Source organism: Parabacteroides sp. AM58-2XD (genome assembly GCF_003463685.1).
Lineage (GTDB): Bacteria > Bacteroidota > Bacteroidia > Bacteroidales > Tannerellaceae > Parabacteroides > Parabacteroides segnis.
The window spans coordinates 1-57,671 of the sequence record NZ_QSDP01000024.1; the positions used below are offsets into that span (position 1 = coordinate 1).

The 57,671-nt window shown below is 46.4% G+C and carries 36 protein-coding genes, 3 tRNA genes and 6 pseudogenes; 19 read left to right on the forward strand and 26 right to left on the reverse strand.

All coding sequences use genetic code 11. The annotated features are described in order from the left end of the window. Nucleotides 1-225: 225 nt before the first annotated feature. The gene (locus DXA15_RS07840; RefSeq protein ID WP_128133669.1) at nucleotides 226-675 is read right to left on the reverse strand and encodes a glucosaminidase domain-containing protein; all 450 of its coding nucleotides are present in this window, start codon (nucleotides 673-675) and stop codon (nucleotides 226-228) included. 107 nt (nucleotides 676-782) lie between these two features. After that, nucleotides 783-1,232 carry an HU family DNA-binding protein gene (locus DXA15_RS07845; protein WP_122328636.1) on the reverse strand — a complete coding sequence of 150 codons (450 nt, stop codon included), beginning with the start codon at nucleotides 1,230-1,232 and terminating at the stop codon, nucleotides 783-785. 237 nt (nucleotides 1,233-1,469) lie between these two features. Here DXA15_RS07845 and DXA15_RS07850 point away from each other — a divergent pair, with 237 nt between their 5' ends. The 8 genes from DXA15_RS07850 to DXA15_RS07885 all read left to right on the forward strand — a co-directional run bounded on the left by DXA15_RS07850 (nucleotide 1,470) and on the right by DXA15_RS07885 (nucleotide 11,182). Next, nucleotides 1,470-1,691, forward strand: a complete 222-nt coding sequence (locus tag DXA15_RS07850) for a DUF4248 domain-containing protein (RefSeq protein ID WP_122328635.1) — start codon at nucleotides 1,470-1,472, stop codon at nucleotides 1,689-1,691. A 255-nt stretch (nucleotides 1,692-1,946) separates the two neighbouring features. Further along, nucleotides 1,947-2,510, forward strand: a complete 564-nt coding sequence (locus DXA15_RS26100) for a hypothetical protein (protein WP_233566968.1) — start codon at nucleotides 1,947-1,949, stop codon at nucleotides 2,508-2,510. Further along, nucleotides 2,491-3,837 carry a replicative DNA helicase gene (locus DXA15_RS07860; RefSeq protein WP_122328634.1) on the forward strand — a complete coding sequence of 449 codons (1,347 nt, stop codon included), beginning with the start codon at nucleotides 2,491-2,493 and terminating at the stop codon, nucleotides 3,835-3,837. Before DXA15_RS26100 ends, DXA15_RS07860 begins: the two co-directional genes overlap by 20 nt. Next, nucleotides 3,837-5,312, forward strand: a complete 1,476-nt coding sequence (locus DXA15_RS07865) for a CHC2 zinc finger domain-containing protein (RefSeq protein WP_128133670.1) — start codon at nucleotides 3,837-3,839, stop codon at nucleotides 5,310-5,312. The genes DXA15_RS07860 and DXA15_RS07865 overlap by 1 nt, the downstream gene beginning before the upstream one ends. 28 nt (nucleotides 5,313-5,340) lie before the next feature. Further along, nucleotides 5,341-6,804: a capsule assembly Wzi family protein gene (locus tag DXA15_RS07870; protein WP_128133671.1), complete on the forward strand. Its 1,464-nt coding sequence runs from the start codon at nucleotides 5,341-5,343 to the stop codon at nucleotides 6,802-6,804. Then, the gene (locus DXA15_RS07875; RefSeq protein WP_122328631.1) at nucleotides 6,792-7,181 is read left to right on the forward strand and encodes a lipocalin-like domain-containing protein; all 390 of its coding nucleotides are present in this window, start codon (nucleotides 6,792-6,794) and stop codon (nucleotides 7,179-7,181) included. The genes DXA15_RS07870 and DXA15_RS07875 overlap by 13 nt, the downstream gene beginning before the upstream one ends. A gap of 431 nt (nucleotides 7,182-7,612) precedes the next feature. Further along, nucleotides 7,613-10,024 (forward strand): SLBB domain-containing protein, encoded by a 2,412-nt coding sequence (locus DXA15_RS07880; protein WP_128133672.1) that lies wholly within the window; start codon nucleotides 7,613-7,615, stop codon nucleotides 10,022-10,024. A gap of 42 nt (nucleotides 10,025-10,066) precedes the next feature. Continuing rightward, the gene (locus tag DXA15_RS07885) at nucleotides 10,067-11,182 is read left to right on the forward strand and encodes a GNVR domain-containing protein (protein ID WP_122328735.1); all 1,116 of its coding nucleotides are present in this window, start codon (nucleotides 10,067-10,069) and stop codon (nucleotides 11,180-11,182) included. A gap of 193 nt (nucleotides 11,183-11,375) precedes the next feature. Here the strand turns inward: DXA15_RS07885 and DXA15_RS07890 are convergent. The 4 genes and pseudogenes from DXA15_RS07890 to DXA15_RS07905 form a co-directional block, all read right to left on the reverse strand. After that, nucleotides 11,376-11,447: transfer RNA gene (locus DXA15_RS07890), tRNA-Met, on the reverse strand. Between the two features lie 176 nt (nucleotides 11,448-11,623). After that, nucleotides 11,624-11,938: a chaperone modulator CbpM gene (locus DXA15_RS07895; RefSeq protein ID WP_122328629.1), complete on the reverse strand. Its 315-nt coding sequence runs from the start codon at nucleotides 11,936-11,938 to the stop codon at nucleotides 11,624-11,626. 12 nt (nucleotides 11,939-11,950) lie between these two features. Continuing rightward, nucleotides 11,951-12,873: pseudogene (locus DXA15_RS07900) on the reverse strand (DnaJ C-terminal domain-containing protein). 159 nt (nucleotides 12,874-13,032) lie between these two features. Beyond that, nucleotides 13,033-13,104 (reverse strand) — tRNA-Met (locus DXA15_RS07905). 151 nt (nucleotides 13,105-13,255) lie between these two features. Here DXA15_RS07905 and DXA15_RS07910 point away from each other — a divergent pair. Genes DXA15_RS07910 through DXA15_RS07925 form a run of 4 tightly spaced genes read left to right on the forward strand, consistent with a single transcriptional unit; the run spans nucleotide 13,256 to nucleotide 16,246 of the window. Next, nucleotides 13,256-13,849: a TetR/AcrR family transcriptional regulator gene (locus DXA15_RS07910; RefSeq protein WP_007652508.1), complete on the forward strand. Its 594-nt coding sequence runs from the start codon at nucleotides 13,256-13,258 to the stop codon at nucleotides 13,847-13,849. Between the two features lie 7 nt (nucleotides 13,850-13,856). Then, complete coding sequence (locus DXA15_RS07915) at nucleotides 13,857-14,801, forward strand: 3-oxoacyl-ACP synthase III family protein (RefSeq protein WP_007652511.1); 945 nt, start codon at nucleotides 13,857-13,859, stop codon at nucleotides 14,799-14,801. Nucleotides 14,802-14,823: 22 nt separating this feature from the next. After that, nucleotides 14,824-15,570, forward strand: a complete 747-nt coding sequence (gene fabG, locus DXA15_RS07920; RefSeq protein ID WP_007652512.1) for a 3-oxoacyl-[acyl-carrier-protein] reductase — start codon at nucleotides 14,824-14,826, stop codon at nucleotides 15,568-15,570. A gap of 1 nt (nucleotide 15,571) precedes the next feature. Then, entirely contained in the window at nucleotides 15,572-16,246 is a 675-nt protein-coding gene (locus DXA15_RS07925; RefSeq protein WP_128133673.1) for an RluA family pseudouridine synthase, read from the forward strand. On the opposite strand, the gene DXA15_RS07930 is transcribed toward DXA15_RS07925, so the two are convergent. Further along, on the reverse strand, nucleotides 16,232-17,149 hold the full coding sequence (locus DXA15_RS07930; protein WP_010800046.1) for a DMT family transporter: 918 nt from the start codon (nucleotides 17,147-17,149) through the stop codon (nucleotides 16,232-16,234). The genes DXA15_RS07925 and DXA15_RS07930 overlap by 15 nt on opposite strands. Nucleotides 17,150-17,238: 89 nt before the next feature. Beyond that, a complete protein-coding gene (locus DXA15_RS07935) occupies nucleotides 17,239-18,297 on the reverse strand; it encodes a class I fructose-bisphosphate aldolase (RefSeq protein WP_010800045.1) in 1,059 nt (352 codons plus the stop codon). A gap of 187 nt (nucleotides 18,298-18,484) precedes the next feature. On the opposite strand from DXA15_RS07935, the gene DXA15_RS07940 reads away from it, so the two are divergent. Further along, a complete protein-coding gene (locus tag DXA15_RS07940) occupies nucleotides 18,485-19,036 on the forward strand; it encodes an NADH peroxidase (protein ID WP_007652517.1) in 552 nt (183 codons plus the stop codon). A 211-nt stretch (nucleotides 19,037-19,247) separates the two neighbouring features. Then, a tRNA-Ser gene (locus DXA15_RS07945) sits at nucleotides 19,248-19,334 on the forward strand. A 65-nt stretch (nucleotides 19,335-19,399) separates the two neighbouring features. Here the strand turns inward: DXA15_RS07945 and DXA15_RS07950 are convergent. The 8 genes and pseudogenes from DXA15_RS07950 to trpB form a co-directional block, all read right to left on the reverse strand. After that, a complete protein-coding gene (locus DXA15_RS07950) occupies nucleotides 19,400-20,716 on the reverse strand; it encodes an ATP-binding protein (protein ID WP_128133674.1) in 1,317 nt (438 codons plus the stop codon). Between the two features lie 215 nt (nucleotides 20,717-20,931). Continuing rightward, nucleotides 20,932-21,704, reverse strand: a pseudogene (trpA, locus tag DXA15_RS07955) (tryptophan synthase subunit alpha). Next, a pseudogene (locus tag DXA15_RS07960) lies at nucleotides 21,701-22,357 on the reverse strand (phosphoribosylanthranilate isomerase). Before DXA15_RS07960 ends, trpA begins: the two co-directional pseudogenes overlap by 4 nt. Continuing rightward, entirely contained in the window at nucleotides 22,351-23,163 is an 813-nt protein-coding gene (gene trpC / locus DXA15_RS07965; protein ID WP_128133675.1) for an indole-3-glycerol phosphate synthase TrpC, read from the reverse strand. The pseudogene DXA15_RS07960 and the gene trpC overlap by 7 nt, the downstream one beginning before the upstream one ends. 3 nt (nucleotides 23,164-23,166) lie before the next feature. Next, nucleotides 23,167-24,162, reverse strand: coding sequence for an anthranilate phosphoribosyltransferase (trpD, locus tag DXA15_RS07970; protein WP_128133676.1), 996 nt, complete (start codon nucleotides 24,160-24,162; stop codon nucleotides 23,167-23,169). Nucleotides 24,163-24,203: 41 nt separating this feature from the next. Beyond that, the gene (locus DXA15_RS07975; protein ID WP_128133677.1) at nucleotides 24,204-24,773 is read right to left on the reverse strand and encodes an aminodeoxychorismate/anthranilate synthase component II; all 570 of its coding nucleotides are present in this window, start codon (nucleotides 24,771-24,773) and stop codon (nucleotides 24,204-24,206) included. A 12-nt stretch (nucleotides 24,774-24,785) separates the two neighbouring features. Continuing rightward, the gene (locus DXA15_RS07980; protein ID WP_128133678.1) at nucleotides 24,786-26,192 is read right to left on the reverse strand and encodes an anthranilate synthase component I family protein; all 1,407 of its coding nucleotides are present in this window, start codon (nucleotides 26,190-26,192) and stop codon (nucleotides 24,786-24,788) included. Nucleotides 26,193-26,195: 3 nt separating this feature from the next. Continuing rightward, nucleotides 26,196-27,383: a tryptophan synthase subunit beta gene (trpB, locus tag DXA15_RS07985; protein WP_007652539.1), complete on the reverse strand. Its 1,188-nt coding sequence runs from the start codon at nucleotides 27,381-27,383 to the stop codon at nucleotides 26,196-26,198. Nucleotides 27,384-27,684: 301 nt separating this feature from the next. Between trpB and DXA15_RS07995 the strand changes: the two genes are divergently transcribed. The 3 genes and pseudogenes from DXA15_RS07995 (at nucleotide 27,685) to DXA15_RS08005 (ending at nucleotide 31,105) form a co-directional block, all read left to right on the forward strand. Then, a complete protein-coding gene (locus DXA15_RS07995) occupies nucleotides 27,685-28,872 on the forward strand; it encodes a class I SAM-dependent methyltransferase (RefSeq protein WP_128133679.1) in 1,188 nt (395 codons plus the stop codon). Nucleotides 28,873-28,946: 74 nt separating this feature from the next. Next, a pseudogene (locus DXA15_RS08000) lies at nucleotides 28,947-29,452 on the forward strand (DoxX family membrane protein). A gap of 4 nt (nucleotides 29,453-29,456) precedes the next feature. After that, a pseudogene (locus DXA15_RS08005) lies at nucleotides 29,457-31,105 on the forward strand (Gfo/Idh/MocA family oxidoreductase). A 50-nt stretch (nucleotides 31,106-31,155) separates the two neighbouring features. On the opposite strand, the gene DXA15_RS08010 reads toward DXA15_RS08005, so the two are convergent. The 4 genes from DXA15_RS08010 to DXA15_RS08025 form a co-directional block, all read right to left on the reverse strand. Beyond that, nucleotides 31,156-32,826: a putative transporter gene (locus DXA15_RS08010; protein WP_128133680.1), complete on the reverse strand. Its 1,671-nt coding sequence runs from the start codon at nucleotides 32,824-32,826 to the stop codon at nucleotides 31,156-31,158. A 435-nt stretch (nucleotides 32,827-33,261) separates the two neighbouring features. Continuing rightward, on the reverse strand, nucleotides 33,262-34,380 hold the full coding sequence (locus DXA15_RS08015) for an Sb-PDE family phosphodiesterase (RefSeq protein WP_128133681.1): 1,119 nt from the start codon (nucleotides 34,378-34,380) through the stop codon (nucleotides 33,262-33,264). 48 nt (nucleotides 34,381-34,428) lie between these two features. Beyond that, complete coding sequence (locus DXA15_RS08020; protein ID WP_128133682.1) at nucleotides 34,429-36,228, reverse strand: RagB/SusD family nutrient uptake outer membrane protein; 1,800 nt, start codon at nucleotides 36,226-36,228, stop codon at nucleotides 34,429-34,431. A gap of 18 nt (nucleotides 36,229-36,246) precedes the next feature. Next, nucleotides 36,247-39,600 (reverse strand): TonB-dependent receptor, encoded by a 3,354-nt coding sequence (locus DXA15_RS08025; RefSeq protein WP_128133683.1) that lies wholly within the window; start codon nucleotides 39,598-39,600, stop codon nucleotides 36,247-36,249. A 411-nt stretch (nucleotides 39,601-40,011) separates the two neighbouring features. Between DXA15_RS08025 and DXA15_RS08030 the strand changes: the two genes are divergently transcribed. Next, complete coding sequence (locus DXA15_RS08030) at nucleotides 40,012-41,262, forward strand: exonuclease SbcCD subunit D (protein ID WP_128133684.1); 1,251 nt, start codon at nucleotides 40,012-40,014, stop codon at nucleotides 41,260-41,262. Further along, nucleotides 41,259-44,231, forward strand: a complete 2,973-nt coding sequence (locus tag DXA15_RS08035; RefSeq protein WP_128133685.1) for an SbcC/MukB-like Walker B domain-containing protein — start codon at nucleotides 41,259-41,261, stop codon at nucleotides 44,229-44,231. Before DXA15_RS08030 ends, DXA15_RS08035 begins: the two co-directional genes overlap by 4 nt. A 6-nt stretch (nucleotides 44,232-44,237) precedes the next feature. Here DXA15_RS08035 and DXA15_RS08040 read toward each other — a convergent pair. From DXA15_RS08040 to DXA15_RS08065, 6 genes and pseudogenes are all read right to left on the reverse strand, one after another. Further along, a pseudogene (locus DXA15_RS08040) lies at nucleotides 44,238-47,574 on the reverse strand (SUMF1/EgtB/PvdO family nonheme iron enzyme). A 207-nt stretch (nucleotides 47,575-47,781) separates the two neighbouring features. Further along, a complete protein-coding gene (locus DXA15_RS08045; RefSeq protein ID WP_128133686.1) occupies nucleotides 47,782-49,689 on the reverse strand; it encodes a RagB/SusD family nutrient uptake outer membrane protein in 1,908 nt (635 codons plus the stop codon). A gap of 40 nt (nucleotides 49,690-49,729) precedes the next feature. Then, nucleotides 49,730-52,888 (reverse strand): TonB-dependent receptor, encoded by a 3,159-nt coding sequence (locus DXA15_RS08050; protein ID WP_128133687.1) that lies wholly within the window; start codon nucleotides 52,886-52,888, stop codon nucleotides 49,730-49,732. A gap of 111 nt (nucleotides 52,889-52,999) precedes the next feature. Further along, nucleotides 53,000-55,096, reverse strand: a complete 2,097-nt coding sequence (locus DXA15_RS08055) for a hybrid sensor histidine kinase/response regulator transcription factor (protein WP_158579646.1) — start codon at nucleotides 55,094-55,096, stop codon at nucleotides 53,000-53,002. Beyond that, entirely contained in the window at nucleotides 55,060-57,048 is a 1,989-nt protein-coding gene (locus tag DXA15_RS08060) for a two-component regulator propeller domain-containing protein (RefSeq protein ID WP_128133689.1), read from the reverse strand. Before DXA15_RS08060 ends, DXA15_RS08055 begins: the two co-directional genes overlap by 37 nt. Before the next feature lie 75 nt (nucleotides 57,049-57,123). Continuing rightward, on the reverse strand, nucleotides 57,124-57,546 hold the full coding sequence (locus DXA15_RS08065; protein ID WP_007652569.1) for an HU family DNA-binding protein: 423 nt from the start codon (nucleotides 57,544-57,546) through the stop codon (nucleotides 57,124-57,126). Nucleotides 57,547-57,671 lie beyond the last annotated feature (125 nt).

Here is a 57,671-nt window from a genome sequence, read left to right on the forward strand (position 1 = left end):
TCTTACAGGTTTCTATCTAGGAGAAATGTGGCTGAAGCCAAAAGAGAGAAACAACTTGTAAACCGTCAGCTGAAGCAGACGGCAAATGAACCTGTAATAGTCAAGTGACTCTGATTATGGTGGTTGTATGGCGGGGATATGACACACCCCCTTCCCCCTCTCCAGAGGGGAGCCAGTTACAACCTGTTGCTATAAACAAACACTCATATCTGATAAGATATGAACCTAATTCGCTATCGCTTTTTCGATTGTCCGACTGATCGAGACCAGCATTCGCCGGTAGGCTTCGCGGTTGTCGCCGTTTACTTCGCTGATGTATTTGCTGTAACCGATTTTGAGGGCAAAGGCGGCAGGCTTGTAGCTGACGTCGGCGGCATCGGTGTAGGCGTGGCGGAGCAGGCGGGCATAGTCCATGAAAGAGTGTAATGGGGCGGGATATGTGCGGAAGGAGAGGGAGTTGGTGCTCAGTTGCACGGAGGTCCCGGTCCACCAGACGTTCTTTTTCCCGTAAGCGGTGATACCGAAAAAGTTATGATGTTGCAGGCAAAGATCACTTTGTGCCCAACCGGTTTCGATAGCCGCTTGTGCCAGGATAACAACCGGATTGATCCGGAAAGCTTCCCCGGCCTTTTGAGCTAGGGGAAGATACTTGGTGATAAAATCCTTTTTGGTCATAATAAGAATAATTATTTAATTTGCCGATATGCCAATGTGCCAATGGAAATACCAACTGTTATTATCAGAATTGGCATATTGCCTTATTAGCACATTGGCAAATTATTTCACTCGATTTCCGGTCTGTCTTCGCCACCTTCTCCGTTCTTTTCTTCCGGATCGGAGAATGGGTCCAGACGGTCGTAACTGGCTTCGGAGACCAGTTGACGCAGCATGGCGCCGGGGGTGAAGATAATACGGGCCTTCTTAAACAACATCGGATCGTAATCCTTCAGGGTGGATGAACCTTTACTGCCGGCAATCATGCGGAAGTTGCCGAATTCGCCCATTTGGATGACATTGCCGCTTTCGAGCAGCATGCAGAGAACATAAATCAGACCATCGATCACCAACTCTACTTCACCGGGTTTGGCGGTGCAGTAACCGGAGACCAGTTTACACAATTTTTTGAAAGTGGTCTTCTCCATCGAACGGACCTGACCGTAATACAATTGAGCGCCTTTGGCAGCTCCCTTGCTCATGTCCTTTTTGAGGACGACACGATACTTTAATGACATAGCTTTTTAATTGAAAATTGATAATTGGAAATTACTGGTGGATTCAGGGGAGATTAACCGGTGTTTTCCCTTGAATTCATTACAAAGATACGGTGGGGATATAGGCTGAATGATCCGAATGGAACCGAACGGGCATTTAGATGCATTTTTTGTTGAATTTATTTGATTATATAGTTGTTATATCCGAATTTATGTGTATATTTATAGGGTAATAAAACAACTTAAAATCATCTTATTATGGAAGAACTATTTCAACAAAAAACTTTTGGATGGCAGGAATTGGCTATCCTTTATGCTCCAGGATTAACACCCCATTCAGCCTCGAGAAGACTTACACGTTGGGTAATAATAAACAAAGAATTATACGATCGTCTGATTCGTTCAGGATGGATTAAAGGAGCCCGTATCTTGTCTCCTTTACAGGTTGCAATTATTGTGGATTTTCTGGGCGAACCATGATGTTTTGCATATGTAAAAAAACAATTGTTTCTGATTTCAAAAACAACTGTCTTTACATACAAATACAATTGTTTTTGTAACTGAATACAATTGTATTTTGTTTAACCAATCAATTTTAATAATCAAAACGCATAAAAAGAAAGAATACCTTTTCTTTTATTCTTATATATAATGTAGGGATTTGACAGCCATCCGGCAGGAGGTAGTGTATGGGGCTGATTTACTGTGTTTTATGCGTGACAAACAAACGGCATTATGGAAATGGCTGAAAATGAGAATATTTACACGGATGTTAAGGCCTTGATGTATTTTGGAAAATCCTATTTGAAAGTACCTCGTGTAATAATAGAACGGATGTTTGCATCCGATAATAGTGAACGTATGATCGGGATAGTGCATTGGTTGTTATTTTGTTTGTGCAATTATGCCGACGGCTATGTGTCGATCAAAGGAAAGCAAGTCTTATGCCGTAGAGGTGAATGTTTCATAACTTACGAACAGCTGGCACGGTTTATGGAGGTAGACAGTCGCTCGGTCAGAAGATATGTCAGTTCACTGGAAAGTGAGTCTTTGGTGGAAGTGAAACGGGTGGCAGGCCATATCTGCTTTCGTGTTTGCGGTTATGATCGTTTTACGGCTCCGGAGATCCCTGCGGAAACACCGAAAGAGGGTAAAAGAACCGGAGTGACTAAAAAACAGGTTGAACCGGATGTGATTGGCTTGCGGAGAGAGGAAGCCGAGTTGAAGATAAGTCATGGGAACGTACCCCGTACCGACCTGTTAAAAAGTTGCTATGAGTATGGAAAAGAATGTAATTGAAAGAGCTTTGCTCTGTTCGCTGTTTCTGGACCAGGTGGCGATTCTTGAGGTGGTCGGATTGTTGCGTCCGGAAATGTTTTCCGATCCGGATCATGGGTTTATTTACGAAGCGTTTACCGATCTGTTTAACCGTAATAAACGGCCTGACCTGATCCTGGTGGAAGAGGAAATGAAAAAGAAAGATCCGGAGCGTTACGTGAAGATGGGAGGCATGGCGTACTTGTCGGATGGAATGGAGACGGTTCGCCTGGAACATAACGCTGTAGAGTATGCCCGCGAAATCCTTCATCATTATCTGCTGGGGTGTATGCATAAACTGTTTGTACAAAAAGCATCGGAATGCCTGCAATACGGTATGGACTACCTGAAGGTGATAGAAGACTGCGAGCGTGATTTGCTACGCTTGCGTATGGATAATTCGGAATCGGATTCGCTTCTGCCGCTTAGTGAAGTGATGAAGTTGTCTATAGACGATCATCTCGACCGGATGAGCCGTAAGGATGATTCGGTGCGTATGCTGACCGGAATCAACGGGTTGGACGGACTGACGGGAGGACTTTACCGGAAGGAAGTGCTGGTGCTGGGCGGTCTTCCGAGTGACGGTAAGACGGCGCTGGCGATGTTTATGGCAATGAATATGGCTCGCCAGGGTAAACATGTGCTTCATTTCAGTTTTGAAATGACGGGCGAACAGACTGCTGCCCGTTTTTTTGCCGGTTATGCCGGTGTGGAGGCTGCCCGCCTGCGTATAGGGGGACTTCGTGAGGGGGATATTGATCGGATGAGACGGTATGCTGCCGGTATGGAAAAAACGCCTTATTATTTTACGAATGTTTCTTCTATGAGCCTGGATGCGTTGCGGGCGGAGATTATGCTCCGGAGCCGTAAAGGTGAATGCGATGTTGTAGTGATCGATTACTTGCATACACTTGCTCCATTGACGAAAAAGGGTGAGACACAAGAGTCTGTGATCCGTCATACGATTACGGTATTGAAACGTATTGCCGTAGAGGCTAATTGTGCCATGTTGGTGGTTTCGCAGTTGAATCGTGAGGTGTTGAAGCGTTCCGAGAATGGGTTTGTCCCGATAATGAGCGATTTGCGTGATTCGGGTGCCATTGAATTTGTGGCGGATTGTGTGGTGATTATCGGTTGTCCGGAACGTTTCGGGAAGAATACGGCCCAATGCGGGTCGAATGCCTCCCATCTGCTCAAGTTGTATGTCCTGAAAAATCGTAACGGCTCGACAGGTATTGCCGAGGTATATAGGAATGATACTTATACGTCTTTTGTGAATCCGGGTGGTAATTTACATTTTGAGGACTGATGAACAGGCTGGAGATCACATCATTCAAGGAACGGGTCGATCTGGTAAAGGTGGTCGGCCATTACTTGACTCTCGAAAGGAAAGGGGCGGCTTATCTGGGCTTGTGCCCTTTCCATGACGATCATCATCCTTCGCTGCGGGTGGATCCGGCAAAAGGGGTATACCACTGTTTTAGTTGCGGAGCCGGAGGGGATGTCTTCCGCTTCGTACAGGAGAAGGAGGGATGTAGCTTTGGTGAGGCGGTCCGTCTTTGTGCGGATATCTGCCACTTGCCTGTTCCCGCACTCGATGCGGGATCGCAAAAACACAGGCCTGATAAGCAACCGGTTGAAAAGGATAGTTCCCTTGCAGTCCCGCATCAGGTGCGGGAACAGGTACCAGCTCCGACGGTTGAAATGAATGAACGTTACAGGCAGACATTGCTTCCATATGATCCGGGAATGGAAGAATTGCGGGAGACCTATGCTGCTTTTGAGGTTGGGATTGCTCCGGCTATCGTGCCTGAAGCCTGGAAATTTACCCGTGACCGGATTGTTTTTCCGATTCGTAATGCGGCGGGCGAGTTGGTTGCTTTTGCAGCACGTTATCGGGGAGATCTGCCTGCTAAGAAAATCCCCAAATATATAAACAGTTCGACCAGTGCGATCTATAAGAAAGATGAATTGCTTTACGGCTGGTACCGGGCTGTGACGAAGGTTCGTGAGACGGGAATCGTTTTTTTAACCGAAGGATACAAAGATACGTTGGCGATGCATGCGGCTGGTTTTAGCAATACGGTTGCCCTTTGTGGCACGAATTTGTCGGAGCATCATATTGCTATGATCCGGAAAGAGGCCGTTACGGTTTGTCTTTTTCTGGATGCCGACGAGGTAGGGCGGGAAACGGTTACGGGGGTAATGCCCAAACTGCGCAGTGCCGGTCTCCGGGTGGTGGATATATTACCGGAAGGCGGTAAGGATGCGGATGAGATGTTCCGTTCGTTGGGGCGCGAAGCCTTTATCCGTTGGGTAGGAAAGGCGATGATCCCTCCGGCGAGACGGAAAGCGGAGTCGCTCTTGGTTACTGCCTGCCGACGTTGGCCGGATACTTTATGCCTGACGGAAGAAGGGGAAGAGGCCCTTTATGTGGATAATATCCGGAAAATACTATCTTCTGACGATTTGTTACCGACTGACAGCCTTGTTCCCGCGCTCGACGCGGGACCGCAAAAGAACCAACCGGAAACGAAAGAATTGGATAACCTTTATGCTTTGCATACCAATTCATCGCATAGTGACCGGGTGCGTCGAAGTGAGTTGGTCCGCTATCTTTTTCTTAGTTATCTGGAGGTACGCCTGGTCGACCGTGTCCGGCAGAATCTCCACCGTTTATCCCGGACTTTTGCCGATGAAGAGTCGCGTGTCCTTTTGTTATCTGATTTACAGTATCAACGAAATTATTTAAGCAGCGTCTCCCGCGAACTGGGCAGGAGATGATCTGCTTTTCATTTTATATCTGAAATAAATGAAAATTGTATCTAACTTAATCCTTTTGGGAAGCATGTGTATGCTTCCTTTAACCTCTTATGCTCAGTTTACGAAAGGGCTGAGTTATCGGGCGGAGACTGGTGTCAGCTTCAGCGGAGGCGAACATACCCCTTTCTGGCTGACGGCAAACAAGCAGGGATTGTCCTCTATCGAAAAGAATAACGGGTATCTGCGTGCCGGTGTTTTCCGGGAGTTGGAAAAGGATAAACCTTTCTCGTATGCTTTCGGGGCGGATTTGGCTGTCGCCTATAATTTTACTTCGACTTTTGTAGTACAACAATTGTATGCAGATCTGAAATACCGTTGCCTGGGGTTGAGCATCGGAAGCAAGGAACGACATAGCGAGTTCAATAATCCGTTACTGAGTAGCGGTGGACTGACATTCTCCGGAAATGCGCGTCCGATTCCGCAGGTTCGTATCGGTATTCCCGAATATACGCTCGTTCCGGGAACAAAAGGTTGGTTGGCTTTTAAAGGGCATATTGCTTATGGTATGTTTACGGATGACGGCTGGCAGAAGGACTTTGTAGTTCCGGGCGGAAAACATACGGAACATGTGCTTTATCATTCCAAAGATTTATATGTGAAGATCGGTAATAGGGAGAAATTTCCTCTGATCTTTGAAGGTGGGTTGGAGATGGCTGCTCAATTCGGAGGGAATGCCTTTATTGGGGACAAGAAGACCGATATGCCGAACGGGATAAAGGATTTCTTTAAGGTGTTTATTCCAAGCGGCGGGAGTAGTGGTACGCCGATGGGAGAACAAACGAATATTTATGGTAATCATTTAGGGAGTTGGAATTTCTCACTAACCTGGTATGCACCAAAAGATTGGACAATCCGTCCCTATTACGAACATTATTTCGAAGACCATTCGCAGATGTTTGGGGAATATGGCTGGAAAGATTGTCTGGCTGGAGTGGAAATAACGTTTCCTAAGAATCCGGTGATCGGTAGTTTCGTTTACGAATATATTTCAACAAAGGATCAGACTGGTCCTGTTTATTGGGATCATACACCGGAAATACCGGAGCAGGTGAGTGGTGCGGATAATTATTATAATCATGGTATTTATACCGGCTGGCAACATTGGGGGATGGGGATCGGCAATCCGCTGGTTATGTCTCCTATTTATAATGATGATGGAGAAATAATTTTTAAAAGTAATCGTTTGCAGGGACATCATTTCGGGATTATGGGAAATCCTTGTGCCGATTTGCAATATAGTGTCCTTTTATCCGTTACACGTAATTGGGGAACTTATAGTTTGCCTTTTTATGAGATCAAAAAGAACGGAAATGCTTTAGCTGAATTGAAATATACTCCCCACCAATTGAAAGGATGGGATTTTACAGCATCGTTGGGTATAGACCGGGGAGCGATGTTGGGTAAAAGTGCCGGTGGCATGTTAACAATCAGAAAAACAGGATGGATACGATGAAAAGATATATAATAGGTGCGTTGCTACTGTTGATGGCTGGCGCTTGTGGAAAAATGCCGATTAATGGCGACCTGGATGGTCGCTGGCAGATCATGAAGATAGAATATGCATCGGGAGAGGAAGAAGTTCCGGAACGTGCTTATTACAGCGTGGCTTTGCATACGATCAATTTGATGAAGGTTGATGTAACCAGTCAAACCGGTAATATGGAATATACCGGAGATTCCTTGTTTGTAGTCATGCCAATCAGCAAAGTTGAAGACTTATTGCCATTTGGCATGAACGGAACAGAACAACGCTTCGGCGTCAAAGAATTAACATCGAAGCATCTGGTTCTGCAATCGGATTATGCCCGATTGGAGTTCAGGAAGTTTTGATTCAGAAATTATCAGGTTTGAGCTATCTTTTATAGCAACTGGTTGTACCTGGCTCCCCTCTGGAGAGGGGGAAGGGGGTGTGTCATATCCCCGCCATACAACCACCATAATCAGAGTCACTTGACTATTACAGTTTCATTTGCCGTTTGCTTCAGCTGACGGTTTACAAGTTGTTTCTCTCTTTTGGCTTCAGCCACATTTCTCCTAGATAGAAACCTGTAAGAAATGGGACTAAAGTCCAATGAGATAACCCCTTTACTAATCCGTCAGCTGAAGCAGACGGCAAATAAACCTGTAACAAGGCTTGTTTTATTGACTGGCTTTAACACACCCTCTACCCCCTCTCAAGAGGGGAGCCAGTTACAACCAGTCAATAAACAGATGATTCAATTATTTCTAAAATCGAAATAACAACAAAAACAAATAATAATATGAATATCGTAATCAGAAATGTATTATTGGGGGGATTACTGTGGTTGGCGGTTCCATTGTCGGCACAGGTGTCCCAGGATTTGATTGATAAGGCGAAAGCCGCGGGTATGACGGATGACCAGATTCGCCAGGAGATAAATAAACGGATGGGACAGTCCGGGACGGAACAGGCTACGCGTACAGCATCGGATGCTGTGGTTACAGATCGTACGGTTGCCATTCCGGATGGAAAGGTGATACCTCCTTTGGATGCCCAGCGGGAAGCCAATCGTCCGGCAGGAGATCTAAGCGGAACCGTGTTCGGTCGCGAAATATTTTCAAATAAGAATCTGTCCTTTGAGCCGGATCTGAATGTACCGACTCCCAAAGGATATGTTTTATCTGCCGGAGATGAATTGTTGATCAATGTATGGGGAGATTCTGAACTGAATCTGAAACTGAAGGTTTCTCCCGAAGGAACAATTCTTATCCCTAATCTAGGCCCGGTATCTGTCAGCGGACTGACTATCGAAACTGCTGAAAACCGTATCCGACAGGAATTGGGACGGATCATGTCTACCTTGTCGGGAGATACAGAGTCTGGAAGTACGGACGGGGCTAATACATTTGTTTCCGTTAGTCTGAGCCAGATACGTAGTATCAAAGTGAATATAGTAGGAGAGGTCGTTGCTCCGGGGACCTATACGCTTCCATCGTTTGCTACTTTGTTTAATGCGTTGTATGCAGCAGGTGGAGTGAATGAGATCGGTTCGCTTCGTGGAATCAAAGTTTACCGGAATAGCAAGGAGGTAGCCAGCCTGGATGTGTACGATTATTTGTTGAACGGTAAATACAATACGAATATCCGTCTGGAAGAGAATGATATGGTGATCGTTTCTCCTTATGACCAACTGGCTGTGGTACAAGGAAAAGTAAAACGTAACCGTATTTTTGAGTTGAAAAAGGGGGAAACGCTCTCACAGTTATTGAATATGGCCGGAGGCTTTACCGGGGATGCGTATAAGAAAGATGTCCGTATCAAGCGAAAAGCCGGTAGCCGTTATCAGATAGCTACTGTTACGGAAGATAAATATCCGACTTTTGCAATGATGGATGGCGATTCTTTGTTGGTGGATTCTGTGATCCCCTTCTATGAAAATCGTCTGACAGTGACAGGAGCCGTTTGGCGTCCGGGAGAATATGAATTGAATGGTACGGTTCATACGGTCCGTCAACTGGTTGATCAGGCAGCGGGTTTGAAAGGAGATGAGTTTGCCGGTCGTGCTCAGATCACCCGTTTGAATCCGGATTTTACAACGACTGTCATAGCCGTAGATATCCGTGGTATCCTGAACGGTACTGCTCCCGATATGGAACTAAAGCCGGAAGACCAACTTTATATCCCTTCTTTCTTTGATTTGAGAGAACCTTATACGATTAAAGTAAGCGGGGCTGTGAATTTTATAGACACAGTTCTTCCTTACCGGAACAATCTGACAGTGGAAGATGCTATTATGATGGCTGGCGGTTTGAAGGAATCGGCTGCAACGGTGAATGTGGAAGTAGCCCGTCGTATTAAGGATACAAAAACGTACGAAAATACTAACCGTACGGCCGAAGTATTCAATTTTGAATTGAATGACAATTTGGGATTGATACCGGTGAATGGAAAAAAAGGGGATACTCTTTTTACGTTGGAACCGTTTGATGAGGTGTATGTACGTTTCTCACCGGGTTATCAGGAACAACAGGTAGTGAAGGTAAATGGTGAGATTACCTTTTCCGGTGATTATGTCCTGGCAGAAAAGAACTCCCGTTTGAGTGATATTATCGCCAAAGCCGGAGGGATAACGCCTGATGCCTATGTAAAAGGAGCAAGCCTGAAACGCCAGTTGACAGAAGATGAGATGCGCCGCCTGGAAACTCTGCTACAACTGAGTTCCAATAAACAGAGCCGTGATTCGGTTGCTTTATCTTTGGAGAACATTAAAGATTATTCAGTGGGTATCGACCTGGAAAAGGCCCTGGCAAATCCGGGGAGTGCGCACGATGTGGTGCTGCGTGACGGAGATGCGCTCTACATTCCTCAGTTGCAGAGTACGGTAAAGATAAACGGAGCCGTAACCTATCCGAACAGCGTGACCTATACAAAAGGGATGTCTGTGGGAGATTGCCTGTCGCAAGCCGGTGGCTATAATGATATTGCTCGTAAATATCCGATCGTAATCTATATGAACGGAAAGGTGGCAACGACCAAGAAAAGCTTTATCTTCTTCAAACGTTATCCGAAGGTAGAACCGGGATGCGAAATTGTCGTTCCGACCAAGACGCAGCGTGATCGTAAGACCAGTCTGGCAGAAGTTCTGAGCATAGCCAGTTCAACCACTTCGATGGCAGCCATGGTGACCTCTATCATCAACACACTGAAATAATTATCAATTTTCAATCTTTAATTTTCAATTAAAAAGATGGATATGATTCAAATGAACGCTCCTGATATGGATACAAACGAGCAGGAGATAGATTTAATAGAGTTGGCTAAACGGCTATGGGGGGAACGCAAGTTCTTGTTCAAATGCTGTGGAGTCGCGATAGTTGTAGGATTGGTGGTTGCTTTCAGCATACCGAAAGAATACAGTACGACAGTAAAGCTGGCACCTGAAACGTCTGATCCGTCCAAAAAGATGGGAAATCTGGGTGGTCTGGCTGCTATGGCAGGGATAAACCTGGGTTCTTCGGCTGGTTCAGACGCTATCTCTCCGGACCTGTATCCGGATGTGGTACAAAGTATTCCGTTTCTGTTGGAGTTGTTTCCTGTACAGGTAGAGAGTGAAAAAGGTGATTATTCATCGACATTGTACGAATATATGGATGATCATCAGAAAAGTGCGTGGTGGAGTTATGTGATAAAGGCTCCTTTCAAATTACTTGGTTGGGTGAGAGGATTATTCTCAGAAGAAGAACTTTCCGGTAAGGGAGAATTAACATCTTTCCGGTTAACCAGAGAACAGGATGGCGTAATACAAGGATTGCAGAAACGTATCTCTGCCTCCGTGGATAAAAAGACATTGGTAATAACAGTCTCTGTCCAGATGCAGGACCCTTTGATCTCTGCAAGCCTTACTCAGATAGTCGTGGAAAAGCTTCAGGGATACATCACCAATTACCGTACACAGAAGGCCAAGCAGGATCTTGAGTTTACAGAGAAGGTGTTTGGAGAAGCTCGTGAGTCTTATTACAAGGCCCAACGTGCGTATGCCGCCTTTGAGGATGCGAACAAGAACATCATCTCTGCCAGTTACCGCACCGAGCAGGAGCGTCTGAAAAATGAAATGACACTGACTTTCAATGTTTACAATACGTTGGCCCAGAAACTGGAGCAGGACAAACTCCGTGTTCAGGAACAAACTCCGGTCTATACGGTGATCAGCCCGGCAACGGTGCCATTAAAGCCTGCTTCACCTAAAAAGCCACTGATACTTATCGGCTTTGTTTTTTTAGCTCTGTTCGGTGGTATCGGATATTTATTTGTGAAGGATATGTTTGTGAATAACAAACAGGCAGAGGAAGATTGCTTCTCAGTGGAATGAAATAGAATATTTCTTATAATTCAAATTGTATAAAATATAAGCCGGTAAGGGTAATCCTTGCTGGCTTTTTTACGTTCAAGCCCTTGTTTTTGCCGTTTATTGTGTGATTTGAAATATTTAGCGAAGTAGGTATTCAATAAAAAAGCGATGCACAATTAATGTACATCGCTTTTCGTGTCGCTTCTTCAAATTGTTGCGGAGGCAAGACTCGAACTTACGACCTTTGGGTTATGAGCCCAACGAGCTACCACTGCTCCACTCCGCGATATAGTTGCTATCATTCCTGATTGCGAGTGCAAAGGTATGAATTATTTCTTACAATCCAAATTATTTTACAAAAAGTTTTTGCTTTTCTGTTGAAAGCCGGGGAGTAAGGCTTCTTTTAGTAACAAAATGACACATCTACCGGGTTGAATGTAAGGTAGATGTGTCAATTGGATTTTATAATTCATTTTCTTCAAAATCTTTTGCTTCATATACCCGCAACATCTTTTTTAGATGTCCGATTTGCTGTTGCATGGATTTGACACGATTCAGCAGATGGTGGATGGCATCGATTCCTTCGAAATTGATTGAGAGGTCGTAATACATACGTGTATATCTTTCGATATCGTGTAATTGCTCCGCCTGTAAATACTTTTCGCCTTCGATGATACGGATTTCAATGAGTCCGCCTTCTTCCAGCCTGAAGATGAAAGAAGGTTCTATATGACATATCCGGCAATATTCGTTGACTATAATTAAATCTGTTTGCATAGTACTCGTGTTTTATTGATTAAGACTCTGTATTTCGCGGAACAACTCTTTCTGTTTATCCGTCAGATTAGTCGGTATCTCGATGGAGTAGGTGACGATCAGGTCACCAAACTGCCCGTCTTTTTATAGACAGGGAAACCTTTGCCTTTCAGGCGGACTTTGCTGTTGTTCTGCGTTCCGGCAGCCACTTTCAGTTTTACCTTGCCGTCCATTGTTTCTATTATCTGTTCGCCACCCAGTATGGCGGTGTAGAGGTTTAACGGGGCGGTTATATATAAATCGTCGCCAACCCGTTTGAAACGGTTGTCTTCTGCTATGCTGAATGTGATGTACAGATCGCCGGCAGGTCCGCCGTTTACGCCCGGACCGCCCTGGCCTTTCAGTTTGATGCTCTGTCCGTCTGCGATACCGGCTGGTACGGTTATGCGCAGATTCTTACCGTTGACGGTAATAACCTGTTTGTGTGTTTGGGCTGCATCTGCCAAAGAGACATGCAGTTCTGCATTATAGTCCTGGCCGCGGAAAGCATGGTTGCCTCTGCCACGACCGCCGCCTCCGAACATGGATTCGAAGAAGTCGGAGAAGCCGCTGCCGTCGTCTGAGGCACTCCATTGGGCACCCCCGCCGTTACTGCCTCCAAAGCCGCTAAAACCACCGAAGCCACCCTGATACTGTCCGTATTGGTTCTGCTGAGCTTCGAACTGGTCGGCATGTTTCCAGTTTTCACCGTATTGGTCGTATTTCTTCCGTTTTTCCGGGTCGCTCAGTACTTCATTGGCTTCGTTGATTTCCTGAAATTTCCGGTGAGCATCCGGATCGTTCGGATTCAGGTCCGGATGATATTTACGGGCCAGCTTCTTGTACGCTTTTTTGATGTCGTCCTGTGAAGCGCCTTTGTTCACCCCTAGAATGTTGTAATAGTCTATATAAGCCATATTATTATATTGTTAAGTCTTTTTGTCGGTTGATATCCATACATCTACATTACAATAAACATGCCGGGGCGGAAATTGACGGCTTAAATTAGGCTAATAAAGCTTAGGAAAGATGAAAACGAAAAAGGCCTCCAGTGAATACTGAAAGCCTTTAGATAGTTGCGGAGGCAAGACTCGAACTTACGACCTTTGGGTTATGAGCCCAACGAGCTACCACTGCTCCACTCCGCGATATAGTTTACAATCATTTCGTGATTGCGAGTGCAAAGGTAGGGATTTTCTCTTATAAAACAAATTTATTGCAAGTTTTTTTTAATATACTTGGTAGAACCAATCTTTTTTAGGTACTTTGCGCACAGTTTTAATCAAAATGTGCAATACAATGCCGATGACAGTTTCTAAAACACGCGAAATGTTGGTGGATGTGGCCAGGCAATTGTTTGCCCGCATGGGGGTTGATAATACGACAATGAACGATATTGCACAGGCTTCCCGGAAAGGCAGACGTACGTTATATACGTATTTCAAGAGCAAAAATGAGATTTATCTGGCTGTGGTGGAATCGGAGCTGGACCAGTTATACAAGATGCTGCTTGATGTTGCCGGAAAGGATTTGCCAGCTGATGAGAAGTTGATGACATTCATCTATGCCAGATTGGATGCTATCAAAGCGCTCGTATTTCGTAATGGTACGCTGAAAGCTAACTTTTTCCGTGATATATGGCGCGTAGAGAAGGTTCGTAAGAACTTTGACATACGTGAGACAGAATTATTGAAGGGAATATTGGATGCCGGAGTGAAGGAAGGGATCTTCGCAATGCCTGATACAGAAATAACAGCAGTGGTGCTACATCATGCCTTGAAGGGATTGGAAGTTCCTTATATAAGGGGTATTATGGGAGATAATATCAGCCAGCGGATTAAGCGGAGAGATAATGTAATGAATTTAATATTCAACGGAATAAAGATAAAGTAAACCAGAGATGTTTATTAATGCAACAGGGTTTTATGTGCCTGAAGAACGGGTGCACAACCAACATTTTTTGGAATTAAACGGGTTGACAAGTGAGTGGATTGAACAGCGTACGGGTATTAAAACCCGGTCCAAAGCCAAACCGGAAGAGACAATTTGTACCATGGGAATGGACGCCGTACGTAACGCACTGCCAAAATTGCCGTATGACATTACGGAAGTTGATTTGATTATCTCAGCATCCTATTCTCCGTACGATACAGTTGCTACCGCAGCCCATTATACGCAGCGTGAGTTTAATATTACAAATGCGAAAGCGTTGTATTTATCATCTGCCTGTTCTTCTTTTTTAAATGCGCTGGAAGTTGTGGAAGGTTATTTTGCTATGGGAAAGGCTACAAAGGCTTTAATCCTTTCGGCAGATAAAAATTCCGCTTATTATAATGAAACAGATCCGAAAGCCGGTCATCTCTGGGGTGATGCCGCTGCTGCGTTCTTTATTTCAAAGGAACGCGTGACAGAGAAAGATCCGCATATTATTGAAGTGTTTACACAGGGGTTGGGCCATTTGGGGAAAGGTCCTGAAGGTGTGCAGTTGCGTCCCCGTGACGGTGGTATCCAGATGCCGGAAGGCCGCGACGTGTTTATCCAGGCTTGTACCTACATGCCTAAAAATGCAGTCTATCTGTTGGAGAAGAACGGATTTGCGTTGGATGACCTGACTTATTTTATCGGTCACCAGGCGAATATGCGTATCATGTCGAATATTGCCAAGCAGCTGAATTTGCCGGAAGAAAAGTTCCTGCATAATATCGAAGAACTGGGTAATACCGGTTCGGTTAGTTCGGCTTTGGTGTATGCACAGAATGACCATACATTCAAGAAAGGCGACCTGGTTTGTCTGACCGTCTTCGGCGGCGGATATTCGGCAGGTGCTTGTCTGATACAGTGTTAATATAAACGTAAATAGAAATATTATGAAATTATTAGAAGGAAAAGTTGCCATTGTAACTGGTGCTGCACGCGGTATCGGTAAGGCTATCGCTTTAAAGTTTGCCGCTGAAGGTGCAAATATCGCATTTACAGACCTGGTTATCGACGAGAACGGTGAAGCTACACAGAAAGAAATCGAAGCTTTAGGTGTTAAGGCAAAAGGGTATGCTTCTAATGCAGCCAACTTTGAAGAGACTCATAATGTAGTGGCAGAAATCGTGAAAGACTTCGGTCGTATCGATATTCTGGTTAACAATGCCGGTATCACGAAAGACGGCCTGATGATGCGTATGAGCGAAGGCCAGTGGGATGCTGTCCTGAATGTGAACCTGAAATCGGCTTTCAATTTCATCCATGCTTGTACTCCGGTCATGATGAAACAGCGTGCAGGTAACATTATCAATATGTCTTCTGTCGTAGGTGTTCACGGGAATGCCGGTCAGAGCAACTATTCGGCTTCAAAAGCCGGTATGATTGGTTTGGCTAAATCGGTGGCTCAGGAACTGGGTTCACGTGGTATCCGTGCCAATGCAATCGCTCCTGGTTTTATCATTACCGATATGACTGCGAAATTGCCGGAAGAAGTAAGAGAAGAATGGAACAAGAAGATTCCTTTGCGCCGCGGCGGTACTACTGAAGATGTGGCAAATGTCGCTACATTCCTGGCATCTGATTTGTCTGCTTATGTATCCGGACAGGTGATTCAGGTAGACGGCGGTATGAATATGTAATATGGAAGTTATCTACGAAGACAATCATATCATCGCGGTAAACAAAACATGCCGTGAGATTGTACAAGGAGATAAAACCGGTGATACTCCTCTTTCGGAAATGCTCAAAGCGTGGCTGAAAGAGAAGTATTGCAAGCCGGGAAATGTGTATGTCGGTGTTACCCACCGACTGGACCGTCCGGTGAGCGGTGTAGTTCTGTTTGCCAAGACCAGTAAAGCTTTGCCCCGCCTGAACGAGATGTTCCGGGTAGGAGAGGTGAAGAAAACCTATTGGGCCATTGTCAAGAACTGTCCGCCGGCTGAAGAAGGCGAACTGGTGAACTGGCTGGTCCGTAACGAGAAACAAAACAAGAGTTACGCTTACGATACCGAACGTCCGGATTCAAAGAAAGCGATTCTTCATTATAAGGTGGTTGCGCATTCGGATAATTATTTCTTATTGGAAATAGACCTGAAAACCGGCCGGCATCACCAGATACGCTGTCAGTTGGCAAAGATGGGGTGTCCGATTAAAGGAGACCTGAAATATGGTGCCGAGCGTTCGAATAAAGATGGCGGTATCAGTCTCCATTCCCGGAGTGCCGAGTTTATCCATCCGGTATCCAAAGAATTGATAAAGATTGTAGCCCCTGTCCCTGACGATAATTTATGGAAAGGTATTTCAGAGGGCCTCTAACTGGGCCCTCGATTTACTTTGTGTTACGATATAAACGCCGGTAAATACCAATGCTACGGCAATCCCTTTCATCACTCCAAAAGTATCCATCCCCCAAAGTACGGCAATCAGTGACGCAACGATTGGTTGTACATAATTATACATACAAGCTACTGTCGGGCGCAACAGGTTTTGTCCGATGGGAATGAACAGGTAAGGCAGGAAAGTTCCTCCCAGTACGACATAAATGATACCCATATACAATTCAGAAGGAAGATTCAGGAAATCGATACCTGCAATATGGTTGTAGGAGAACGGTATCGTGCAGATGGAAGCGTATGTGAACATCCATTTCATCAATGTGATAGGGGAATATTTGCCTATTAATCCCTTGAACAACACAAAATAAAAAGAGAAACTGAACTGTGCCAGCAGGCAGAGCAGGTCACCCCATATATTGCTGCTTTTACCGCTACCGGCCGCTGCGCTTTGACTGCTCAGAATCAGCAACAAGGCTCCGGCTGCCCCGACAAAGATACCGATTACCTTTTTTCCGGTGACAGGTTCTTTCAGGTAGAATGCCGCAATAATCATAGTAATGATAGGCGTTGTTGTCGTGACTATGGAGGCATTGATAGGCGAGGTCAGGGAAACGCCGAAGATGAATGACCCCTGGTTCAGTACGATTCCCAGTAACGCGGCGAAGAACAGCTTCGCAAGGTCCTGATGGTTGACATGTTCTTTTTTGGTGAAGAGTGACGCCAGCCAGAAAACGACAGCCGCTCCCACCATGCGGAAAGTCGTGAGCGACAACGCACTGACCGGACCAGCCATTAATACGGCTTTTGAAACGGGAGACATCAGCCCCCATAATATATTTGCCCCCAGCATAGCCAGATGGCCCTTATAAGCATCTGATTTCATTTTGCCTTTATTAAATCGGTGCAAAGGTAAATAAAAAAGTGCATGAAAAGATATATCCTTCCATGCACTTCCTATATGTCGTTGCTTGTTTATGCAATCGTAATTTCCGGGTCCAGGTAAACGTCCTGAATGGTGTGAAGCAGTTCGACGCCATCTTTCATGGAACGCTGGAATGCTTTACGCCCGCTAATCAGGCCCATACCGCCGGCACGTTTGTTGATGACGGCAGTGATGACGGCTTCTTTCAGGTCAGAGGCACCGTGTGATTCTCCTCCGGAATTTATTAGGCCGACACGGCCCATATAACCGTTGGCTACCTGGTAACGGCAAAGGTCGATCGGGTGCTCGGTCGTCAGTTCGGTGTACATCTTTTTATCTACTTTGCCGAAGTTGATGGCTGTGAAGCCACCGTTATTGGACGGCAGTTTTTGTTTAACGATATCTGCTTTGATTGTTACACCCAGATGGTTGGCCTGACCGGTCAGGTCGGCTGCTGCATGATAATCTACACCATCTTTCTTGAAATCATTGTTCCTCAGATAACACCAGAGGACGGTTGCCATACCTAGTTCGTGTGCATACTCGAATGCATCCGCAATCTCGACCAGTTGCTCACGGCTTTCCGCAGAACCAAAATAGATGGTGGCACCGACTGCTGCGGCTCCCATGTTCCAGGCTTCCTTGACTGTACCAAACATGACCTGATTGTAGCTGTTCGGATAAGTAAGCAATTCATTGTGATTGAGCTTTACAAGGAACGGTATTTTATGTGCATATTTACGTGCCACAGCTCCCAGGTTTCCGAATGTGGAAGCGACAGCGTTGCAACCGCCTTCGATTGCCAGCTTCACGATGTTTTCCGGATCGAAATAAATGGGATTCGGGGCGAATGATGCTCCGGCCGTATGTTCTATGTCCTGGTCGACCGGGAGAATAGACAGATAACCGGTGTTAGCCAGCCGTCCGCTTCCCAACATTCGTTGTAAATTATTTAATGTCTGAATATTTCTGTCCGTATTAATCCAGATATCATCGACTGTTGAAGGAGATGGTATGTGAATCAGTGATTTGTCAATCGTTTTACAGGTGTGACCCAGTAAATATTCTGCTTTGTCGCCTAAGAGGCTTGTAATCTTTAATGTATCCATAATATATGTAAGTTTTATAATCTAACACTTGCCGCTTTGAATAAGTTCCATAGTTTTTATCAATTAACAGATAGAATATTTCTATCAGCTTATCTCTTGCTCTTTAGATTTGTTTGGTTAATTTTGTCACAGCGAATAACAAAAGATTATATACTAATAGTTTTACAACCAATAAAATTTTACGAAGATGAAAAAGAAATGGATCTGCACAGTATGTGGTTATGTTCATGAAGGTGACGAAGCTCCTGAATTCTGTCCGCAATGTAAACAACCGAAAAGCAAGTTCAAAGAACTGGTAGAAACAACAGGCGCTCTGCAGTTTGTAGACGAACACGTATTAGGTGTTGCAAAAGGTGTTGACCCTGTTATTCTTGAGGGGTTGAACGCTCACTTTATGGGTGAATGTACTGAGGTAGGTATGTATCTGGCAATGAGTCGCCAGGCAGACCGCGAAGGTTATCCTGAAGTAGCAGAAGCATTCAAACGTTATGCATGGGAAGAAGCAGAACATGCTGCTAAGTTTGCAGAGCTGTTGGGTGATGTTGTTTGGGACACAAAGACTAACCTGAAAAAACGTATGGAAGCAGAAGCCGGTGCCTGCGAAGATAAAAAACGTATCGCAACATTGGCAAAACAGCAGAATCTGGATGCTATCCACGATACAGTACACGAAATGTGTAAAGACGAAGCCCGCCATGGTAAAGGTTTCGAAGGATTATATAACCGTTATTTCAAATAATAACGTTCAATTCGTTAACACGATAGGATTGGGAGTGCCGGGAGGTTACTCCTTTTAGCACTATAGTGCTGTGTTGTATGATACTATAATGCTATGGGTATTAGCATTATAGTGTTGCTTGGACTGACATAGTAGTGCTGTGTGCAGAAAAAAAAGACCTTTGGAGGATAACGGTATAAAATTTTTTATACATTTGTCGCGTCAACGACCAGGAAAGCTGCCAGAGTGGTCGAATGGGCCGCACTCGAAATGCGGTGAACGGGTAACTGTTCCGGGGGTTCGAATCCCTCGCTTTCCGCTGAAAAGAGAAACAGTTGTCGGTTATAAACTGGCAACTGTTTCTTTTTTTCAAATATATAAAGATTATCGGATTGATATTAGCTTCATGGTCCAATCAGCTAAATATAATGGTATATTAATCAGATTATCATCTACTTTCAGATTGTTCAGTGAATATCGGATTTTATATGTCGGATGATAATTCATATCATATACGGATAGGCTTTTTCCTCCTAAACGAGTGTCTGATTTCACTTCAATGGGAATAATCTCTATACCTGATTGGATAACAAAATCAACCTCTGCTTTTCCTAATGATGTCCAATACCGGGGAAGGATTTCAAGTTGGCATACCAATGATTGTAGGACATAGTTTTCTGCCAATGCTCCTTTAAATTCAGTGTATGCCGTATTGCCAGCTAAGATAGCTTCAGGAGGAAGTCCTGCCAATTCGCGTAGTAAGCCGATATCGGAAAGATAGATTTTGAAGGCTGAAAGGTCATCGTAGCTTTTTAATGGCAGATAGGGTTTGGAGCTGCAAAAGATTCTGTAGATTAGTCCTGCATTTTCTAACCAAAGTAGGGCATCTTCATAGTCTCGTGCCCTGGCTCCCGGTTTTACCATTTTGTAAATAAATTTACGATTTTCTTTTGCTAGTTGACTGGGTATGGAATTCCATATACTTATGATACGAGGAATATCTTTATTCTCAGCATGTTTAGAGAAATCAAATGTGTAGGCATCTAAAATAAATCTCTGTACACGTTTTACTTCGTCCATGCCTTTATTTTCCATAAAGGCTTTTACGGCTGCAGGCATTCCACCTATGACAAGATATTGGCGGTAGAATTCAGTTAGTTTATCTGAAACAATTTGGGGAAGAGGCTCCACAACAGATAACTCTTCAATATATTGATATATTTTTCCATCGCTTACTTTTAAAAATTCTTTAAATGTTAAAGGGTATAGGTTCATGAATTCTACTTTCCCGACAGGGAATGAATCTCCTTTCGATAAGGTTACTCCCAATAATGAACCGGCAGCCACTACAGCATATTCAGGAGCATCCTCACAGAAGTATTTTAAGGAATTCAGTGCTTTGTTGCATTCTTGAATTTCATCAAAGATTATTAGTGTTTTATGAGGCAAAATAGGACTGTCAGTATGCAATTTTAACTGTGAAATTATTCGTTCGGGGGCTTTTGTGTTTTCGAAGATTTCATTTAAAGATTCATCCTTATCGAAATTGAAGCTGGCTACATATTCGAATTCTGTATGACCAAAATGCTCTAATATCCATGTTTTTCCAGTTTGTCTGGCCCCCTTTAAAATTAGAGGCTTTCTATCCGGTCTACTTTTCCAATCTTTTAAATCTTCAATGATGCTACGATATAATTCCATGATAAAATCAATTTTATGTTCCTGAAAATGGCAAAAATGCACAAAAGACGTTCCTGTTTTTGGCAAATGTACTAAATAATAGGGAATAATATTGTTGTAAGTTGCTGTTTTTTCGAGGATATTTTGTTAATATAAAAACGGACAGGCATCCATAGATAAAGCGATGCTTGTCCGTTTTTGTTTCGATGCCTACCCATTTCAGGCAGGTTGTCGTCCTATTTTTTCAAACTTTCCAGTAATGCATCTACAGCTCCGGGGATTGTTGTTTCGCTTTTCAGCAATTGGATAAATTTGCTGCCGATGATGGCGCCTGAGGAATTGGAGGAGGCGGCATCGAAGGTGGCTTTGTTGGAGATTCCGAAACCTACCAGACGAGGATTTTGCAGGTTCATTCCGTTGATACGGCGGAAATAGGCCTGTTTCTGATCGTCGAAACTCTGCTGTGCACCTGTTGTTGCGGCACTCGATACCATATAGATGAAGCCGGAAGTGTGTTCGTCAATCAGGCGGATACGGTCTCGGAAGTTTCAGGGGTGATAAGCATAATCATTTTCAGGTCGTAGCGGTCGGCTATCTCTTTGTAGTCGGACATGTAGTCGGCGAAAGGGAGGTCGGGGATAATCATGCCGTCGATACCTACTTCCACACATTTTTTACAGAAGTCTTCGAAGCCGAATTGCATAATCGGATTGAGGTAGCCCATCAGGATTAAAGGCATTTGTACCTCTTTCCGTATGTCTTTCAACTGTTCGAACAGGAGGTGGAGCGACATGCCGTTTCGCAATGCCTGTGTAGCGGCTTCCTGGATGACGGGGCCGTCTGCTATCGGGTCGGAGAAAGGGATGCCTATTTCGACCATGTTAATACCTCTTGCTTCCAGTTCTTTCAGAACGGTTACCGTATCATTTAGCTGAGGATAACCCGCTGTAAAGTAAACGGACAGGATGCCGTTCTTTTTTGTTTCGAATAAGTTTGTAATACGATTCATATGTCAGTCTTTTTATTTTTAATCTTGTCAATAAATGTTTTCAGTTTCTCTGCGTCTTTTATGCCCGGACTGGTTTCGAAACCACTGTTGAGATCGATACCGGCCAGTTTCGGGTGGCTGAAGTTCCGGAGGGCTTCTGCGCTGTCGGGGTTGATACCGCCACTGAGCAGGAAAGGCGTTTGCCCTTTGTAGGTGGAGAGTACCGACCAGTCGAACTGTTTGCCTGAACCGCCATAGCTGCTGCATTTGGTGTCGAAAAGAAAATAATCGGCACGGCTTCGTAATCGGCGACCGGTTTTAAATCTTCTTCGGTGGCGATGGAGAATGCTTGATGATTGCATATCCCCGTTTATGGAGGGTAAAGCAGATGTCCGGTGATTCGTTTCCATGTAATTGCAGATAATCGAGCCGGTAATGGGCGGCTGTTTCCATCATTTCTTCCGGTGTGGCGTTGACGAAGACGCCGACTCTTTTTAGTTGACAGTTGACGGTTGACAGTTGAGAGATGAAAGATGATAATTGCTGTCCACTGTCATCAGCCCCCAATCTCCTGGGTGATTGGGTGTAAAGATGAATCCCATCCAGTCGATTCCCGTCTCTGCTACCTGCCGGATATTTTCCGGTTCTCGCATGCCGCAAACCTTGATTAGCATGGCAGACCTCCTATGAAAGCGGATAAGGTAGCGCCCGGCTCTTCTGTTTTCATGAATGTCTCACCAATCAGGAAACCGCGGAAGCCAGCCTCACGAAGGCGGCTTACTGTGGCTGTATCTGATATTCCGCTTTCCGAAACCAGTAGGGGAGCCAGGTCTTTTTCTTTGCTGACTTCCTGCATGATCTCTGCCAGACGGAACGAATTTTCCACGTCGGTATGGAATGTCCCGAGGTTGCGGTTGTTAACACCGAGCATGTCGATATGCGGGTTGAGATGCCCCAATTCTGATTCGCTGTGGATTTCCAGCAATGTTTCCAGTTGGAGGGTATGTGCCAGCTCTGCCAGTGACAGGCATTGGTCGGGGGTGAGGCAGGCGGCGATTAGTAGAATAGCGTCGGCTCCCATGACCCGGGCCTGGTATACCTGGTATTCGTCGATGATAAAATCTTTCCGTAACAGGGGAATCTCAGCCAGCTTGCGTGCCTGGCAGAGGTCACCCAACGAACCGCCGAAAAACTGCGGGTCGGTCAGGACCGAGCAGGCAGAAGCTCCGGCTTGCTGATAGGCCGGGATGATGTCCGGGATGGCGGCATCCGGATGCAACCAGCCTTTCGATGGGCTTTTACGTTTAAACTCGGCGATGATGCCCGAAGAAGATGCAGCCAGCGAGGCACGCATTGAATAGGTGGTACGTTCCAGCCGTTCACCACCCAATGCCAGTAGCGTACGGAGTTGTACGGCTTGTTTCTGCCGGTCTACTTCGATGCGTTTGTTGGCTATAATGTCTTGCAATATATCTTTCATAAATCAATTATTCAGCGAAATAAACTTTTTCAGTGTGGCCAGTGCATTGCCGCTTTCCAGTGATTCGCGGGCTTCGGCGATACAGGTTTCTATCTTCTTTTCCGGGCAGATGACCTGGATAGCAAAGGCAGAATTGGCAATTACGCAGTTCTTTTGTGCCGGGGTTGCCGTATTGGTCATTACGTTATTGAAGATGCGGGCGGCATCTTCGACAGTCTGGCCGCCGTCGAGGTCATCCTCTGTGCAACGGGCAAAACCAAGCATTTCCGGGGTATATAGTTTCTCTTTCTCCGGCATTGCTACCTTGAAGTCGGAGGTCAGTGATATTTCATCGTACCCGTCCAGGCTGTGGACAACGGCAAAACGTGTCCCGCTTTCCTGGTATGTGTAGCTGTATAACCGCAGCAAAGGTAAATTATATACGCCCAATAACTGGTAAGCCGGCATAACGGGATTCACCAGCGGGCCGAGCATATTGAAGAAACTGCGTACTCCCAGGCTTTTACGTACCGGGGCTACCGCTTTTAAGGCCGGATTGAATAAAGGGGCATGCAAGTATGCGATATGGCAGGTGTCCATGCTTTGGCGTAGTTTGTCGATATCGTTGGTAAACTTGACGCCATGTTGTTCCATCACATTGCTGGCGCCGCTGACGGAGGTTGCGCCGTAGTTACCATGTTTCACCACATTGTAACCGGCTCCGGCAACGACAAAACAGGAAGCAGTACTGATATTGAATGTGTTTTTGCCGTCGCCCCCTGTACCGACGATGTCGATTGGCTTGTAATCCGACAGGTCGATCGGTACGCGCATTTCGAGCAGGGCTTCGCGGAAACCGGATAACTCTTCTACGGAAATGTTACGCATCAGATAGACGGTGATGAGGCTGGCTATCTGGGAATCATTGTATTGGCCGGCAGCCATATTCTGAAGTATCTGGCGGGCTTCATCCCGGCCGAGGTACTGGTGTTCGAATAATCTGTATAATATATCTTTCATAACTCTTCTTTCGTAAATGATTTCTTTTTAACTGCCACTAGTCATCTTTTCAGCCAGTTTTCAATAATAATCTTGCCTTTCGGGGTCAGGACCGATTCCGGATGGAATTGGATACCCCGGACATCGTACGTACGGTGACGTAATGCCATGATTTGTTTTTCTTCCATATCTTCCGCTGTTATTTCCAGGCAATCGGGAAAGTTTTCGCGGGAGACTACCCAGGAGTGGTAACGCCCGGCACGGAATCCGGCTTCGAGTCCGGCAAATAACGGTTCTTTAGCTGTCACCCGGATATCGGAACAAACGCCGTGATGAACGTCCGTCAGGTTAATCAGGGTTGCTCCGAAGGCTTCTCCAATCGCTTGTTCTCCGAGGCATACTCCCAGAATACTTTTTGTCGGGGCATATTGGCGGATTAAAGGAAGCAGGATGCCTGCTTCTTCCGGAATACCGGGACCCGGCGAAAGAAGGATTTTATCAAAGCGGTCTACTTCTTCCAAGGATATTTTGTCATTGCGGTGAACTTCCACCTCCGCACCCAGTTCCTTCAGGATATGTAATAAATTATAGGTGAAGGAATCATAATTGTCGAATAATAATATCTTGCTCATAATTTTCAATTTTTAATTCTTCAACTTCTCTGCCAGGTCGATTGCCTTTTTCAAGGCTCCCAGCTTGTTGTTTACTTCCTGAAGTTCGCGTTCGTCGTTGCTTTTCGCTACGATACCGGCACCGGCCTGGTAATACAGTACGTTGCCGCGGCTGACGAAGGTACGGATGGTGATTGCCTGGTTCAGGTCACCGTCCAGGCCGATAAATCCGATACAGCCGCCATAGGCTCCGCGGTTATGTTTTTCGAGGTCGGTGATAAGCTGCATGGCACGTACTTTCGGGGCGCCGCTGAGGGTTCCTGCCGGGAAGGTGTCGATGTATGTTTTTACCGGGTTGCTGTCGTTGTTCACTTCGCCGCTTACACGGGAAACCAGGTGGATGACGTGGCTGTAATATTGTACCTCCTTGTAGAAATCGACCTGTACGTTGTGTGCGTTGCGGCTTAGGTCGTTGCGGGCAAGGTCTACCAGCATGACATGTTCGGCATTCTCTTTCGGGTCGGCGAGCAGGGCTTCTGTACGTTGTTTGTCGAGAGCCACGTTGCCTGTGCGGAAAGCGGTTCCGGCAATCGGGTCGATGCTTGCATGGCCTTCCGTCACTTTGCAGTGCGTTTCGGGAGAAGAACCGAAGATGCGGAAGCCGCCGAAGTCAAAATAGAAAAGGTAAGGGGAAGGATTGACACTTCTCAGGGCACGGTAGACTTTAAAGTCGTCGCCTTTGAACGGTTGTTCGAAACGGCGGCTTAAAACGATTTGGAAAACATCACCGCGCAGGCAGTGTTTGATACCTTCGCGAACCATGGCCTTGTATTCTTCGCCGGTGATAGGAGAAGTCTCCGGCCCGGTAGTCTGGAAGTTATAGGAAGCATAGTTGCGGTTTTCAATCAGTGTTTCGATCTCTTGCAAGTTGCTTTTTTCACCGTCCTGCAATAATTCGACCAATGTCAGTTCATTTTTGAAATGGTTGAAGACGAGGATATACTTATATAATATGTATAGCATGTCGGGAGCATCGTTCTCTTCGTGGTGGGCTTCCATGACCGGAATGTTTTCGAAGTAACGGACAGCATCGAAGGCCGTGTATCCGAACAGGCCGCAGATTTTCTTGTCTGCCCCTTCGATGCTGTAACGGCTCAGAAACGCGTTCATGGCATCTGCTACGTTATAGCTTTCGCTGAGGGGAGTCACTTCGCGGTTGCTGTCGGGAAAGGTTGCCGTACATTCGCCGTTGTTGATGCCGATACTTGCCAGCGGGCAGAGGGCGATGAAGGAAAGGCTGTTTTCGTTTCCGTGGAAGTCCGAACTTTCCAGCAGGGCTGATTCCGGATAGATATCCCGTACTTTCAGGTAGATGCTGACGGGCGTGTGCAGGTCGCCCAGGACCTGTTTGCTTATCGTTTTGAAATGATAGTTTTTCATCGGTTACTTTCTGTTTTTGTATTCAATATACGTATCCATATCTTTATCTCCGCGTCCCGAAACGGTCAGTACGACTACGTCTTCCGGCTTGAAATTCACTTTGCTGAGTGCTCCCAGTGCATGGGCGCTTTCCAGTGCCGGGATGATTCCTTCCAGGCGGGTCAGTTCGAAAGCGGCTTCCAGTGCTTCGTCGTCATCGACAGCCAGGATAGAGGCGCGGTGGCTGACGGACAGATTGGCGTGAATCGGGCCGATTCCCGGATAGTCCAGTCCGGCAGAGATAGAGTAGGGCTCTTCGATTTGTCCGTCTTCGCTCTGCATGACCAGGGTACGGGCTCCGTGTATGATTCCTTTTTTTCCCAGCTGGATGGTGGCGGCGCTCATACCTGAACAGATTCCTTTTCCTCCGGCTTCTGCCAGTACGAGTTTCACCCGCTGGTCGTCGATAAAGTGATAGATTGTACCGGCGGCATTGCTTCCGCCTCCCACGCAGGCAATCAGGTAATCCGGATGATCGCGCCCTTCTTTTTCCTGTAACTGTTTCTTTATCTCTTCACTGATAACGGATTGCAGGCGTGCTACCATGTCGGGATAAGGGTGAGGGCCGACTGTGGAACCGATGATGTAATACGTATCGGAAGGGTGACAACACCAGTCACGGATTGCTTCGTTTGTCGCATCTTTCAGGGTCATGTTGCCGGAAGTAACAGGGACGACGGTCGCGCCGAGCATCTCCATCTTCTGCACGTTGGCATGCTGGCGTTCCACATCCGTCTTGCCCATGTAAACGATGCATTCCATGTTCATCAAGGCGCAAACGGTAGCTGTGGCAACACCGTGCTGTCCGGCACCTGTTTCGGCGATGATGCGGGTTTTACCCATGCGGCGTGCCAGCAGAATCTGTCCGATTGTGTTGTTGATTTTGTGGGCTCCCGTATGGTTGAGGTCTTCCCGTTTGAGATAAATCTTGCAACCATACTTTTCGCTTAATCGTTTTGCCAGGTAAAGGGGAGAGGGACGGCCTACATAGTCGCGCAGCAACTGGTTGAATTCCTGTTTGAAACTTTCACTTTCCAGTACTTCCAGATAGATGTTCTGTAAGTCTTCCACACACTGGTGAAGGATTTCGGGGATATAAGCACCGCCGAACTCACCATAATAACCGTTTTTGTCAACTTGATACGTTTTCATCTTTTTGCTATATTATTTTAGTTGTATTCCGTTTGTTTGAAAAAGAAAAAAGGCCCGTCGCAAGTGCGACAGACCTTTCTATGATATCTTGACTAGTATATACACAGGACTGCGTTCCTTACGACCGTTGTAGGAGTAAAGAGCGCCACCACCAAAATGTATTTACTATAAATGTTCTCATGACTGTTTTTGTTATTACGGCAGCAAATATAGATATTCTCTGACAAACAGCAAATGATTTGCTAGTTTTTTTGAAAAATATTCGTTGTATCACTAATCATAAAAACCTTATCTTTGCCGCATGAAACAGACAGATGAATTCCGGAGATTTGTAAAAGAACATGCAGGCGATGATTTGACACGTCTTCTGCTGAGTGCATCCCGTTATCCTTCAATCGATGTTCCTTTTGCTGCAGAACAGATTGCATCCCGGCGTCAGATTAGGGAAAAGCTGCCTCTATGGTATGCAAACGACGATTTGTTATTTCCTTCAAAGATATCGGCAGAGCAATGTTCATCTGAACAGACGGCTTCCTACAAACAGCGTTTGGTGAAGGAAGATGAAACCCTGTGCGACCTGACCGGGGGGCTGGGAATTGACAGTTATTACTTCTCCCGGAAAGTCCGCCAAGTAACTTATATAGAACGTTTCCCTGCCTATTGCGAGGCTGCCCGTAATAATTTTTCAGCATTGGGTGTCGACAATATAACGGTTATGGAGGGGGATAGCACAATGTTAATATCCCAACTGCCCCGAACCGATGTTTTTTATATTGACCCGGCCCGCCGCGGCGAAGGGAATAAACGGGTTTTTGCTTTGCAGGATTGTGAGCCCGACCTGCCGGCCTTGTTGCCGGAACTCTTCCGCCATGCGCCGAAAGTGATTGCAAAGTTATCTCCTATGGCCGATATACGGTTGACATTGGAACTCTTGCCTGGAACTACGGAGGTCCATGTGTTATCGGTAAAGAACGAATGTAAGGAACTGCTTTTTGTTGTGGAAAGGGATGCATCCATAACATCTCCGGCTATCCATTGTATTAATTATACTGCTAATGGGGAGGAAGAATCTTTTATTTTTACTTTGCAGGATGAGAGCCGGGAAGAATTACATCTGTCCGGTCAGATAAAAAACTATCTCTATGAACCCAATTCCTCACTGTTGAAAGCCGGTGCTTTTAAAAGTACCGCTACCCGTTTCGGACTTGAAAAGTTGCATACGAGTAGCCATCTTTATACCTCTGATACAGGAGTAGCTGTTTTTCCGGGCAGGAGTTTTGTCGTAGAAGAGGTATTCCCTTTTACCGGGAAACTCTGCAAAGGAATATCCGGACAAATACCCCGTGCAAATATCACTGTCCGTAATTTCCCTCTATCCGTAGAAGAATTGCGTAAGCGCACAAAGATCATGGATGGTGGAGATGTATATCTTTTTGCTACTACTCAGGCCGACAATAGTAAAATTTTGGTAAAATGTAGAAAGTTTTAGTATCATCAGTATTTCAAATCCTTTGTTCTCCGGATTTTATCCCTATATTTGCGGCGATAAATCAAATACATGAAATGATACAAAAAGATTCTTACACTTCTGCGCAGTTGACCGCGATGGTTGTACTGCGATTATTCATTGGCTGGCATTTTGCCTACGAAGGACTGGTGAAGATCCTGAATCCCAAATGGACATCGCTTCCTTACCTGCTCGATTCCAAAGGTTTTATGTCTGACTTTTTCGCCGGATTGGCTAGTGATCCGGCCATGATGAACATGGTTAATGCGCTGAACGAATGGGCGCTGTTGTTAATTGGTCTCGGACTGATTACCGGTGCTTTCAGCAAACTCTCTTCTATCGGAGCGATGATATTGCTTGCATTTTATTACCTTTCCCATCCTTCGTTTATCGGGCACAATATATGATGCCGTTCGAAGGGTCTTATCTGTGGATAGACAAGAATCTGGTAGAGATGGCGGCTCTGGCTGTACTGCTGGTTTTTCCCACTTCTCATATTATCGGGCTGGACCGCTATCTGAAAAAAGCGATTCCCTTATTGTCTAAACTCAAATTAATGTAATATCATGGCAACAGAAAACAATAATAATACTCCGAAAGAAAATCAGGGGCCTCAGTCTGAAGGACGTCGTAATGCCCTGAAGGCGTTGGCTACCATTCCGGTATTGGGGGCACTGGGTTATGGTGTCTACAAGAAACAGACGTACGACAAAAAGTCGAAAAGTCTGGGTAGTGCCTTTAAGTTTGATAAAGAACATTATATGATTCCTGCCCAGCCGGACGGGAAAAAGATTCGTATCGGAATGATCGGTTTCGGTATCCGCGGCAAGCAGCTGATGCGTGCAGCCGGTTTTGCCGAACCTTCCTGGATCGACGGCCTGATTGAAGGGGCGAAGAACGATAGCAAGGACAAGCGTTATGAGCAGTTCCTGGAGCAGGATGACCTGAATATCGAAGTAACCGGCGTGTGCGATATCTTCGATGTGTATGGTGAAGCGGCTGTTTTGGCGGCATCCAATATTCATCGCGAAGGTTCGAACGGAAAGTTCGGGAAACGGCCGAAACGTTACAGAACATATAAAGAATTGCTGGCGGCCGATGACATCGACGCAGTTATTATCGCTACCCCCGACCATTGGCACAGTACGATGGCGATGGAAGCAGCAAAAGCAGGAAAGCATGTCTATGTGGAAAAACCGTTATCGTGGACAGTACCTGAGACTTATCAGGTGCGCCAGGTGGTTAAGGAAACCGGTATTGTTTTCCAGCTGGGGCATCAGGGACGTCAGACCGACAGTTATATCCGTGCCAAGGAGATCATCGATAAAGCCTGATCGGCAAAGTATCGCTGATCGAAGTATGTACCAACCGTAACGATCCGAACGGAGCGTGGGTATATCCGCTGATAGACGGCGCTTCTCCCGACACAATCGACTGGAAACAGTTCGAAGGACCGGAAGAACGCATCAAGGAATATACCGACTATATGACATCGAACAACCTGCAACGGTATATCGGTCCTGATCCCCGTGATAAATTCAGCCTGGAACGTTTCTTCCGCTGGCGTTGCTGGTGGGATTACAGTACCGGTTTGAGCGGTGACTTGCTGACACACGAGTATGATGCGATCAATCAGATATTCGGAGTGGGTATTCCTCATTCGGCAACTTCGTCGGGTGGTGTCTATTACTTCAAGGACGGACGTACGGTACCTGACGTCTTGCAGACTACTTTCGAATTCCCCGACCGGGATATGACGATGTTGTACAGTGCTACATTGGCCAGCAACCGTCCGCGTGGAAAGGTCATTATGGGACATGATGCCCAGATGGAATTGTCCAATACGATTACGCTGAAAGCAGACCCGGCTTCTGAAATTTACAAGGAGAAGATGGACAAGGGGATCATCAAACCGAACGAACCGTTCTACACCTATGTACCGGGACAAAATTCGGTGGATGCTATTACGTCACCTACTGAATTATATTTTGCCCAGCGCGGTTTGCTTTACACCTATGTAAGCGGTAAACGTTACGACACGACTCACCTGCATATTCGTGAATGGTTGGAATGTATCCGTCAGAATAAACAGCCGAGCTGTAACATAGATGCCGCATTCCAGGAAGCGATGACTGCCCATATGGGAACACATGCTTATCTGGAAGGACGTACGATGTACTGGGATAAAGAGAAAGAAGAGATTGTGAAAGGATAATCGATACTGATTATATTATGAGGGAGGGGGAATGAAAGTTCCCCCCTTTTTTATGTAAATAGCATAATGATTAACTGCGCCGATATCACCCTGATAAACATGGATAAAGGATAAACCGTAGCATAGGCTACCGATGGTTCGTCGCCTTCGACCGTTGTATTGGCATAGGTCAGGGCCATGGGGTTTGCCATACTGCCGCAGAGCATCCCGACGTTGTGTGCATAGTCGAGTTTGAAGAACTGGGAAGCGATGAAACCGACAATCAGGACAGGGACAATCGTCAGCAGAAAACCTAGTCCGACCCATAAAGCCCCTTCCGCCCGGAATACGGTCTCAAAGAAATGGGCTCCCGAATCAATCCCAAGCCCGGCCAGATAGATGACGATACCTAATTGGCGCAGCATCAGGTTGGCACTCATGGTCGTATAAGTAGTCAGATGGAAACGCGGGCCGAAAGCACCCATCAGGATACCGACAATAATGGGACCGCCGGCAATACCCAATTTGATTGGTGTAGTCATCCCCGGCAACATGATCGGCAGGGACCCCAGCAGAACCCCCAGTGAGATACCGATAAATACCGCCAGCAGGTTCGGATTATCCAGGCGTTTGATTTCGTCTCCCAGAATCCGGCCTACATTATTGACTGCATTTTTCTCGCCTACGATTGTCAACCGGTCGCCGATTTGCAGGTGTAGGGCCGAGTCGGCAACCAGGTCGATACCGGCACGGTTTACACGGGTGATATTGATGCCGTACAGGTTACGTAGTCGGAGCGAACCGAGCTTTACGCCGTTTACCCGGTTGCGGGTAACGACGATGCGGCGGGATATCAGTTGCGAGTCGATTGCATTCCAGTCGATGTCTTCTTTGTTCCAGTCGACGTTTTCCTGTTCTCCGAAAAGCACTTTAATGGTTTCGACATCTGATTTATGGGAAATAATCAGTAGATGGTCGTCTTCATGCAGTACGGTGTCGGAGGTGGGGATACTTACTTTTCCGTTACGCCACACGCGGGAAATCACAAAATGTTTCTCCGTCAGCTTCATGATATCCTTGATACTTTTATCGTAGATAGCAGGGTTGCTGATATGGAATTCGGTAATATTGGGTTTCGTGTTATGTTTTTCTTTGTCATCCGCCAGGTTCTTGTCTCCGAACACTTTTTTCAGCAGGATAATAGCCAGGATAACCCCTACGACTCCCAAAGGATAGGCTACGGCACAAGCCAGTGCCATATCGGTCACTTCCTTGTAATCGGCCGGTTCTACCTGTAATAAAGCCTGTTGTGCGGCCCCCAGAGCCGGTGTGTTGGTGACGGCTCCGCAAAGCAGGCCGACCATATTCGGCAACGAAACATCGGTCGTCCAATGGAAAACAAGAGTCATGAGCAATCCCAGCAGGATGACGCCCAACCCCATCATGTTCATAGCTACCCCGCCTTTTTTTAAAGAGGAGAAGAAACCCGGACCGACCTGTAACCCTAAAGAGTAGACAAACAGAATCAGGCCGAAGCTCTGTGCGAAGTTCAGCATGTCTTTATTAACAACAATCCCGAAATGCCCGGCCAGAATCCCGGCAAAGAATACGAAGGTGATCCCCAGCGATATACCGAATATCTTCTGTCTTCCCAAGAATAATCCCACGGCCGAAACCAGTGAGATAACTATAACAGCCTGCAACATCGTCGGCTCTAAAAAAGCTTCCTGCAACCAATTCATAAGAGAGTTTTTTGTTGAGATTGCAAAGATAGGGGTTTAATTTTGATAATATCATAAGAAATAAAGGGCAATTGGAAAATTGAGAATTGAAAATTAGGCTTCGCGCTCGAATATAGAAAAAATTGAGCTATCTGTTTATTGACTGGTTGTACCTGGCTCCCCTCTTGAGAGGGGGTAGGGGGTGTGTTAAAGAGTCAATAAAACAAGCCTTGTTACAGGTTTATTTGCCGTCAGCTGAAGCAAACGGCAAATGAACCTGTAATAGTCAAGTGACTCTGATTATGGTGGTTGTATGGCGGGGATATGACACACCCCCTTCCCCCTCTCAAGAGGGGAGCCAGGTACAACCAGTTGCTATAAAAGATAGCTCAAACCTGGCAATTATTGAAATATTTAAAACAAATAATAACAACAATATCCCTTTGAACTAAAACCTTAAAACAGCCGGACCTCTAATCTCTTTTCCGGGCTGATAATCATATTCTCGACCTGGTAAGATACGGATTGATTGCTGTTTGCTTTAGGTTGTATGACAAGTATCGTTTCTCCGGCGGGTATCTCGATTGTTTCCGGATAACCGTTTACATTCTTATCCGTTTTCCGGAGGAGGAAGGGGACATCTGTATGGTTCACGATACTCCGGTATGAACGTTCGGGGGTGGAGTGGTGGACCGGTTTCATTTCGATGGAAGCTTCGAAGAACTTTTGCAGTAAATCTTCTTTTCCCATTAGGGTGTCATAGAACCATATCAGGGTACGGCGATCGAAAAGAGCTTCGCGGATTCCCTCTTCCGTGCGGTCTTTCGACAGGACAAGCGTCATTGGACGGTGGCTGGTGGTGCGGAAATCATACAAGCGTTCGATTACGTCGTGTACGTCGGTGTTGCAAAGTAAGGTCAGGTTCTTTTCGTTTACCCAGTTCAGGGCGACCGGATACCATTCAAATTCGTTGAATACCTCGATGCCGTTCAGCCAGCCTTTTTGGTAGAGCGTTTCGTGTACGTCGTGCCATAGGATAGAGTCGACACCCCATCCCGGATGATTCCATTGAATGAAGGCACCCTGGTTGTGGGCTTCTTCGATTGCTTTCATATAATCTTTCTGGTCGAGTGCATTTACATCTTTGACGAACAAGGCGTTCAGATGTCCGGGAGGCATCGAGCGAGTGATTTCGCCCCCTTTTATCAGGATGATTTCCCGGCGGTCCGCTTCTTCTTTTGCCAGGTCGAAGGAATAATTATGATTTCCTTTTTCTACACCGGGACGCGCCGGCTGCCCTTCGATATGGTCGGTGATGGCGATGGCGTCGAGACCTTCTTCCCAGGCTTCCTGTATCCGCAATGTCGGCCATACGATGCCGTCGGAGAAGATTGTATGGATATGGAAATCACATTTCAGCAGGTTATATCCGTCTATTTCGGGTAACCGGATTTCCTTGCGTGCCTTCACTCGCTCTTTTCCGACTTTTATTTGTTTGGGTAGCGCTTCCTGTGCATGGCTACATACGCTTACCGCCATGAATGATAAGGCGATTAATACATTTGTCATTTTCATATATTCTTGTTTTTAGTATTATTATCTTATGTCTGTTTATCACTTGTTTTATTCCCACCCGAACAACTGCGGAGCCAATGCCGGATTCAGGTCGACCTCGTGTTTCGGGACGGGGCGGTAATAGAATTTGGGTTCCTGGAAAGTGCCCATGTCTTTAATTGTCAGGATATTTCCTTTTGTCCCTTCGGCCAGGTAAACAGTCGCATTCGTGTCGTCGATTGTGCCGGTTTTGTAATATACCAGCTTTTTACCCAGCGAATTGGTTTCCTTATCCGCTTCGGCGGGGATATCCTGTGAGGAAGGAATCAGGTAAATATCTTCTACTCCGTCGCCTGTCAGGTCGAATTTGCCTAAGGAAGGGAAGTAGAGGCCTTCGGGTTCTTTTTCTAGTAATTTGCCGGATTTCCAGCGCATCAGGTCATCGTAGCGGAAACCTTCGAGGGCCAGTTCGACACGGCGTTCGCGGCGTATCTCCTGTAAGGTGGAGGAGATGCCAGGGAAGGCTTTCTGCATGACCGGGTCGGCTGCCGGATTTAGTTTCAGGGGAGGGATGCCGGCACGCGAACGGAGGCGGTTGATTGTTTTATCCAAATCGTCCTGGGTTAACTCACCCAGTTCGGCACGGGCTTCGGCATAGGTCAGTAGTACTTCGGCGTAACGCAGTACAGGGTAGTCGATATCCAGGTAATAATCCTCATCCTTATTATTGATGAAACCTTTGATTTGATGGTAGCCGGAGAAGTTCTTGTTCAGATTCTGCACATAGATGCCGGCTCCCGGGGCATAGGTCATCGTGTTGATTAGCTCCCATCCCGGCCAGGCGAGTGTCTGCCACATACGCGGGTCGCGGTTCTGAAATTCTTCTACGAACTGTTTGGTTTCATAACCCGGCTGGGCGGAGTAGTAGGTACCGTCTTTCATCAGGTAAGATTGTACCAGGTCTTTGGTCGGGCAAGGGATATAATTACCGAACATGAAAGCCCAGAAGCCATTCCCTTTTATCTTTCTGTCGAAATAAGTGGCCAGAATAATTTCCGGATTGCTGCTCAGGTCGGGGCTTTCAAACAAGGTGTGGTAATCGTTATCCGTATCGCCGGTCGTATAGATGCTGAAGCCTCCTTCGTTCATGATTTGGAGAGCGGCATCAGCGGCTATTTTCAGATAGGTGTTGGCTGAAGCCTGCAAATTCAGTTCGTCGTGATATTTGCGGTAGGTACCTTCGTACAGCGCATGGCGTGCCATATAGGTGAGGACCACCCATTTATCCACGGCGCCTGTCTCCTGGCCGGTTTTCACGTGCTCGGCGGCAAACTGGTAGTCTTCGAATATCTTCTGGATGACAACGTCGCGGGAGTCACGCGGTTTGTACAAGTCTTCGTCTGAGGTAGTCTGCGTTTTGTCGTACCAGGGCACGTCGGAGAAGCGTTTTACCTTGTCCATATAGAAACGGGCCCGGAAGAAGCGGGCTACTCCCTGGTAATGGGCAAGCACGTCTTCAGCTACGGCAGCCTTTTCACAGTTATCGAGGAAAAGATTGATTGTCCGTAACTTCTCCCAGTCCCATCCGGAACTCACCGTTGTCGAATTGGCGTTGGTCGAAATCATGATGTTCTTTACTTCCACGACGTCTGTCGTTGCCTGGTTGTCGGTTCCGGCATCGGCTACGTAATTGTTGAAGTTGGGGAAATCGTACAGGTTGTAACAATACATTTTCAAGTCCTGCTCCGTATTGAAGTAACTGTCTACGCCAATCTCCGTCTGCGGATGGCGTTCCATAAAATTGTCGTTGCAGGAAGTCGATGCGAGGCACGTAAGAAGCGTTGCCAGGTAATATAACTCTTTTTTCATTGTTGCTTTTTTTGATGATTAGAATGTGACATTGATGCCGAATGAGTATTGGCGGTTGAACGGATAGACATAACCGTAGTTGGATGCGTCGGTAACGGCTTCGGGGTCGAAGTATTTCTTCAGGGCGCTCCATTCGAAGATGTTATCGCCGCTGACGAATACGCGTACCCGGCTCAGATGCGCCTTCCGGGTCCATTCGGACGGCAGGGTATATCCCAGCGTGATATTCTTGATACGCAGGTAAGCACCGTTCAGCAGATAGTTGGTCTGCGGGATAGCCAGTCCCATCGACTGGTCGATATCGGTGCCCAGGTTCTTGTCGGCGAGCCATGACTGGAGTACCGGATAACGGGCATTCAGATTCTGGTTTGCCAGCCCGGCATTGATATAGGACTGTGAGTGTTTGGCCATATCCACATCGCTGTCGGTTGTCGGACGGTAGAAGTCGAACAGGTGTTCGGGACCGCCGGCATACGGCTGCTGGTAGAATCCCCAATAGAGGTAACTCATCGGATAATAATCGCGTTTGGCAATCCCCTGGAAGAAGGCCGACAGGTCGAATCCGTTCCATTCGGCATTCAGGTTGAACCCGAAGCGGAAGCGGGGAGAAGAGTTTCCAATGACGCTCAGGTCGCCCGGGTCGCCTACGGTGACGCTTCCCTTGGTGATTTTCTTGTCACCGTTCAGATCCTTGTATTTCGGCCATCCGTTAACGATTTCCAGAGCGCCCCAGGGGATGATGGACGACTGGTCGAGGTTCTTGATTTCATCTTCACTCTGGAAGAAACCGTCGCTTTGCAGTCCCCATATTTCGCCCAGTTCCTGTCCTTTGTAATATTGGGTCAGGCTCCCGTTCGGGTTGTCGAAACGGGTAATCCACGAACGGTTATCCGAGAGCATGAATTTGACACCCCAATTGAATGGTTTGCCGTCCAGCTGGAACTGGTCGCGGTAGCCTACTGTCAGCTCCCAACCGGTTGTTTTCATGTCGGCGGCATTCTCTTTCGGTTCGCTGGCTCCGAGCACGCCCGGCAGTTCTTTACCCAGCGTAAGCATTCCTTTGGTGTCGCGGCGGTACACATCGACAGTGGCTGTCAGTTTATTATCCAGGAAAGCCAGGTCGAGACCTCCGTTCAGGGTACGGACTTCCTCCCAGGTGTAATCCGGAGAGACCAGCGAAGGAGGGGTTACCACCTGCTGCAATTTGCCGTTGATGATGTAATTACCCAGCTGTGAACTCATGGCCGGGATATAACCGTATTCCCCGACAAGCTGGTTACCCAGCGAACCGTATGAAGCGCGCACCTTCAACTGGCTGACAGTCGAAAGGAAAGATTCGAAGAACGGTTCGGCATCCACGCGCCAAGCAGCGGAAGCAGAGGGGAAGAATCCGAAACGTTTTTCCTTTGGAAAACGGGATGTTCCGTCGTAACGCCCGTTCACTTCGAAGATATAACGGTTGTCATACGTATAGTTGGCACGGAAGAAAAGCCCGCGGATGGCCCAGTCGGCATATTGCTCACTGACGAACTGGTCGCCCGACGACAGTCCGATGGACGGGAGTGAGGTCGAAATGATTCCTTCGCGTTCGGCTTTGTACCAGTTCCAGCGGTTGTATTCCTGGTTGAAACCGAGGATACCGGTCACATAATGTTTGTCGAAAGCCTTGTTGAAGGTCGCAAACAGTTCCAATACGCTGTAATAATCGTTGGTCGTGCTTTTGTAGGCTTTGCTGTCGCCCTGCTCGCGGATATCGTTCGGCCCGTATCCGATTACATATTTGTTTTTGAACCAGTTGTAATCTTCGTTTCCTTTCATGAAAGTGAAGTTGGCGTTTACCGTCAGCATCTTTTCCCAGAAAGACATCTCGGCGGAGAACGTACTTTGCAGGCGGTTGTATTTGGTCGTTTCTTCGCCTCCGTCAACCAGCTGGGCCATGGCGATACCGGCGGCATTGTTTGCCCAGGTTCCGTCCGGATTTTTGTCCCAGTCGGTGGGAGCCAGGTCGTAGAAGATGCTCATGTTCGAGTCGCCGTTCCCTTTCTGGCGGATACCGTTGCTGTCGATATACGGTTCGCCGCGGCTGGAAAGATAACTTGGTTTGATACGGTTGGTGGCGACAAACGAAGTGTTGTTCGAGAACGTCAGCCAATTCCATATTTTATAACTGACCTTGGCCCGCATACTGTAACGGCGGTAGTTGTCATTCTTTACGATACCGGCCAGGATACCGTTCTCATCGTCCACACCGCCGGAAAGGTAGAACTTCGTTTTCTCGGTGGCGCCGGAAACTGATAGCTGGTGTGTATTGCTGAATGTATTCTTATCCAGGAAATAACGTGTCCAGTCGCGGTTTCCCATATATTCCCACTGCGTTTCGTCGAGCGGGTTGAGGCGCACCGGGTCGGTCCCTCCGGGGTTGTCGGAGCGCTGGCGTGCCCACTCCAGGCGTTCGTCGCTGGCGACGTGGCCGGAACTCCAGGGAGTGTTGAGTACGGCGATGTTTTTCAGTTTCAGGTAGATATAAGGGTCGGAAGTTTTGTTAGGGAGGATAGAGGGGCGTTTCCAGGCAAAGTTGTTATTGTAGCTTACCTGGATGCGGTCGCTGTTACCCTGTTTCGTGGTTATCAGGATAACACCGAAGGCGGCACGCGCACCGTAGATGGCTGCGGAGGAGGCATCTTTCAGCACCGAAAGGGTTTCGATGTCTTCCGGGAGCAACCGGTTCAGTTCTTCGGCATCCGAGGCGACACCGTCTATCAGGATCAGCGGGCTGCCACCGTTGATGGAGGCTTCTCCACGGATATTGATTTTAGCGGCCTGTCCCGGTTCACCGCTGGTGAAGTCGATGTTCAGGTTGGGGACCATTCCCTGCAAACCTTTTGAAATGTTCGTGATTGGACGGGCTTCCAGTTGCTTGGCATTAATCTGGTCTACGGAACCGGAGAGGTTCACCTTGCGTTGCACGCTGTAGCCGACAACGACCACTTCTTCCAGTTTCTCGGAGTCGTCTTCCAGCACGACATTGAAAGTCGTTTTGCCGTTGACTACGATGTCCTGTGGTTTGTAACCGATGTAACTAACCGATAATACGGCGTCGGAGGGGACTGCCAGGCTGAAATTTCCGTCGACGTCGGTAATCGTTCCGTTACCGCTGGCTTTTTCGAGAACGGTCGCTCCGATCAGTGGTTCGCCGGTCGCATCGGTAACGGTACCGTTCACCTGTATCTTCGTTCGAACCTGCTGGGAGATTGTTACCGGAATGTTATTCTTTGCAGTTACGGTAAAAGGGGTAAATAAGCTGCAAGCCAATAATCCGGCCGGGAGTAGGAGTACACGCCCTACACGCGAGTCAGAAGTAAAATTTGTCATAAATTTGTTCCTTTTTGTTGCTGCAAAAGTAGAGTGCCCGGATTACGAACCGGTTACTGCTATTTTTCATTACCAAGACAATTCTATAACTTATCGGTTACAGAACTAAATGCCTGGGAGATAGCTGAATTTGTCTGCCGGGATGCAACCGTTTACCCGGCAGACAGAACGGATTACCTCCCGAGCCACTGGCGTTTTCATCCGATCTTCTTTGTGTTTCACAGCTGTGATACAAAAGAAATCCATCTGTGAAACAAACGGAATCCAACTGTGATATGAAAGGAATCCAGTTGTGATATGCAATACCGGCAGTTATTTTTGTGTTTATATAAAGTCACCGCCAGGCTGTATATGTCTGAATTATCTTTTATCTTTGAATCTTCATTTTAACGGAAACAAGATATACAAACTATGTCTTTAAAGATTATACATACTGCCGACTGGCATCTCGGCCAGACTTTCTTCGGTTACGACCGGGAGGAAGAACACGATGCCTTTCTGAACTGGCTGGTGGATACCCTGGCGGAGCAGCAGACAGATGTCCTGTTGATTGCCGGTGATGTGTTCGATGTTGCCAACCCGTCCGCTTCGGCGCAACACCGTTTCTTTCATTTCCTGAAAGAGGCGAACCGGCGCAATCCGCATTTGCAGGTTATTGTCGTTGCCGGCAACCATGATTCGGCTGCGCGGCTGGAATCTCCGATTCCTTTGCTGGAAGAGTTGAATACCTCCATTGTCGGGATTATCCGGCGGACGGAAAGCGGAGAGATTGACTTCGATTCCCTGGTGATACCTTTATATAATAAGGAGAAAAAGCGGGAAGGCTGGTGTCTCGCCGTTCCTTATCTGCGTCAGGGAGATTATCCGGCTCCGGAGGAGGGGCATGATACATATATAGCCGGCATAAACCGCATGTACCGCCAGCTCTATGATTTCGCCGATGCCCGGCGGCAGCCCGGTGAGGCATTGGTCGCCATGGGGCATCTGCATGCTACCGGGGCCGAACTGTCGGACGACGACCGTAGCGAGCGCATCATTATGGGCGGTCTGGAATCCGTCTCTTCCGATACGTTCGATGAAGGGCTGGCTTATACGGCGCTCGGGCATATCCATAAAGCGCAGCGGATAGGAGGCAGGGAGAACCTGCGCTATTCCGGTAGTCCGCTGCCGATGTCTTTTTCGGAAACGAACTACCGTCACCAGGTCGTTGCCGTTACGGTGGAAAACGGATGCCTGTCGGATGTCGAACCGCTGCCTGTCCCTTTGTTTGCCACCTTGCACCGGATTCCGGAGCAGCCTGCATCGCCGGAGGAGGTGGTTGAACAGCTTGCCGGACTGCCTGTTGCTAATCAGGAAGAGGGCGACGAACCGGCCCGTTGGCCGTATGTGGAGGTGCGTGTTTTGCTGACGGAGCCCGACCCGGGATTCCGCCACCGTGTAGAAGAGGCGCTGGCTGATAAAGCGGTCCGCCTGACTTCTATCGTCCCGTCTTATCCGAAACGGGAGGAGGCGGATACGGTCCGTCCGTTGTCTTACAACGACCTGCAACGTATCGCCCCGCTGGATATGCTGAAACATGCCTTTACCAGTAAGTATGGCGGCGAGTTGCCGGAAGATATCGAATCATTGTTCAACGATGTAATGCGGGAGGTTTCTTTATGAAGATATTAGCGATACGGGGCCGTAACCTGGCCTCGCTGGAAGGAGATTTTGACGTTGATTTTACGGCCGAACCCTTGTTGTCTGCCGGAATCTTTGCCATTTCGGGACCGACGGGAGCCGGGAAGTCTACGATATTGGATGCCATGTGCCTGGCTTTATTTGCCCGTACGCCGCGTACGGACCAGGCAAAAGAGAATAATGTGAGACTGCGGGATGTGAATGAGGAGGTGCTTCCCCAGAGCGACCCCCGTTTCCTGTTACGAAGAGGAACGGCTTCGGGATATGCGGAAGTCGACTTTCTGGCGTTGAACGGTCACCGTTACCGTTCGCGCTGGTCGGTAGGACGTGCCCGCGACAAGGAAAACGGACGTTTGCAGAGTCCCCGCGTTACCTTATATAATATAGATAAGGAAGAAGAAGAGCAGGGAACCCGTTCGGAATTGCAGGCGCGTACGGTAGAACTGATTGGCCTGACCTTTGAACAGTTTACCCGTTCCGTCCTGCTGGCGCAAAACGATTTCTCCACTTTCCTGAAAGCGGAGCAGGGAGAAAAAGCGTCGCTGCTTGAAAAGCTGACAGGCACGGAACTTTATTCTTCCATCTCCCGCCTGATTTTTGAAAAGAATGCCGTCGCCAAAGAGGCTTACGATAAGGTACAGGCCCGCATCCAGGGAATCGAATTATTGACGGAAGAAGCGGAACAGGAACTGCAAACCCGGCTGAAAGAGTCGGAAACCGTTTTGTTCGCCCTGGAAAAGGCAAAAGCAGAACAACAGGCTTTGCAGGAGGCCGTTAAATCTACCGGACAGCAGATAGAATCCCGGCAGGTTCAGCAGAAAGAGGCTGCCGCCAAACTGCTCCGGGCTACGGAACTATTGAATACCGCCCGTAAAGAGTACGAACAGGGTATTCAGGATGAACAACGCTCCGAAGCAGACTTCAAAGCCTTGCAGCAGGAGTTGCAGCAAGCCCGTAAACTGGACGTGCGCCTCGATGAGGTAACCCGTTCGGTGAAAGAAACGGAAACCCGCCTGCGGGAAGTACTCCGCCGGCAGAAGGAGGGAGAGGATAAGTTGAAAGCCGCCCGGACCCGACAACAACAAAGCCTGGCCGAGATTGCCCACTTGACCGACTGGCGGAAGCGTTATGAACGTAAAGAAAGTATTGCAGAACAGCTTTCCGCTCTGTTGCTGCATTTAGATACTGCTGCCGGTGCCCGTCAGGCAATGGAAAAATCAGGTAAAACGATAGAGACTGTTAAACAGACGGCCGCCCGCCTGATTGTTCAGTTGGAAACCGTTCAGCGCACAGCCGGAAATAAACAGGCTGCTCTCCGGAAGACGGAGGAGGACATCAGTAAGCTCGAACAGGAGTTGAAGCAGCAAGATATAGAGTTCCTTGACAAACAGATAGAATCGGTTCGTGTGGAACGTGAGAACCTGTTGGTTGAGCAGGCTCGGCAAACGGCCAGCGGTGATATTATGGAACTGAGGAAGAAACTACAAGAAGGCAGCCCCTGTCCGGTATGCGGCAGCACGGAGCATCCGGCCGTCACTCATTCGGTTGCCTCTGAAATGCCGAAACTTATTGCTGCGCTTACATTGCAACTTCAGCAGTTAGCCGAACGTAAAACGTCTTATGCCACCGGCGAAAAGCAACTGAACCAGCTTCGCCGGCAACTTCTGCAACTGCATAAGGAACTGACGGAAGCTGAACAATCCCGCACGGATATTCAGGGACGCCAGAAACTGGCTGAGACGCAGATAACCCGTGAAGAAGCGATTCGTGTGGAAAGCCGCGAGACGCTGGAGAAGTCCCTCTCCGCCGCCAACCGCCTTTTCGGGAATGACGAATGGCAAAAAGCCTGGCAACAGGACCCGGACTCTTTCCGGGATACCTTAACCACCTTTGCCCGCCAGTGGCATGAAAATACGGAAAAGCTGCAACAACTGCAACGGGAGCAGAGTGCACTTAAGGCCGAATGCGAATCGTACGCCTCTTTCCTCCCTTCGCTGACTAAAGAAGTAGAAGAGGCTACCCTGCGTCACGACAAGAACCGTTCTGAACTTACCGCGCTCCAGGTCGAACGTTCTAAACTGCTTTCCGGTAAGCCAGCCGACCTGGTTGAACAGGATTACAACCGTCGTAAAGAGGAACTGAAAGAGCGCCTGAAACGCCTGCAAGCCGTTCAGACGGAGCAGTCGGGTGTTGCCGACCAGCTGCGGGGTATCTCCGATCAGATTGCCCGCGACCTGGAAAAAGCGTCGGAAGATTTATTGGTTCGCCAAAAGGCTTTGTCCGACTGGTCAGAATCCTGGAATCGGACTCATGAAGGGGAGGTGCTGGAACTTCTTCTTCCCCGTATCACCCAGGAAAAGAATGAATATGCCTTCCGGCTCCGTACCCAATCCGAGAACAAACGGAAGATAGCCAGTCAGCAGGAAGAACTCGAAGCCTGCCGTAAGCAGAGTGAACGTTGGGCGAAACTGAATGACCTGGCAGGTTCGGCCGATGGTGCCAAGTTCCGCCGTATCGCTCAGGGGTATACGTTGGATGTATTGCTAAGTTATGCAAATGTGCAGTTGCGTGACCTGAGCCGCCGTTACCGGTTGGAACGGGTGCCTGAAACGCTGGCTTTACAGGTTATCGACCGTGATATGTGCGACGAGGTGCGTACGGTGCACAGTTTGTCGGGAGGCGAATCTTTCCTGGTTTCGCTGGCATTGGCGCTCGGATTGTCTTCCCTGTCTTCCAACCGGATGAAGGTAGAAAGCCTTTTCATTGACGAAGGGTTCGGCTCATTGGATGCCGATACCCTCCGGATTGCCATGGATGCTCTGGAAAGCCTCCGTACACAAGGCCGCAAGATCGGAGTAATCTCACATGTACAGGAGATGACGGAACGTATCCCGGTACAGATTCGTGTGAACCGTGCCGGGAACGGAAGAAGCTATTTGGAGGTGATATGATTGACTCTACTCTTCTACAATAACCCTGAACCCTACATTGAACGGGCGTTGCCACGGATAATAAGCCTTGCGGATGGCCGATGTTGAGTACTTCGGGCGTTCACGCCAGGAGCCTCCGCGTACGACTTTCTGTTCCGGTTTGACCTTTTCCGTTTTCTCTTTGAGAGGATAGGGGAGGTAATCGGAACGGGTCCATTCCGCTACGTTTCCGTTCATGTCGTATAATCCCCAGGGATTCGGTTTCATGGAAGCAACATCGGCCGATATCAGATGGTGGTCGTTGACTCCCAACTCTTTCGGCAGGAAGTCCCAGAACTGGCGCATCGGATCGTTGGGACGCATCGGTTTGGGATTTACACCGGTGACGGCCAGGTCGACAGTCGTACTGTCTGCCAGGTTTTCGTAGATGCCGAAGTCTGCTTTACGGTCACCGAACCAGAAGTCACCGGCCGATCCTGCACGGGCGGCCCATTCCCATTGTGTCTCTGTCGGAAGGGCGATACGGCATTGATTTTTCTCTCCCAGCTTTTTACAGAAGTCGTTCGCTTCTTCCCAACTCACACGGATTACCGGCTGTTTCGGTAAATTGGCGGCATAACCGGGAGTCGTATGATCTTTCCAGGTCTGACCGATATACCGGCTATCATGTTCGGGGAACAGGGCGCCGAATTGTTCGTTCGTGATTTCGGTGGTGCTCATCCAGAAACCTTCCTTAACCTGTGTTTGAAGGCAGGTGAGGCAGACGGATCGTTATTGTCACCCATCGCAAAAGTACCGGCTGGAATCCAGACCATATCCAGTGTGATACCCGGAGCAACAGTTAGCTGATGTGGGGACTTGGAGGCTTCGGCCTGTTTCTTTACGGCCTCTTCCTGGCTGAACGGGAAACCTTTGACTTTAATTGTTTTTGCTTTCTTTCTATCCTTGGTTGTACCTGCGTTGGCTTCGGTTGACGAAGTCGCTCCGGTAGTACCGTCTGTTTCGTTGTTCTCCTTATTTTTTAGCCATGCTGCATAATCCTTAATCTCCTGTTGCCAGTCGACACGTACGCCACTGTACTTCTCTGACAGTTCCATGCGGCGTTCTACCTGGTTTTGGGGAGCTTCCTTTTTCAGGTCCAGCTGGGTGAATGCTCCGAAATAGGGGGCATTCAGGTCGATCCAGGTGTATAAGGTCTGCATGTCTTTTGCCGGTATTTTCACTCCGTGGTGACCTGCTTGCAGGATACGGATCAGTTCGCTGTTGTTCGCATAATATTCGTAAGGGCGAAGCACATAGATATCCGATTCCGGTCCTTGGCGGTACACGTAGGGGTGGAGGTTCAGATAACTCTGGTCGTAATGGCGTTCCAGCTTTGTCAGGACGCCACGTTTATAGGTGACCATCTGGTCTTTCCGGAAATCCGGCTGGGCGATGGTTCCGTTGTGGCAGGATACGCAGTTGCGGTCCAGTACCGGTTGTACTTCCAGGCGGAAGGTGAACGGGCGGACGCCTCCTTCGGGCATTTCCAGTTTATGCGGGAGGATAGTGGAGGCGATTGTGCGTTTAGGCATGGCGATCGTGTTCTGATCTTCATGGCAACCCGTACAGGAGACAATCTCGCCGGGCATACCGGTCAGCCAGCTTCGCATCCATTGGATAGCGGCCCCGTTTTTATCCAGCGGCTGGATAGAGACAGGTGTGTTGGCCGGTATCTTGAACATGACGGAACCGTCTTCTTCGACAGGTACGGTACCGAGAATACGTTTAATATCCCATCCGCTCTGAATACCCTGTGCATCATGGTCGGAAGGGGCGAGGATATAGGCATATTCGTAGGCGAAGATGCGGAGCGATTTGATTGTTCCCCGCGGGACGCCTTGCGTGCCTTCACCTTCATAGATGTCCTGTATAAATACGGTAGCCTCTTTCTCTTCCGGTTTGATTTTCGACGGGATGATAGGAGGTGTTTCCGTTTTTTTCAATGGGATAGGGGCGGTGAGGCCTTCGCCTTCCTGCTCGGTGATCAGGGTAAGATTATCGAATATATCCACCAGATAGATTCCCCAAAGTGCGTCGGGGCCGGGTTTGCAGGCCACCAGGAAATATTTTTCATTCAAAGGATAAGGCTTCATGAACTGTGGCCATACACCTTCCACCAGTTCGTCTTTGATGATCGGGACGATCGGGCGTTTGCTGAAAGGTAATTCCTGGACCATTCCTTTTTCTTCTTTACGGCTTTTGGCCGGATCAAAAATAATCAGCCGGCCTGAACGGGCTGTTCCGTGATGGCCGGAGATGATACCGACAAAACGGCTGTTGTATTTGGAGAGCGGCTTCATGTCGAACGTACTGTTCGGGAAATAGGAACCGCTTCCGTAGAGTGCTTTGTTTTCTGTCCCGTCCGGATTCATGTGCATAACAATGCGGGAGAAATAATGTGTCAGGTCGGTATATTCCCAGCGGGTGTACATTAGGCGGCCATTCGGAATGACGATCGGCGCCCAGTTTCCGTCCTGGTCGAATGTCAGGCGATGGATATTTTTTGTTTCCGGATCGTAGGAAACGAGGTTGGCAACGACATCGTCCCCATGTACGCAAGGGACACCGTTATAACCGATATTACAGGTGGCCACCACTTTGCCGTCCGGCAGGTAGTTGGCGTCGCAAAATTCGAGGTCCGGTTCGTCGGCAACTACTTTTGATGCAGGCCCGTTCCGTCTGTGTTTATTTCATAGATTTGCCACTGGCGGTTCTCATTAAGGGAGGAGAACAACAGCCGGTCTGCATCCCAATGCAGTTGTATATCTGAGATGGGCACATCCGCTTCCGGCTTATAGATCGTTTTACTTTGAATATCCCCGCGAAGATTTGAAAGCTGGCTGATTTCTGCATTATATCCTTTCCGGCGGCTGGAAAATAAAGAATTATAGTTGGCAATGGAGGTCCCGAGCGACGGTCCCATCGCTTTGCGTGCCTTATTCCCCAGGCGATAACGGGCTATCAGGATTTTGTCTATGTCGAGCAGCGGATTAGCCAGTATGATTTCCCGTTTGAGGGCGAGCAGTTTTTCTGCTTCGACAATGGTCTGCCGGGTGGTGTCTTCAGATAAATGCCGGTTTACCCGGGGAAGTAGCGTTTCCAGTTCTTCCAGCTTTTGATAGAGTCCGGTTGCTTTGTCTCCCAAGGATAATTTTGTATCGTCCAGATAAGCGCGTATAGCTTCCGGGTTTACCCAGTTGACTTGCTCTTGCAGCCTGCTTATTTGTACCTGACGCAACGAATCAGCTTCGACTGAAGCCTTACCCAGAATAGGGAAGGTTAACAGGAAAGAGCATAAATATGCTTTATATTTCATGTTCATGATATGTTAAAGTTATTCTATTTCAATTGTACAAAACAAATGTATGCCTAAATTGTGTACGGGAACATATAAAATTGTATCAAATGCGATCACTATTATCTCGGAAGGAGGAAATGAGGGTGGAAAAGGCATATGTTTTTTCAGAAGAGAAAAGAGGCCATCCGAATTATCGGATAGCCTCTTTACAATATTAAGTAGGTATCAAAATTATTTGTCTTCCCAACCTTTGTTTTGAACTAAGTTTTCGTTCATAACCAATTCTTCTTTCGGGATAGGCCAGTAGTAGCGGTAGTCATCCCAAGGTAGTGTTCCTTTTATTGTATTTGCATACGGGCTTTTGGGGTAGCAGATGATGAAACCGTCCTGATCTGCGAAAACTGTTTTACCGAGTTCTACTTTTACTGCAGTTTCCGGTTTAGATGTATGTGACCCATCGTATAAGTCCTGTACAGAGGTGAAATGCATACCACGGAAAGGAACAGTCAGTAGTTTACCGGCTTTCCAACGCATCAAGTCTTCATAACGACGGTTTTCGATAGCCATTTCAATACGGCGTTCGCGGCGGATTTCGCGCAACAACGGAGAAACGGTATAATCCAGTTTGCTTGTATAGATCTTATCCAAGCGTGGGTCTGCAGGTTCTTGACCGACGATTAGTTTAGCTGTCGGGTATTTGTTGAAATCAAATCCTGCACGTTCACGAAGCGCATTAATTGTCAAGTCAACGTCAGATTGAGATAATGTCCCGTTCAGTTCGTATTTTGCTTCCGCATATATCAGCAGCAGTTCGGCGTAACGGAACTCGATAGCAGCCTGGATACCCTTTGTTGTACGGTCTTCTTCCACTTTATCTCCCATCCAGTGTTTGATAACGCGATAGCCTGTTACAGTAGAACCGCTACTGGTGTAATTCAATCCTGGGTACGTAATACCGTTCTTCTCTTTATCAACAACGCCACTTTGGTAAATCGTTACGTGTTCTCCCGGTCGACAAATGGTTTGTGTCAGGCGCGGGTCACGGTTTTCCAGTTCTGTCCATTTTCCATATCCTAAGAAATTCGGATTCTTTTCGTAGTTTCCTTCATTTCCGCTAATATAGATAGGACGACCGTCGATACACAAGTATTCGTCGACAAGTCCACGGGAAGCTCCCATGGATTGACGGTTTGAATTGTTTTGTTGGTAATAGCGTTGTGCGGCATGACCTACTTTGTTTTCTAAATAGTTACGTGCCAGTATAACTTCCGGATTTCCGGATAAATCTGTTGTTGCAAACATTTTCCAGTAGGTTTCTTCTCCGTTTTTGTAAAGAGCATATTTACCTAATAAGGCTTCACAAGCTTTAACGGCTTCTTCCAAATATTTGTTGGCACTGTTTTGTAGGCCTAACTCCGTATGGTATTTGCGGAATGTACCTTCGAACAAACAGATGCGTGCTTTCAGGAAGTTTGCTTGGTCTTTATTTAAGCGTTCAGAATCTTGATTTGCTTTTTCCGGCAACCATTCAACTGCTTTGTTGATGCACATAAGGACAGAGTCCATCACTTCGGTACGTGGGGTACGCGGTGCGTATAATTCTTCGGAAGCTTCGGTCAGATCGTATGTCAACCAGGGTACGTCACCGAAAAAGAGTACTTTTTGGTAATATTCCCATGCTTTGAAGAAATAAGCTTCTCCGCCATACGCGTTTTTTTTCTCTTGGCTAAGGTCGGCGCGTTCGTAGCGAGCCAAAAAGAAATTTATTTTTCGTAGGTTTTCCCAGTTCCATCCGTTGTCTTTACTTGCCCCTGTCGGTACAACAAGTTCACCGGCCATGCTTCTGAATTCATTTCCTGTTTTTACACAATTGTCTGAATACACATCACCATACATTAACGGGCTACCAACAACGTTCAATACCGGTGTTTTGCTATCTGACCAACCACTTCCATGACCGATGATGTATAGCGGATAAAGACTGTTTAACATTAATTTGAGGTCAGTTTCTGTTTTCCAGAAACTTTCGTCAGTGATTTCATCCAGCGGATAACGCTCCATGAAATCGTTGTTGCAACTCGGTAACAGCATTGAAGTGAGACCTAGTGCAAATATGTATTTCTTAAAACTGAATTTCATAATCGATAATTTTTATAATATATTTGATAGCTGTTATTAATTAGAAACCAACTTGCAGACCGAAAGCTACGGAGCGCATCATCGGATAAGCTGATGATATCTGATCCGGGTCGAAAGTATCCGGTATCTGTGTGATTTCAAACAGGTTGTAACCCGAAAGGCTTAAACGTACGGTTGACAATTTCGCTTTATTGGTCCATGCTTTAGGCAGGGTATAACCCAATGCCAATGTCTTCAAGCGAAGATAAGCCCCGTTAAACAGGTAGCCTGTTTGAACTTGTTGGTTCTGTCCTCGTCCGGCATACATCGGATATTTGGCATTAGTACGTTCCGGAGTCCATGAGTTGTTCAACATCTCCCAGTTACCGGCAGAACTGGAACCACCCCAGAAGGCATTATCGCTGATCCATACATCTTTTTTCCCAATTCCTTGGAAGAAGATATTCAAATCGAAGTTTTTCCAAGAAATATTACCGGTAATACCATATTGGAAACGCGGTGTGGAGTTTCCTATGATTTTACGGTCGCCAGGGTTTTCAAGTGTATTATCTCCGGTTGAGATTTCATCGTCGTTATTCAGATCGGCATATCTTATATCACCCGGATACCAGCTACCGGCAATTTTATTTTGAGAAGGGCCGTTTAAAATATATTTACCGTTTTCATCGATAGTGAAGTCGTTTTCCTGCAATATGCCAACGGTTTCATACCCCCAGATTTCTCCCATTTTCATTCCGTCGTACAGGGTGGACAGCAAAGAGTTGGGGTTGCCGGAGAAATGAATGACTTCCGACTGGTAGTCTGATAATACGAAACCAACATCGTAACGTATGCCGTTGTTTAACCGGTCTTTCCATTTCAGGCTTAATTCCCAGCCGTTCGTTTTTAATTCGCCCGTATTACGCTTGGGGACAGTAGCACCTAAAACAGCCGGCAATTTAGTCCCGTTCATCAAAATATCGGTTGTGCGGCGTGTATACCAATCAAAAGTGGCATCCAACCGACCGTTTAAAGTTGTTATATCAACTCCGAAATCGAGTGTTTTGGCTGTTTCCCACGTTAAATCTCTGGCGATAAGTCCAGTCGGATTCATCCCTTTTAGTTGTTCGCCGTCCATTACCCATGAAATGTAGTTTGCTGCTCCGTAACTGGCAATGTATGCATAGTTAGCTACATTTTGGTTACCCAATGAACCCCATGAACCGCGGATCTTCAAGTTATCCAGCCAGCTATGTGTATTTTTCATGAATTGTTCTTCCGAAATTCTCCAACCTGCCGAGAAAGATGGAAAGAACTGGAAACGGGTATCTTTACCAAAACGGGAAGTACCATCGTAACGCCCGCTGAATTCAAACAGGTAACGTCCCAGATAGTCATAATTGGCACGGACAAAAGCACCCCGGATGGCCCAATGTTCAAAAGCGTCACTTGCATATTGGGTACCACTGGTCATACCGATAGTCGGCAGGTCATTGGTGATGACTTCTTCTGCTTCTCCCCAATTCATACGGTATTTATACCATTCCTGGTTGAAACCGGCAATGGCTGAAACATTATGTTTGCCGAAAGATTTATTGAAATTGGCATAGGCATTGATTGTATAGTAATCCGAATGCCTGGTTTCTTCCCTTACGCTGGAAGGTGATGTATGTGTATTAACCGTACGCCATGCATCTACTACATAGTTGCGGACAGGGATGAATCGTTTCTGGAAGTATTCTGTCGGGCGATAAGAGAGCTCGGCCTTTATGTTAAATTCTGGACAGAAAGTGATTGTTGGAGTCACACTGAATACTGTGTTTGTCTTTTTGGTTTCCTGTGTGGCTCCGTATGCCAGCCATCCTAGAATATTATCCGTATAAGCGTCGGGTATCGGATCGTTAGGGCCTGTCATGATGGGCATATTTATATTTCGTCCCGGTTCGTTTTTCATGGCACTCCATACACTACCTTTTTGCGGGTTCATGTATGGTTCGTTGTAGTTGTTTGTGTTGAACGATATTTTAGAAGCAACATCAAACCAGTCTGTGATTTTGGAGTTTAAGTTCATGTTGATGTTGTATCTATTTTGAATATCCGTGTTGATTTTGTACATACCTTCTTGGCGTTGATATCCTAAAGATATATAATAGCGTGTTTTTGTAGATCCGCCACTGATCGACAAATTATGACGTTGCAGAGGAGTCCAGTCTTTTACTCCTATTTCGTATGGATTCATATTGGCAACCCATGTTATATTGGTTGTACTTCCTTCATTGTAGATCCATGCATTTTCAGGACTGGGATTTTCTATGTATTTCTTTTTGGCAGCTAATAATGTTTCCATCCAAGGAGTCACTGTTCCTCCTGTCATTTCAGTTTGTTTGTTGGCTGCTAATTGGTGGGTATAAGAATTCAGAATGTCCGGCGTATGCGATGGAGTGTTCCATTGCAGGCTCATGTTATATGTAACAGTCGCTTTGGAATCGTTTTTTCCGGATTTTGTCGTGATCAACATAACACCGTAAGTCGCACGTGCACCGTAAATAGCAGAAGCAGAAGCATCTTTCAATACAGAAATGTTTTCAATATCGCTAGGGTTCATCAGGTTTAGATAATCAGCATCCACTTGAATACCATCGATTATGATCAACGGGCTACCGTTCTTGACTTCCCATTCGTTTGTTTTACCTTCTTTTAAACCGATAGACGTACCACCACGTACATTAAAAGAAGGAGTTGCATTTGGTGATGCATTCGTTGCCGACACGTTCAAGTTGGGAACAACCCCCTGTAATGCCTGACCGACATTGGCTACCGGTTTGTTTTCCAATACTTCAGCACCGACTGAAGCGACAGCGCCAGTTAAATTAACTTTCTTTTGTGTACCGAAACCGACTACGACCACTTCATCGAGGGCCTGTGAGTCTTCTTTCAATACTACATTAATAACTGATTTTCCTTTTACCGGAATAGTCTGGGTTTCGTAACCCATGTAAGAGAATACCAACTCGCCGTTTGCGGGCACAGACGAAAGCGTAAAGTTACCGTCTATATCGGTGATGTTACCAGTGGGGGTTCCTTTTATTTGGATGGAAACCCCAATCAAAGCTTCTCCTTTTTCATCTTTTACGTTACCGGACACACTTACGTCCTGGGCGAACAATTGATGGGCAAAAAGGAAAAAGCCCATCAGCATAATTAAAACTTTGTTCTTCATATAGAATAATATTAATGAATGGTTAACTCTTATTAATTAACTCGAGGGCAAAATTGTCCGTATTATCCTACATGAAAGGTTAATTTCATATCAATGATGGTAAGATTTGTGTCAACTCATTGATTTTCCTGTCGAATTAACTTTTCGGTATTCCTTTGGAGGCATTCCGTAGACTTGTTTAAAGCAGGAGGCAAAATATCCGCTACTGCTGAATGCTACTTTTTCCAAAATTTCACTGACACTTAAATCTGTTTCACGCAACATCTGGGCTGCCGCTTCTAGACGCAGATTTTTGATCATCTCAGCCGGAGAGAGGGAAGTAAGTGTTTTCGCTTTTCGGTAGAAGTTTGCGCGGCTCATACCGATTTCTTTGCAGATCATATCGATATCGAGTTTCGGGTTGGAGAAATTTGCTTTCACAATATTTGTATATTGTTTCAGGAACTCTTCGTCAAGCGGAGATGTTTTGACTCCGAGTTCATTCAGATCGATCTTTTTCTCATATTTTTTCCGTATCTGTATTCGTGAAGTCAGCAAATTCCGCACACGTGTCTGCAATAGGCCTATATCGAATGGCTTTATGATATAATCGTCAGCTCCGGCATTATATCCTTCGGTGATTTGCGAAGGCATTGTTTTGGCTGTTAATAGAATGACCGGTATATGGGCTGTTTGCGGATTTTGCTTGATCCGACGGCACAGTTCAAGTCCGTCCATTTCGGGCATCATGACATCACTGACAATCAGTTCGGGTATTTTTATGGCTATTTGTGTAAGTGCCTCTTTTCCGTTTTCTGCTTTCAGCACCTTATATTCATTTTCAAATTGTTTTTCCAGATAATCCAGCACATCTTTATTATCTTCTACTAAAAGCAATGTTTGTGAGATAACCGGTGTTTCTTTTTTTTCGGAAGGAATAAACTCCTGCACATTCATCAGGGGGGAGGATTCTGTCTGTTTGACCGGATTACTTACTGGCTTTTCGGGGAGAGGAAGTAAAACATGCATGCATGTTCCGGTTGGTACTATGTTTTCCGCCCAGATTATTCCACTATGTTGTTCTACTATGAAACGTGCTAAACTAAGTCCGATACCCGAACCTGCAATCTGATGATGTAAATCTTGTGAAGATCGGTAGAATGGCTGGAAGATTTTTTCAATATCTTCAGATGTGATACCTTCCCCATTATCAGATACTTGTATGTGTAAATAGTAGTCTTCTGATAGATGCCGATTTTGACATAGTTTCACACGAACTATGTCATTTTCGCTTGAAAGTACAGACAATATAATTTCAATTGTTCCCTTTTCCGGGGTGAACTTAAAGGCGTTTGAAAGTAAGTTAAACAGCACTTTTTCAATTTCTTGACGATCATAATAAACACAATAATCTACCGGCAATTCATTTTTCCGGGTAAAAGTGATATTCCTGTTTTTTGCTACCGGGACGAATAACTCATATAACTCCTGAACGAACACGGATAGATCGAATTTTTCTTTTTGAAGTACCATTTTCTGTGAGTCATATTTTTGCACATCCATCAGATTATTAACGAGTAAGAGCAGACGTTGTGTGTTTTTACGCATGAGTTGCAACGTGTTTTTGACTTCCGTAGAGAAGGAACTATGGCGCAACATATCCTCGAGCGGATTGATGATAAGTGTTAAAGGAGTGCGTAGTTCGTGTGAGAAGTTGGTAAATAATCTCATACGTTCCTCGTGTAATTCCTTCATTTTTTCCTGTTCCAGCTGTTTGAAGCGGATACTGCTTTCCAGTTCGTGACGTACTTTCTGATGGTATATAAACTTCCATATAATAGTACCTATTGTGATGATATACAAGATGTAAGCCCACCATGTTTTGTAAAGGGGAGGGGTGACTGTGATGCTTAGGGAAGCTTCCTGTGGATTCCACAAATTTACACTGTTTGAGACCTTTACTTTGAAATTGTAAGTACCAGGGGAGAGATTACTATAATAAGCGACCCTTCTGCCCCTTACATAGTTCCACTCCTTTTCTACCCCTTCCATTTGATAGGCATATTGATTTTGTTTAGGTGAGATAAAGTCTGGAGCCGTATATCCGATTGCTATATTGGTTTCATCCGCTTTTAACCGGAGGGATTGAGTGTCCCCTAATTCTACCGGATTATTATTTATGGATAGGCTTGTCAGATATACGGGAGGGATATAAGTGTTTTTCTCCATCCGGGATGGGTAAAACATAATATGCCTTTATTTCCGGGAAAGTAAAGAGTACCTTTTGTGTCGGTCGTTCCTGCATGTAACGTAAATTCCAATGCCCGGTGGCTTTCGTTACGGATGGGAGCAAAGCAATCTTTTTCTGCATTATAACAATATAAATCATTTTCGGATAATGCCCATAAAGATTGGTTCCGGTCGCTTACCATTGAATAGATATAGCCATCTGTTACACCGTCTTCAACTGTATAATGTTTGATCAGGTTGAGGTCGCGGTCAAAACGAAAGATGCCATAGCCAAAAAATGAAACCCATATATTTTGTAATGAATCGGTCAGGATCGTACTGACAGTTCCCGGCTTCACGTTTTCGGGTAGGTTCAGTTCTGCCGAAGAGATCGTTTTAAGTGTCTCTTTCTTCATATCATATTTATGGAGTCCCTGGCTGAGTGTACCCATAATAAAAACATCCGGCTCTATTTCTTTTATTGCTGTAACAAAAAAGAATTTTCTGCTTTTTCCGTCTACTTTGAACTGATTGATCTGTTCGCCTTTATCGATAAGCACTAATCCTGTTTTGGAATTTGTCGGGATCCATAGTCTGTCTTTACTGTCATTCAGTAGAGTATAAATATCTCCATACTGGTAATCATAGAGTAGGCGATAATCTTTCCGTTTACGTGAAAACAGATAAACGGATCCCAGATTCGTAGCACAGATAATGCTGTCGCCTTTTATAAGTAGTGATTTAAAGATGTTTGAATTGTAATTGTTTTTGTAAGGAGACTTTTTAGGATAAAATTGCTGGCTTTGCGTGTTTGGATTATAGCAAAAAAGTCCGGCTCCTTCAGTTGCGAACCAGATATTTCCGTCACTGTCTTCTTTGCCCATTCCTAATAATCCGGTAAATTCACGGGGCGTGATCCGGTAAAACTGTGTTCTGACCGGGCTGTAATAATTCAGTCCCTTCCAGGTTCCTACCCATAATGCACCTGTATTATCTTTCAGGAGACTGTGTATGGAATAATAGCTTAATGTACCGGGTTCATCCGGATTGAATTTATAGGGAGTGACTTTTAATGTCTGCATATCTACCCTGTTCAGTCCGGAAAAGGTTCCGAGCAATAAGGTGTTGGAATCGGTTTCGGCTATTGCACGGACAACATTGCTGCTTAAAGCTGAGTTATCCGTATTCAGATGGACGAACCGTTCGTTTTCTTTATCAAGATAGCAGATTCCGGCTGTTTCGGAAAGTATCCATAACCTTTTCCGGCTGTCGGTAAATAATCTGCGGATCGCTCCTTTTATCAGCGAAGACGGATTTTCCGGTTCATGTTGGTAAAAACGTATGACTTCCCTCTGTTTGTTCAGGACTGCAAGTCCGGTTGATGAACTTGCTATATAAAGATTCCCTTCTTCATCTTCCTGAAGTCCTTTTATATTCGAAGCGATAGGAGTGGATGACAGCCAGTCTTTAAAAACAAGCGAATCGCCTTGCTCATTGTATTGATAGATGAATTTTTCTCCGGCAAGGAAAAAGTCTCCGCTTTGACTGAGCATGCAGCAATGCATGAATCGGGTCTCTTTTACATAATATCTTTTGATTTTTCCTGTTTGATGTGTGATTTTATGCACGCCGTTATCTGTAATCACCCAGATATTCTTATTCTTATCTTCTCCGATATCGAGTACGTTGTTATCTGTTAATGAGCAGGAGTCAGTCGGATTATTTTTGAACACCTTGAACTCGTATCCATCATATCGGTGTAATCCTCCCTGGGTTCCTAACCACAAATATCCGTCCGTATCCTGATAGATATTGGTAACGGTACCCTGTGTTAATCCATCTTCTACCCCAATCTGTGTAAAAAAATAAGGGGAAGTATTTTTACTGTTGGCAGATTGGAATAGATATGGAAATAAAAATAAAAGAAATAATACTAGTGTGTTCTTCGTCATATTTCATCGGCTTTTTTTAGGAATAAATCCACGAAACCATTGATTTGTCGGAAGCAAAGATATGTATTTTTTTGTTTATTCTTCGTCTACTCCATTGTATTTCCTGTTAAAATCGCGTAACCGCATGAACCGGGCTTTTGTTTTCAGTTTATTTTTCAACCGGGTAGACGGGAGGAACGTAACTGTCTTAATGCGGACCTTCTGAGGTTTCAAATCTTCTTTATTCTCAACAATATCGCTGGTGATTGAGGCGCTGAACGTCCCGATATCTCCGAACCTGATATTTTTGCCGCTCAGTAGCTCCAGTTCGAATTGGGTCAGGAGGGCTTCGATCACTCCTTTGACATCGGCAGAGGTGATCGTGCAGTTACTGGAGATGCGATAACATAAATTGTTCAGGTCGATTGTGGAAGAGACCGCTTTTGCAGCAAAGTAACCTGTTTTTTCTTTGCCGGGGATGGTGCATACCATCTTTCTTGGTTTGTAAATGATGCTCATGTTTGTTTACTATTAATACGATTTTTGTTTAAACTGAATGTGATGTTTCTCTGATATTCTCTCAATCATTTTTTAATCAGAGGTACGTCTAATTAAATTTAGAGGTAGGTGTAAATTGATTTAGA

What these genes read in the sequence shown, in the direction of transcription:
- DXA15_RS07930 (WP_010800046.1), bottom strand. Translation starts at nt 17,149, where the DNA reads ATGAAATCAGATGCTTATAAGGGCCATCTGGCTATGCTGGGGGCAAAT.
- DXA15_RS07915 (WP_007652511.1), top strand. Translation starts at nt 13,857, where the DNA reads ATGTTTATTAATGCAACAGGGTTTTATGTGCCTGAAGAACGGGTGCAC.
- DXA15_RS07950 (WP_128133674.1), bottom strand. Translation starts at nt 20,716, where the DNA reads ATGGAATTATATCGTAGCATCATTGAAGATTTAAAAGATTGGAAAAGT.
- DXA15_RS07850 (WP_122328635.1), top strand. Translation starts at nt 1,470, where the DNA reads ATGGAAGAACTATTTCAACAAAAAACTTTTGGATGGCAGGAATTGGCT.
- DXA15_RS08045 (WP_128133686.1), bottom strand. Translation starts at nt 49,689, where the DNA reads ATGAAATTCAGTTTTAAGAAATACATATTTGCACTAGGTCTCACTTCA.
- DXA15_RS07870 (WP_128133671.1), top strand. Translation starts at nt 5,341, where the DNA reads ATGAAAATTGTATCTAACTTAATCCTTTTGGGAAGCATGTGTATGCTT.
- DXA15_RS07895 (WP_122328629.1), bottom strand. Translation starts at nt 11,938, where the DNA reads ATGCAAACAGATTTAATTATAGTCAACGAATATTGCCGGATATGTCAT.
- DXA15_RS07975 (WP_128133677.1), bottom strand. Translation starts at nt 24,773, where the DNA reads ATGAGCAAGATATTATTATTCGACAATTATGATTCCTTCACCTATAAT.
- DXA15_RS07865 (WP_128133670.1), top strand. Translation starts at nt 3,837, where the DNA reads ATGAACAGGCTGGAGATCACATCATTCAAGGAACGGGTCGATCTGGTA.
- DXA15_RS08010 (WP_128133680.1), bottom strand. Translation starts at nt 32,826, where the DNA reads ATGAATTGGTTGCAGGAAGCTTTTTTAGAGCCGACGATGTTGCAGGCT.
- DXA15_RS08030 (WP_128133684.1), top strand. Translation starts at nt 40,012, where the DNA reads ATGTCTTTAAAGATTATACATACTGCCGACTGGCATCTCGGCCAGACT.
- DXA15_RS08020 (WP_128133682.1), bottom strand. Translation starts at nt 36,228, where the DNA reads ATGAAAAAAGAGTTATATTACCTGGCAACGCTTCTTACGTGCCTCGCA.
- fabG (WP_007652512.1), top strand. Translation starts at nt 14,824, where the DNA reads ATGAAATTATTAGAAGGAAAAGTTGCCATTGTAACTGGTGCTGCACGC.
- DXA15_RS07980 (WP_128133678.1), bottom strand. Translation starts at nt 26,192, where the DNA reads ATGAAAAACTATCATTTCAAAACGATAAGCAAACAGGTCCTGGGCGAC.
- trpC (WP_128133675.1), bottom strand. Translation starts at nt 23,163, where the DNA reads ATGAAAGATATATTGCAAGACATTATAGCCAACAAACGCATCGAAGTA.
- DXA15_RS08050 (WP_128133687.1), bottom strand. Translation starts at nt 52,888, where the DNA reads ATGAAGAACAAAGTTTTAATTATGCTGATGGGCTTTTTCCTTTTTGCC.
- DXA15_RS08055 (WP_158579646.1), bottom strand. Translation starts at nt 55,096, where the DNA reads ATGGAGAAAAACACTTATATCCCTCCCGTATATCTGACAAGCCTATCC.
- DXA15_RS07860 (WP_122328634.1), top strand. Translation starts at nt 2,491, where the DNA reads ATGGAAAAGAATGTAATTGAAAGAGCTTTGCTCTGTTCGCTGTTTCTG.
- DXA15_RS07885 (WP_122328735.1), top strand. Translation starts at nt 10,067, where the DNA reads ATGATTCAAATGAACGCTCCTGATATGGATACAAACGAGCAGGAGATA.
- trpB (WP_007652539.1), bottom strand. Translation starts at nt 27,383, where the DNA reads ATGAAAACGTATCAAGTTGACAAAAACGGTTATTATGGTGAGTTCGGC.
- DXA15_RS07940 (WP_007652517.1), top strand. Translation starts at nt 18,485, where the DNA reads ATGAAAAAGAAATGGATCTGCACAGTATGTGGTTATGTTCATGAAGGT.
- DXA15_RS08060 (WP_128133689.1), bottom strand. Translation starts at nt 57,048, where the DNA reads ATGACGAAGAACACACTAGTATTATTTCTTTTATTTTTATTTCCATAT.
- DXA15_RS07935 (WP_010800045.1), bottom strand. Translation starts at nt 18,297, where the DNA reads ATGGATACATTAAAGATTACAAGCCTCTTAGGCGACAAAGCAGAATAT.
- DXA15_RS08015 (WP_128133681.1), bottom strand. Translation starts at nt 34,380, where the DNA reads ATGAAAATGACAAATGTATTAATCGCCTTATCATTCATGGCGGTAAGC.
- DXA15_RS07925 (WP_128133673.1), top strand. Translation starts at nt 15,572, where the DNA reads ATGGAAGTTATCTACGAAGACAATCATATCATCGCGGTAAACAAAACA.
- DXA15_RS07880 (WP_128133672.1), top strand. Translation starts at nt 7,613, where the DNA reads ATGAATATCGTAATCAGAAATGTATTATTGGGGGGATTACTGTGGTTG.
- trpD (WP_128133676.1), bottom strand. Translation starts at nt 24,162, where the DNA reads ATGAAAGATATATTATACAGATTATTCGAACACCAGTACCTCGGCCGG.
- DXA15_RS26100 (WP_233566968.1), top strand. Translation starts at nt 1,947, where the DNA reads ATGGAAATGGCTGAAAATGAGAATATTTACACGGATGTTAAGGCCTTG.
- DXA15_RS07875 (WP_122328631.1), top strand. Translation starts at nt 6,792, where the DNA reads ATGGATACGATGAAAAGATATATAATAGGTGCGTTGCTACTGTTGATG.
- DXA15_RS08025 (WP_128133683.1), bottom strand. Translation starts at nt 39,600, where the DNA reads ATGACAAATTTTACTTCTGACTCGCGTGTAGGGCGTGTACTCCTACTC.
- DXA15_RS07995 (WP_128133679.1), top strand. Translation starts at nt 27,685, where the DNA reads ATGAAACAGACAGATGAATTCCGGAGATTTGTAAAAGAACATGCAGGC.
- DXA15_RS08035 (WP_128133685.1), top strand. Translation starts at nt 41,259, where the DNA reads ATGAAGATATTAGCGATACGGGGCCGTAACCTGGCCTCGCTGGAAGGA.
- DXA15_RS07840 (WP_128133669.1), bottom strand. Translation starts at nt 675, where the DNA reads ATGACCAAAAAGGATTTTATCACCAAGTATCTTCCCCTAGCTCAAAAG.
- DXA15_RS07845 (WP_122328636.1), bottom strand. Translation starts at nt 1,232, where the DNA reads ATGTCATTAAAGTATCGTGTCGTCCTCAAAAAGGACATGAGCAAGGGA.
- DXA15_RS08065 (WP_007652569.1), bottom strand. Translation starts at nt 57,546, where the DNA reads ATGAGCATCATTTACAAACCAAGAAAGATGGTATGCACCATCCCCGGC.
- DXA15_RS07910 (WP_007652508.1), top strand. Translation starts at nt 13,256, where the DNA reads ATGCCGATGACAGTTTCTAAAACACGCGAAATGTTGGTGGATGTGGCC.